We start from the raw sequence: 57,671 nt of genomic DNA on the forward strand, positions 1-57,671 counted from the left end.
AGTACATCGAGATGGAGTACAACAGCGACCGGCTCCACTCGTCCCTGGGGTACATCACCCCTCAGCAACATTTTTTAGCGGTTGCTGCTTAATCCGTGTCCGCTGCGACTTGACCAGAACACACAGGGGATCGTTGACAAGATGATTGACCAAGCGCTGGAAGGTGATTCACACGCTGCAAGTCTCATCCTCGCCCGCGTCATGCCAGCACTGCGGGCGCAGGCTGAAAAGGTGGAGTTTGACTTTGACGCTAAGGCTACCGCCACCGAGCAGGCAGAAGCTGTGTTGCAGGCAATAGCTGATGGTCTGGTGTCGCCCGATGTGGGCAAGCAGATCATTGAGGCAATCGGTTCGCTCAGTTCGATCCGTCAGATTGACGAACTGGAAGAAAGGCTTTCGGCCTTGGAGGGGAAAAACTCATGATGGACGTTACTTGGTCAACCGACGAGCTGCGCAATATTTGCGCCGACGAAACGCGCCCTATGGCAGTGCGGGCTGAGGCGGCAATGGCGCTGGGCGAGCGCATCAGGCACGCACTGCCACCGGAGCAGCGTACAGAGCTGGAGCAAGAAATGGCTCAGTTCCGCGCCTTTGAGCTGGTACAGGCTATCCACTAATGAGGAGGCTCACTGCTACCACACTGCGCCGACTGGCTGCACTGGAACAACAACGGTCGGCGCAAAAGCCGATGGCGGCATGGCCGCCCATCCTGCCGCTGGACGAATGGGAGCGTCTTGCCGTTGCGAGTCAGGAAAAGCTCGTAGCCGATACCCGCGAATATCTGCACGTCAGACCCGGTGACGTTGTAGTGGAAGGCGACCCGGACGATGTATCCCACAAGTACAAGGCCCACGCCCGGTTGCCGGGAATTGAAGTTCGGTCAGTCAGTCGATGATTATCACGATGGTGGCACCACTACCCGGAACCCGCTGGTCTGCTTTATAGATGCTCTCCCGGTGTGGGGGAGGCAGCAGGTCATAACACGCCCTGTCGAACCGGGTGCGTTTGTCCAGTTCCGTTGCAGGGATAGCAAAGCCAACGTCAATCTTGCAGCGAGCCACAGCGGGATAGCCTGATTTTCCTGGCTCACCGTATGCGGTGAGAATCGGGCCAGTATCAGAAATTCGCTCACTTCGGTCACCCTGCACCCATTCATCATTGATGCGCCGAGTTTCCGTCATCGCATCACGATGAAGTGGTTCAACTGTAGCGGACACACCGTTAAGCCTCGCAGTATCCCGGCCAAGCCTGGATGGACAACACCCCGGCCAGGCCTGGATAGGCAAATATCCCCGGGGGGGCAGAGAAAATCCCGACGATTTTCAGGGCAATTTTTGTCCCAGATCGTGGACACCCCGAACAAGAGCCGTCGATACTGCTAAGCTAGATTGTGGTTTTCTGCAGGGTCGGCATTGATCGCGTCTGCACGACACACACCCGCAGACGGGTTCAGGGGGAGAACAGGCCTGTCGGCCCGCACTCAAGCTGATGACAACCCACAAGGGAGCAAACATGAGCACTGCCTATCCGACTGTTGGTGTGGCCTCCGGGCTACCACGCTATTCCTATCTGCTGCGCCTGCTGCACTGGGTGATCGCCGTCCTGCTCATCATGGCCCTGATCGGCGGGATGACCCTGGGCACGCTGGGCTATGAACGTCTCGTGGAACTGGTCGGGGCAGAGATGGCCGGCTATGCCTACATGGGGCACAAGACCCTGGGCATCACGATTCTGGGCTTGATGGTCCTGCGCCTGCTGGTACGGGTCAGCCAGGGCACCCCCGACTATGCCATCGACCTGTCCCGCGCCCAGCATTTCCTTGCCGGCCTGGTACATTTCCTGCTGTACGTACTGGTCATTGCCATGCCCATCATCGGCTGGCTGGCCACCGCCGCCGCCGGGCATCCGGTGAATTTCGGCACCTATGAGCTGCCAGGCTTCATCGGCCAGGACCCCGAGCTGTCCAAAACCCTGTTCCAGGCCCATACCGTGGTGGCCCTGTGCATCATCGCGCTGATCGTGATTCATGTGGCGGCCGCCATTTATCACGCCCGCGTGCGCAGAGACTGGGTGACCACCCGTATCAGCCTGTTCAACTAACGCCGGACTCAAAACGCCACAAACAAAAAGGCCGGGCAGAATGTGCCCGGCCTTTTTGTTTGTGGGACCTATCCCCTGCCCTACAACGGGATCTGCGACAACTGAGGCTTTTCCACCCAGGGCATGGCCCCCTGGTTGAGGAACTCGATGACCAGCATGACCGCTTCGGCCACCTGATCGGCCAGCCCCTTGATGCCCAGTTCCACTTCCCGGCAACCATTCGATGAAGGCAGACTGGACACACGGATCCCCGGAAACCGCTCCAGCACCGCCTCCATCACCGGCACCAGCTCGCTTTCCGGGGTATTGCTCACCAGGATCAGACGCTCGATGACCGGAACCCGGGAAAACAGATGGTTGTAATGGGTGTCCAGCACCCACTCCACCATGGGCCAGGCCATGTTGGGGAATCCGGGAACACAGTGGTGGTGGCGCATGCTGAAACCCGGAATCTGATTCACCGGGTTGGGAATGAGTCTGCTCCCCACAGGCAGCTCCGCCATCCGGATCCGGTGGGGATAGGCCTGCTCGCCAAAACGAGCCTCCAGTATGGCCACGGCCTCGGGATGCGGGGCAAGCTCGACGCTGGCGGCCTGGGCAAAGCACTGCCGGGTGCGGTCATCGGGGGTTGCACCGATGCCGCCGAAGCTGAAGATCAGGGCCTGGGAATCCAGCGTCTGGCGCAGGCTCTCGGTCAGCAGGCCGGGATCATCTCCCACGAAACGGACAAAGGACAACTCCAGCCCGCGCCGGGCCAGTACCGAGATGAGAAAGTCCATGTGCTTGTCCCGACGCTTGCCGGACAGCAGTTCATCACCGATGATCAGGCCACCGATCTGCATTCCTGTCACATCCTCTGACGGTCACGCTTCAGTTCTTTGCGCCCATGGCCAGTGCCCGGGCACGAATCAGCTCACCCGCCTCCCGCTGCGCCTCGCGATCGTAGTTCTCGTCCGCCTCGGGCCAACCCTGCACATGACGGCAGATCAGGTCGGCCAGGGCGTCCGTATGATCCTGACGGGTGTTGAGGGAGGGAATATAGCTGAACCGCTCGCCACCTGCCTCAATGAAGGCCTCGCGGCTCTCGTCGGCGATCTCTTCCAGGGTCTCCAGGCAGTCGGCGGAAAAGCCGGGGCAGACCACATCCAGGGATTTCACGCCCTGCCCAGGCAGACCGACGATGGTCTCCAGGGTATAGGGCGTCAGCCACTGGGCCTTGCCGAAACGGGACTGAAAGGAAACCAGCCAGCGATCTTCCGGCAGCTCCAGACGCTCCGCCACCAGGCGGGCCGTGGTCTGGCAGTAGCAATGGTAGGGGTCACCCTGGTCCAGATAATCGAGGGGAATACCGTGGAAGGAGAACAGCAGGCGCTCACCCTGACCATGGGTCGCCCAGTGCTCGCGGATGCTGGCGGCCACGGCATCGATGTAGGCGTTGTCATCGTGATACCCCATGACGAACCGGGTCTCGGGTACCCAGCGCCATTCGCTCAGGGCACGGGTGACGGCATCAAAGGTGGAGCCGGTGGTGGAGGCGGCATACTGGGGATACAGAGGCAGCACCAGGATGCGCCGGGCACCGGCACGGCGCAGTTCCTCCAGACCGGCACGAATGGAAGGATTGCCGTAACGCATGGCCACCGCCACCTTGACCGGTCCGTAGAGCCGTTCGGCGATTCGCTGGCCCACCGCCTGCCCCTGGGCCTTGGTGATGGTGAGAAGCGGAGAACCGTCCTTGCCCCAGATACGGGCATACTTGGCCGCGCTCTGGCGCGGCCGGGTATTGAGAATCAGGCCGTTGAGCAGCAGCCACCACACGGGGCGCGGCACCTCCACCACACGGGAATCCCAGAGAAATTCCTTGAGATAGCGCCTCAACGCCTGCGGCGTGGGCGCATCGGGTGTCCCCAGATTGGTGATCAGCACTCCCAGACTGTGGAGACTCCCGTGTCGGTAATTCGGCTCGCCAATATAGGTCATGGCTTGTTCTGCTTTATGGTTTGACGACAACCCTCGGGCGGCGTGATCGGCCGCTGAAGCGACGGAATCACCCTCTCCCCGCAGTGCGGGGCCGCGAAGGCCGAGTGTACTCCTCCCTACTTCAAGAGCCATCTGGACCCTTCCCCCCAGGACATGAGGCGCGACTGTAAACCGGCCGGCAAGGATGCACCAGCGCCGGGGTACGGCCCCGCGGACGGACAGCCTGCCCCCTCAAGGCAGGCCGAAGGAAACCAGTTCCCGGACAGGGTCACGCCGCCGATGATGCCTGGCAAGTGGCGCACTACTGCCGCAGACGCAGCCGCAGGGGACTGGTTCTTGGAAAATGAGCCTGCAGAAACTCCATCTGGTCCGCCAGCACACGGCGCCCCTGAAGATAGATGTATTCCGCATGGGTCGGGATGAACGGCACCGCCAGCAACTGCATGCCGGCCTGCTCGGGCGTGCGGCCGGCCTTGTGGTTGTTGCAGCGTTTGCAGGCGGTCACCACGTTGCACCATAGATCTTGCCCCCCCTGGCTGATGGGGGTGACATGGTCCCGCGACAGGTCGCGGTGCTGGAAGTGATTGCCGCAGTAAAGACATAAGTGAGCATCACGCTTGAACAAGGCCGCATTGTTGAGTGGCGGTGAATAGGCCTGACTGACGGCCTTGTTGGTGCCGTGGGTGGCAATGATGGAGTTCACCTCCACCAGACTGCGCCGGCCGGTCCGGGCGTTGATGCCGCCGCGAATCCGGTACAACAGGGAGCCACAGGTGTAGGCCACCTGCCCAGCGTGGTAGAGCCGCACCGCATGCTGATAATCGATCCATTCCATCGGCATGCCCGATGCGTCAGTTCGCAGTACCTGCTGACTGAACTCGTACACCTCTGCACCCTCGGGAGGTTATACCGGCACCGCCCGACTCTGCCGTAATCGGACCCAGAAAGCAATTATCAAGCCGTTGATTCGTTGACCTGCGTCCCCTTGTTCGGCAGGGCTTGCCACGATTTTTCGTACCCGCACACCAACTCGATCGACTTTTGATGTTCAAAGCCCGGAAAAATTCCGCTACCATGCCCTGTTTTTGGGCATACCCCCCCTGGGGATAGCGCCCAACTGGTTCGCATCCACCCCAACAACCGTTGCAGTCCTCATCGTCAGGATCGGTCGTCATCCGGCCATTACCCCTGCACGGGCAGACGGAGTCAAGCCATGCCGATCAAGATAGCCGTACCCAAAGAGACCGCCCAGGGCGAGCGGCGCGTCGCACTGGACCCCACGGTCGCCGCGCGCTTCACCAAGCTGGGCCTTGAAGTGATGATCCAGAAGGGTGCCGGGCAAAATGCCCAGTTCCCCGATGACGCCTACGCGGACACCCGCGTGGTGGACGATGCCAAGGCCCTGATGTCCGAAGCCGACATCGTGGTCAAGGTGGCCCCGCCCACCCAGGAAGAAGTGAACATGATGAAGGATGGAGCCACCCTCATCGGCTTCTTCCATGCCCACAAGAACACGGATGTGGTCAAGGCGCTGCAGAAGAAGAAGATCACCAGCTTCGCCATGGAGCTGATCCCCCGCATCTCCCGTGCCCAGAGCATGGATGCCCTGTCCTCCCAGGCCGCCGTGGCCGGATACAAGGCCGCCATCATGGGTTCGGACCTGTCCTGCCGCTTCTTCCCCATGCTCACCACCGCGGCCGGCACCATCCGTCCGTCCAAGGTGCTGGTGATCGGTGCCGGCGTGGCCGGCCTGCAGGCCATCGCCACCGCCCGCCGCCTGGGCGCCATCGTCGAGGCCTATGACGTGCGCTCCGCCACCAAGGAGCAGGTGGAATCCCTGGGCGCCAAGTTCCTGGACCTGGGCGTGAAGGCGGAAGGCGAAGGCGGCTATGCCCGCGAACTGACCGACGAGGAAAAGGCAAAACAGCAGGAAGCCCTGGCCAGGTTCATCAGCCAGTGCGACGTGCTGATCACCACCGCCGCCATCCCCGGCCGCCCCTCCCCCATGCTGATTCCCCAGAAGATGGTGGACGGCATGAAGCCCGGCGCGGTCATCATCGACCTGGCCGCCGAAGGCGGCGGAAACTGCGAGCTGACCAAGCCCGGCAAGACCGTCACCAAGGGCAACGTGACCATTCACGGCCCCCTGAACGTACCCAGCCAGGTGCCGCTGCACGCCAGCGAAATGTACGCCAAGAACCTGCTCAACTTCCTGTCTCCCATGCTCGCCGACGGCCAGCTGAACCTGGACTGGAACGACGAGATCATCGCCAAGAGCTGTCTGACCCACGACGGTGAGATCAAGCACGACGCAACCCGCAGCCTTGTGGAAGGAGATCAAAAGTGATCGAGGGTTTTGTTGCACTCTATATCTTCATGCTCGCCGCCTTCACCGGCTACGAGGTCATTTCCAAGGTGCCGGTGATCCTGCACACGCCGCTGATGTCCGGCTCCAACTTCGTCCACGGCATCGTGCTGGTGGGTACCATGGTGGCCCTGGGCCACGCAGAAACCACGGCCCAGATGTGGGTGGGCTTCATCGCCGTGATCCTGGCCGCCGGTAACGCCGTGGGTGGTTACGTGGTGACCGAGCGCATGCTCGAGATGTTCAAGTCCAGCAAGGGGGCCAAGTAAATGGGTTTCATCATCAACGTAGCCTACTTTGCGGCGGCGGTGCTGTTCATCGTCGGCCTCAAGCAGATGGCCTCGCCGGTCACCGCCCGTCGCGGGATCATCTGGGCCGGCTGGGGCATGGTCATCGCCACGGTGGTCACCTTCCTGCACCCTGAAGTCCGCGGCTTCATCAACTACCTGCTGATCATCCTGGGCATCGGTATCGGTGGCGGTCTGGCCTGGTACACCGGCAAGCGCGTCGCCATGACGGACATGCCACAGATGATCGCCCTGTACAACGGCATGGGCGGCGGCGCGGCCGCCGGTATCGGCATCGTGGCCCTGATGGGTTCCTACGAGCTGAGCTGGACCATCCAGTTCATCGCCGTGGTGGGTGTGATCATCGGCGCCGTGGCCTTCTCCGGCTCCCTGATCGCCTTTGCCAAGCTGCAGGGCCTGATCACCAAGTCCCTGCGCTTTGACATGCAGCAGAAGATCAACCTGGGCGTGCTTGGTGCCACCGTGCTGCTGGGTATCATCATCAGCTTCAGCGGTGCCCAGGTGAACGGCGCCCTGCTGACCGTGTTCCTGCTGCTGGCCCTGGCCTTCGGCATCCTCATGACCCTGCCCATCGGCGGCGCGGACATGCCGGTGGTGATCTCCCTGTACAACGCCCTCACCGGTCTGGCCGTGGGCCTGAAGGGTCTGGTGCTGGACAATGCCGCGCTGATGATCGCCGGTATCGTGGTGGGTGCCGCCGGTACCCTGCTGACCCAGCTGATGGCCAAGGCCATGAACCGTCCCATCTCCAACGTGCTGTTCAGCCACTTCGGCGAGAGCAGCGGTGGTGACCAGTCCGAAGTGACCGGCACCATGAAGGAGATCGAGGCCTCCGACGCCGGCGTGATGATGGCATTTGCCGACAAGGTGATCATCGTCCCCGGTTACGGCATGGCCGTGGCCCAGGCCCAGCACAAGATCTGGGAACTGACCCAGCTGCTGCAGGAGCGGGGCGTGACGGTGAAGTTCGCCATTCACCCGGTGGCGGGCCGCATGCCCGGTCACATGAACGTGCTGCTGGCCGAGGCCGGCGTGCCCTACGACATCATCTACGACCTGGATGAGATCAACAGCGAGTTCAAGACCGCCGACGTGGCCATCGTCATCGGTGCCAACGACGTGGTGAACCCGGTGGCCCGCTCCAACCCGGAAAGCCCGATCTACGGCATGCCGATCCTGAACGCCGACCAGGCCAAGAATGTCATCGTCATCAAGCGTGGCAAGGGTGCCGGCTTCTCCGGCGTGGAAAACCACCTGTTCTTCGCCGACAACACCCGCATGCTGTACGGCGATGGCCAGAAGGCCGCCAGCGCGCTGATCTCCAGCATCAAGGAAATCGGTTAATCCCGATCCCGCGACGGAAAGTGACAAGGCCCGGCGTCATCGCCGGGCTTTTTTCGTTTTACCCCCCTCACCCCACCCATTCTCCCGCCAGGGGAGAGGGGCTTTATCACCGGGCGGATGTGGCATCATTTGCCACCATGCCTCAGTCCTCCGCGCCCACCATCCTCCGTGTCGCCGTCCCCACCCCCGTGCACGGGTATTTCGACTACCTGCCCGCCCCGGATGAGGCCGACATACCCGCCATCGGTGCCCGTGTGCGGGTGCCCTTCGGACGGCGTCAGGTGGTGGGCGTGGTCATCGGCCACGGTGATGCATCCAGTGTGCCGAGCCACCGGCTACGGCCCATCGGAGCCACCCTGGATACCGCGCCGCTGCTGAACACGCCCCTGCTGAACCTGCTGACCTGGGCCGCCGACTACTATCAGCATCCCCTGGGCGAGGTGGTGGCCGCCGCCCTGCCCGTGACCCTGCGCCAGGGCAAACCGGCCGAGGCCCGGGGCATCGAGTATTGCACCCTGACCGAGGCAGGCCGCCGCACCGACCCGGCCACCCTCACCCGCGCCCCCCGCCAGGCCGCCCTGCTGTGCCTGTTGCGGGACGCGAAGGAAGACCTGGCCCTGGAACGACTCAGGGAGCAACAGGACACCGATCCCCGCCAGTCCCTCAAGGCACTGGTGGACAAGGGACTGGTACGGATATACGCCCGCCCCTGCCTGACCCCGGCGGATACGCCCCCGGCTCCGCCCCCCGAACTCAACGCCGCCCAGCAACAGGCGGTGGACGCCATCGCGGCGACCCTGGGCGGATTCACCTGTCATCTGCTGGAAGGCGTCACCGGCAGCGGCAAGACCGAGGTCTATCTGCAGCTGATCCGGCAGGTGCTGGCAAGCGGACGTCAATGCCTGGTACTGGTGCCGGAGATCGCCCTCACCCCCCAGTTGCTGGGCCGCTTCCGGGCGCGCCTGGATACCCCCATTGCCGTGCTCCACTCCGGCCTCGGCGACGGCGAGCGTCACTGCGCCTGGCTCTGTGCCCGCGGCGGCGAGGCCGGTGTGGTCATCGGCACCCGTTCGGCGGTCTTCGCGCCCTGGGCTCGGCCGGGCCTGATCATCGTCGATGAGGAGCATGATCCTTCCCTGAAGCAGCAGGACGGCTTCCGCTATCACGCCCGGGATCTGGCGGTGATGCGCGCCCACCGGGAACAGGTGCCGGTGGTGCTGGGGTCGGCCACCCCGGCCCTGGAGAGCCTGGCCAACGTGGAGCGGGGGCAGTACCGGCACCTGTCCCTGCCGGGCCGGGCCGGCGGAGCTTCGGCGCCGCGCCTTAAGTTGCTGGACGTGCGCAGCCAGTTCATGGATGAAGGACTGTCCGTCCCCCTGCTGGACCGCATGCAGCAACACCTGGAGGACGACGGTCAGGTCCTGCTGTTCCTTAACCGGCGCGGCTATGCCCCGGCCCTGATCTGCCATGAATGCGGCTGGGTGGCCGACTGTCACCGCTGCGACGCCCGCATGACCTGGCATGCGGGTGTCCGCCGCCTGCGCTGCCACCACTGCGGCCATGAAAGCGGCGTGCCCGATCAGTGTCCGGACTGCGGCCGCCCCCTGGCCGGCCGGGGCCAGGGCACCGAGCGGGTGGAACAGGCCCTGCGACGGCACTTCCCCGCCTGGCCGGTGGTGCGCATCGACCGGGACAGCACCCGACGCAAGGGCGCCCTGGCATCCGCCCTGGAAGGGGTGCGCAGCGGCCGGCACCGGATCCTGGTGGGGACACAGATGCTGGCCAAGGGCCATGACTTTCCCAACGTGACCCTGGCGGCCATCCTGGAGGCGGATCAAGGGCTGTTCAGCGCCGATTTCCGGGCGGTGGAGCGGCTGGCCCAGACCATCGTGCAGGTGGCCGGGCGGGCCGGGCGCGGCACCCGCCCCGGAGAAGTGCTGATCCAGACCCATCACCCGGAGCATCCCCTGCTGCTGACCCTGCTGGGCGCCGGCTACGGGGCCTTTGCCCGGGCAGCGCTGGCAGAGCGCCGGGAGGCCCGCCTGCCCCCCTACGCGGCACTGGCGCTGCTCAGGGCGGAGGCCACGGCGGCCGAGGCGCCCCGGCTGTTTCTGGAAGGCGCCCGTCACGCCCTGGAGTCGGACACCCCCCGGGGGGTGCAGGCCTGGGGACCGGCCCCTGCCCCCATGGAACGCAAGGCGGGACGGTATCGGGCCCATCTGCTGCTGCAGGCAGGGCGGCGGCAGGACCTGCAAAAGGCCCTGGCGGTCTGGCTCCCCGGTCTTCCCCGGCTACCCGGGGCCAGAAAGGTCAGGTGGTCCGTGGACGTGGACCCGGTGGATCTGCAGTAAACCGCGGGCATTCCACGCCGCCACGGCCCGTTTTCCGGGCTCCCCATCCCGGCAAGGGTATTCACCCCCCTTGCCATTCCCGATAGAATCTGCCCTCGTTGAGATATTCCCCGCCGTTTGCTCTTCTTCGGATACCGAAACCTTGAAACCTCAATTACAGGCCCTGCTCGAACAATCCCTCCACACCCTCACCGGCAACGGCACCCTGCCCGCCGACCGGTCGGTGGAGGTTCAATTGACGCGCACCCGGGACAAGGCCCACGGTGATTTCGCCACCAACCTGGCCCTGCAACTGGCCAAGCCCCTGGGCCGCAAACCCCGGGACGTGGCGCAGCTGATCATCGACCATCTGCCCGAATCGGACATCCTGGACAAGGTGGAGATCGCCGGCCCCGGCTTCATCAACCTGTTCATCAGCCGTAATGCCCGTCTGGCGGTGATCACCCAGGTGCTGGAAGCCGGAGAAGCCTACGGCCGCAGCCGTCTGGGCGCCGGCAAGAAGGTGCAGGTGGAATTCGTCTCCGCCAATCCCACCGGCCCCCTGCACGTGGGTCATGGTCGCGGCGCCGCCTACGGCGCGGCGGTGGCGGACCTGCTGGAGTCGGTGGGCTTCGATGTGCACCGGGAATACTACGTCAACGACGCCGGCCGACAGATGGACATCCTGGGCACCAGCGTCTGGCTGCGCTACCTGGAACGCTGCGGGGTGAAGCTCCACTTCCCCACCAACGCCTACCGGGGCGAATACGTGCGGGACATCGCCGACACCCTGTTCCAGGAACACGGCCAGGACTACGCCGTCACCACCGAGGCCCTGATGGACGACCTGCCGCCGGACGAGCCGGACGGCGGCGACAAGGAGGAATACATCGACGCGGTCATCCAGCGGGCCAAGGCACTGCTGGGCGACAACCGCTACCGTTACGTATTCGAACTGGGCCTCAATGTCATCCTGGATGACATCCGTGACGACCTGGCGGAATTCGGCGTCACCTACGAGACCTGGTACTCGGAACGCTCCCTCACCGACAAGGGGTCCGTCAACAAGGCCCTGGAACAGTTGCGGGACAAGGGCGCCCTGTATGAAAAGGACGGCGCCCTGTGGTTCCGTTCCACCGAATACGGCGACGAGAAGGATCGCGTGGTCCAGCGGGACAACGGCCAGACCACCTACTTTGCCTCCGACATCGCCTACCACATGGACAAGTTCGACCGGGGCTATGACCGGGTGATCGATGTCTGGGGCGCCGATCACCACGGCTATGTGCCCCGGGTGAAGGCGGCACTCCATGCCATGGGCCGGGACGATGCCCGTCTGGACGTGCTGCTGGTGCAGTTCGCCATCCTCTACCGGGGCGGTGAGCGGGTGCAGATGTCCACCCGCTCCGGCAGCTTCGTCACCCTGCGGGAACTGCGCGAGGAAGTGGGCAACGACGCCGCCCGGTTCTTCTACGTCATGCGCCGCTGCGAACAGCACCTGGACTTCGACCTGGATCTGGCCAAGTCCCAGTCCGCCGACAACCCGGTCTACTACATCCAGTATGCCCATGCCCGGGTGTGCAGCGTGCTGCGACAGATGCAGGCCAAGGGTCTGAGCCATGATCCGGCCAACGGCCACGCCCACCTGGCCCGGCTGACGGAGGATCATGAATCCGCCCTGCTCGGCAGCCTGGCCCACTTCCCCGAACTGGTGGAGACGGCGGCCCTGGCGGAAGAACCCCATCAGGTGGCCAACTACCTGCGGGATCTGGCCAATGACTTCCACACCTACTACAACGCCCACCAGTTCCTGGTGGACGATGCCGACCTGCGGGATGCCCGCCTCAACCTGATCCTGGCCGTACGCCAGGTACTGGCCAACGGTCTCACGCTGTTGGGCGTCTCCGCGCCCGAGGAGATGTAATGGCCCGCAACTCACGGCGCCAGGCCAGCCGCCGCCGTCAGGCGGAAGAGAGGCCACCGCTGCCCGGCTGGATCTGGGGCGTGGCCGGTCTGGCGGTGGGTCTGTTCGCCGCCGCGGTGGTCTATCTGCAGACCCAGCGCGACGCACCGACCACCACCACGACGGTGGCGGCGCCCCAGATCCAGCAACAACCGGCCCAACAGCCCGCCCGTCCGGCACAGGCCCCCGCCCAGAAGCCGGCGGAGGACGTGCCCCGGCCCCGGTTTGATTTCTACACCCTGCTGCCGGAACTGGAAGTGGTGGTCCCGGAACCCCAGGTCCAGCCCCGTACCGCCCCCGGCGGTCCACCGCCGCCGCCGTCCCCGGTCCAGCAGCCCGGCCGTTATCTGTTGCAGGCCGGTTCATTCAGGGCCCATCAGGAAGCGGATCGCCTGCGTGCCAGCCTTGCCCTGATGGGGGTGGAGGCCCGCATCCAGCAAGTCAACGTAAACGGCGATACCTGGCATCGGGTGCAGGTGGGGCCGTTCACGGACCTGGACAACCTGAACCGGATGCGTGAACGGCTGCACGCCAACCAGGTCCAGACCATCATGGTGCGGGTGCCTGACGCCTGACGGCGTCAGTGCTCCATGTCCCACACGCGTCCATGCCTCACCCGGAACCCGATCAGCTCGCCGCACGCATCCCCCTTTGCCTGGCACGGGACCATGACGCCCTTCGCAAGGAGCTGGACCGCGCCCGCCGCCGGCTCCGGGCCGGCAAACCCGCCGACCGCCTCCTGGAACGCCTGAACGACCGGATCGAAGCCTCGGTTCTGGCCCGTGAACAACGCCGCCAGACCCTGCCCTCGCCGGAATTCCCCGACGATCTGCCCGTCAGCGCCCACCGGGAGGAGATCGCTCGCCTGATCCAGGCCCATCAGGTGGTGGTGATCTGCGGCGAGACCGGCTCGGGCAAGACCACCCAGCTGCCCAAGATCTGCCTGTCCCTGGGCCGGGGGGCCGACGGCCTCATCGGCCACACCCAGCCCCGGCGCATCGCCGCCCGCTCGGTGGCCAACCGCATCGCCGAGGAGCTGAAAAGCCCCCTGGGCGAACAGGTGGGTTTCAAGGTGCGCTTCTCCGATCATGCCGGCCCCCGCACCCTGGTCAAGCTCATGACCGACGGCATCCTGCTGGCGGAACTGCGCTCGGACCCGCTGCTGAGCGCCTACGACACCCTCATCATCGACGAGGCCCACGAGCGCAGCCTCAACATCGACTTCCTGCTGGGCTATCTCAAGCGCCTGCTGCCCCGGCGGCCGGACCTCAAGCTCATCATCACCTCCGCCACCCTGGACCCGGAACGCATCGCCCGCCACTTCGCCGATGCCCCCGTCTACGAAGTCCCCGGCCGCACCTACCCGGTGGAGATCCGCTACCGCCCGGTCACCGGCGAGGATGACGCCGACACCGAGCGGGATCTGAACGAGGCCCTGCTGGCGGCGGTGGATGAACTGGCCCAGGCCGGTCCCGGCGACATTCTGGTGTTCCTGCCCGGAGAGCGGGAGATCCGCGAAGCCGCCGAGGCCCTGCGCAAGCACCATCCCCGGCATACGGAGATCCTGCCCCTCTACGCCCGGCTGTCGGCGGCGGAACAGAACCAGGTCTTTGCCCCCCACACCGGCCGGCGGGTGGTACTGGCCACCAACGTGGCCGAAACCGCCCTCACCGTGCCGGGCATCCGCTATGTGATCGATTCGGGGCTGGTGCGCATCGCCCGCTATGCCTGGCGCTCCCGCATTCAGCGCCTGTCCCTGGAGCCGGTCTCCCAGGCCTCCGCCAACCAGCGGGCGGGGCGCTGCGGGCGCCTGGGGCCGGGGATCTGCATCCGCCTCTACGGCGAGGAGGACTTCCAGCTTCGCCCGGCGTACACCGACCCGGAAATCCTGCGCTCCAACCTGGCCTCGGTGATCCTGCAGATGGCCCACCTGAACCTGGGCGATCCGGAGGATTTTCCCTTCGTGGAGCCGCCGGACTCCCGTCTGATCCGGGACGGCTTCAAGCTGCTGCAGACCCTGCGGGCGGTGGACGATGCCCACGGCATCACCGCCACGGGCCGGCAACTGGCCCGGCTGCCGGTGGACCCGACCCTGGGGGCCATGCTGCTGGCGGCGGCCCGGGAACAGGCCCTGGCGGAAGTGACCCTGATCGTGGCCTTTCTGGCGCTCCAGGACCCGCGGGAACGCCCCGCCGAGAAACGTCAGGCCGCCGACGAGGCCCACGCCCGGTTCCGGGAACCGGGTTCGGACTTCCTGGGTTACCTGAAGCTGTGGGCCGCCTGGCGGGAACAGTCCCGCCATCTGTCCAAGGCCAAGCTGCGGGCCTGGTGCCGGGAGCATTTCCTGTCCTTCATCCGCATGCGGGAATGGCAGGACCTGCACGGCCAGTTGCGCCAGAGTCTGCGGGAGATGGACCTGAAGGAGAACCAGGAACCGGCCGATCCGGCGGCCATCCACCGGGCCCTGCTCACCGGGCTGGTGACCCAGGTCGGGGTGAAGACGGAAAAGCACGACTATCTGGGCGCCCGCAACCGGCGCTTTCACCTCCATCCGTCTTCCGGGCTGTTCAAGGGCGCCCCGGCCTGGGTCATGGCCGCCGAGATCGCCGAGACCTCCCGGGTCTATGCCCGGGAATGCGCCGCCATCCGTCCGGAGTGGCTGGAAACGGTGGCGGGTCATCTGCTCAAGCACCACTACCATGAACCCCATTTCGAACCCCGCCAGGGCACCGTGGCGGCCTGGGACCGGGTGACCCTGTTCGGGCTGATCGTCAATCCACGGCGCAAGGTGAACTATGGCCGGGTGGACCCGGCGGATGCCCGCCGGGTGTTCATCCGCGAGGGTCTGGTGGCGGGTCGGCTGCGCAGCCGTGCCCCTGCCCTGGCCCACAACCAGGCCCTGATCCGGGAGATCGAGGACCTGGAAGCCCGCGGACGGCGCCGTGACCTGCTGGCGGACGAGCAGGTACTCTACGATTTTTACGATGGCCGTCTGCCTGCCACAGTCCATGACGGCGCCGGCTTTGAACGCTGGCGCAAGCAGGCAGAGCGGGATGATCCCTCGTTGCTGCGTCTGGACCGGGACACCCTGCTGCAGCGCGAGGCCCCGGACCTGGGCGGGGAGCGCTTCCCGGACCTGCTGGAGAGCGGTGGCCTGAGGCTGCCCCTGAGTTACCGTTTCGAACCGGGCCACGAGGCGGACGGCGTCACCCTCACCCTGCCCCTGGCGGCCCTCAATGCCCTGGACCCTGATCGGGGAGACTGGCTGGTGCCGGGTCTGCTGGAGGAAAAGCTCGCCGCCCTGATCAAGACCCTGCCCAAATCCCTGCGCCGCCATTTCGTGCCGGCCCCGGAGTTCGCCCGGGCGGCCCTGGCCCGGCTGGGAGAACCCGAGGGCGGGCTGATCCCGGCCCTGACCCGGGCCTTGCGCCAGATCACCGGCACCGACGTCCCCCTGGACCAATGGCAGCCGGAGCGCCTGGAACCCCATCTGCAACTGCGCTACCAGGTGGTGGACGCCCAGGGCAAGACCCTGGTGACCGGCCGGGACCCGCAGGCCCTCAAGGACAGCCTGTCCGGACGGGCGGTGGAGAGCTTCGAGGCCCACCGGCCCGAGGACATGGAGCGGGAAGGCCTTACCGACTGGGATTTCGGCCCCCTGACGGAATACGTGGAATTCCGTCAGCACGGCGCCACCCTGCGGGGCTATCCGGCCCTGGAGGACCGGGGCGACAGCGTGGCCCTGATCCTGGCGGACAGTCCGGCCCGGGCCGGACAGATTCATCGTGCCGGCCTGCGACGCTTGTTCATGCTGGGGGCGAGGGAGCCGGTGAAGTACCTGTACCGGAACCTGCCGGACATTCAGCGCCTGTGCCTGCAGTACAACCCCGTGGATCGCTGCGAAGTCCTCAAGGATGACCTGGTGTTTGCGGCGGTGGAGCGGGTATTCATGGCCGATCCCTGGCCCGTGGACGCGGAAGGGTTTCGGCAGCGCCTGGAGGCGGGTCGGGGCGAACTGGTGGACGCAACCAATGCCCTGTGCGCCCTGGCGGGGGAGATCCTGACCGCCTACCAGCGCGTCCGCGCCCGCCTCAAGGGCGCCCTGCCCCTGTCCTGGGTGGAGGCGGCGGGAGACATCCGGGACCAGCTGGAACACCTGATCCATCCCCACTGCCTGCTGGAAACGCCGCCGGACCGGCTGGCCCAGTATCCCCGTTATCTGACGGCCATCGAGCGGCGCATGGAACGGCTGGACCATGCGCCGGACAAGGACCGGCGCGCCCGGGTGGACGTGGAACCCCTGTGGGAGGACTGCAAGGCCCGCCAGGCGGCCGGACGCACCGGCGGCGAGTGGTCGCGCTACCGCTGGCTGATCGAGGAGCTGCGGGTGTCCCTGTTCGCCCAGGAACTGGGGACGGTGGAGAAGGTGTCGGTGAAGCGGCTGGAGGACCTGCGCAAGAGCCTGGATCGGGCGTAAAGGACGGCGGAGAGCGCAGAACGAAAGGCGGGTGACCGGGTCAATGGGTATATCACCCGAACCCTGCCCCACCATGCCCCACACAGCCCACCATCTGCACAACCGCCTGCAATCCCTCGCCCTGGTGGGGGCCATGGTGCTGTTGCTGGGGACCATCGCCTGGCTCATCGGCGGCCCGGTTCACAGTACCGGGGTGGTGACCGCGGTGGTGGTGCTCTATTTTCTCAACCCCATGGCCTCGCCCGGCCTGGTGATGCGCATGTATCAGGGTTACCGGCTTGATCCCCGGTACGCCCCGGTGCTGCTGGAGATCATGGACCAGCTCGCCGACCGCGCCGGCCTGCCCCGGGCTCCCACCCTGCACTATGTCCCCACCCAGATGATGAATGCCTTCGCCGTGGGCGACCACCGGCAGGCCGCCGTGGCCGTCTCCGACGGCCTTCTGCGGCGCCTGAGCCTGCGCGAGCTGACCGCCGTACTGGCCCACGAAATCAGCCATGTGGCCCACAATGACCTGCGCACCATGACCTTTGCCGATCTGTCCTCCCGGCTCACGGTCCTTTTGTCCCTGTTCGGCCAGGTCCTGCTGATCATCAATCTGCCCTTGCTGATCATGGGCCATGCCACCATTCACTGGGGCGCCATCCTGCTGCTGATCTTCGCCCCCAGCCTGACCACCCTGTTCCAGCTGGCACTCTCCCGTAGCCGGGAATATGAGGCGGACCTGGGCGCGGCCCGCCTCACCGGCGATCCGGTCGGTCTGGCCATGGCCCTGGACAAGCTGGAACGGGTGCAGGGCGGCCTGCTGGAACAGGTGCTGCTGCCGGGCCGCCGTGCCCCGGAACCCTCCTGGCTGCGCACCCATCCCGCCACCCGCGACCGGATCGACCGCCTTCGGCAACTGGACCAGACACTGCCCCATGGCCCCCTGCCCCTGCCGGCCGTGGCCTATGACCCGCGCCCGATCCTGGAGCAGATCCCGGCCAGACCCCGCTGGCTCATTGGCAGATCGTGGTTTTGATGCACTGCAGCTTTCTGGAGTAATCTCTTGGCTTCCTGCATTGCGGACGCATCGCGAGAGATCCCATGGACACACTGCTCATCATCAAGACCGGCACCAAGATCGACAGCCTTCAGGACTTTCCCGGGGATTACGAAGACTGGATCGCCGCCAGCATGGACTGGCCCCAAACCCAGACGAAGGTGGTGGATATACAGGCCGGTGATCCGCTGCCGGCACCGGGGGACGTTGTCGGCGTGGTCATTACCGGCTCCGGATCCATGGTCACGGAGGAGGCCCCCTGGATCCAGCAGACCGCCGACTGGCTGGCACGCGCGGTATCGGCCGGTGTGCCGATCCTGGGGATCTGCTTCGGCCACCAGATCCTGGCCCACGCCCTGGGCGGCCGGGTGGACTGGAATCCCCGGGGGATCGAGGTGGGCACAGTGGAGGTCCGGCTCCACGGCGAGGCCGCCGAAGACCCCCTGTTCTCGGTGCTGCCGGGCCGGTTCTACGGCCAGGTCAGCCACAGCCAGTCGGTGGTGGCGTTGCCGCCCGGGGCGAGGGCCCTGGGCGAAAGCGACATGGAGGCCCACCAAGGGTTCGTGGTGAACGGATGCGCCTGGGGAGTGCAGTTTCATCCGGAGTTCGATGAGCGCATCACCCCCCATTACGTCATGTACTACCGGGACCGGCTGGCGGAACAGGGGCGGCAGATCGACGGCCTGCTGGCCAACATCCGGCCGACCCCGGAGAGCAGCCGGGTACTGCGGCGGTTCGGAGAGTGGCTCAAGACCCCGCGCTGACCGGCTGACTCCGCCCTTTCCAGCGCCGCCAGAGTCCCTTTTCCAGTTCCACCAGCAGCAGCACGAACACGCCGTAGCCCAGGATCAGGCCCCAGTACTGCAACGACAGCGGCGCGCTCTGGAACAGCAGGTTCATCCACGGGGTGTAGACGAACAAAAGCTGGGCCAGCCACATCGCCGCGATCCCCCGCCAGATCCAGGGATTGGAGAACGGATTCGTGCGAAACACACTGCGGGTGAGGGAACGGCAGTTGAGCAGGAAGAAGCTCTGTACCACCACAAACAGGCTCACCGCCAGGGTGCGGGCCTCCTCCAGGCTCGCGCCCTGGGCCAGTGACCACTGGAACAGGCCGAAGGCCCCCAGCAGCAACAGGGCACTGACCGAGAAGATGCGGCCGATGATCTCGCCGTTGAGGATCGGCGCATCGGGCCGACGGGGCGCCCGGGCCATGATTCCCGGCTCCCGGGGTTCGAAGGCCAGCATCAGGCCCAGGAACACCGCCGTGGTCATGTTCAGCCACAGGGCCTGCACCGGCAGCACCGGCAAGGTCAGACCCAGCAGGATGGCCACCATGATCACCAGACCCTGCCCCAGATTGGTGGGCAGGATCCAGGTGATGAACTTGATCAGGTTGTCGAAGACGTTGCGCCCCTCCTCCACCGCCGCCTCGATGGAGCTGAAATTGTCGTCCGCCAGCACCATATCCGAGGCATCCCGGGACACTTCAGTGCCGTTGATCCCCATGGCGATGCCGATGTCGGCACGCTTGAGGGCTGGCGCATCATTGACCCCATCACCGGTCATGGCCACCACATGGCCCCGGGCCTGCAGGGCCTCCACCAGCCGCAGCTTCTGCTCCGGGGCCACCCGGGCAAACACCGACACCCCGTCGGCGGCCTTGCTCAATTCATCCGGCGACATCTCCGCCAGCTGGCGCCCGGTCAACGCGCGCCGTTGGTCCTTGTCTTCATCCCGGATGATGCCGATGCGTTCGGCAATGGCGCGGGCGGTGAGGGCATGGTCTCCGGTGATCATCTTCACCCGGATGCCGGCCTTGCGGCACAACGCCACGGAGTGGATCACTTCCTGCCTGGGGGGATCGATCATGGCCTGAAGGCCCAGGAAGATCAGACGATCTTCGTCCTTGTCCGGGTCGGGAACATCCAGCCGGCCGGCATCGGTCTCACGCATGGCAAAAGCCAGTACCCGCAACCCCTGGGCCGCCAGTGCCTCCGCCTGTTCCCGCAGACGCTCCCGGTCCATCGGCACCCGGTCGCCCTCGGCATTCATGGCCCGGTCGCAATGGGCAATCACCTGCTCCGCCGACCCCTTCATGTAGACCCGGTGGCCCTCGTCGTGGCGGTGAAGGGTGGCCATGTACTGTCGATCCGACTCGAAGGGGATGGCATCGACCCGGTGCAACCGGCGGCGCATGTCATGACGGTCAAACCCGGCCTTGAGGGCGCTGGCGATCAGTGCCCCTTCGGTGGGATCACCGTGGACGCTCCAGCGACCCTCCTGTTCCACCAATTCACTGTCATTGCTCAGCAGGCCGGCCAGCAGACAATGGTAGAGGGCCTGATGGTGGACAGCGGGAGCCTCGACCGGGCTACCGTCCCGCAGGATCCGGCCTTCGGGGTTATAACCGCTCCCGGTGAGTTCGAATTCCGTGTCGGCGGCGACGATCCGCTGCACCGTCATCTGGTTCTCGGTGAGAGTGCCGGTCTTGTCGGAGCAGATCACGGTGGTGGAGCCCAGGGTCTCCACTGCCGGCAGCTTGCGGATGATGGCGTTGCGCAGGGCCATGCGGCGTACCCCGATGGCCAGGGTGATGGTGATCACCGCCGGCAATCCCTCCGGGATGGCGGCCACCGCCAGGGCCACGGCAGCGATGAAGGTATCCACCCAGTCCTGACCATGGAGCAGGCCCACGCCGAAAGTGATGCCGGCCAGCACCAGGATCACCCACAGCAGGACCCTGCTGAAGGCGTTGATCCTGCGGGTCAGCGGGGTTTCCAGGGTAACGGCGTCATTGATCATGCCGGCGATCTTGCCGGTCTCGGTACGGTCGCCGGTGCCGATGACCACGCCCCGGCCGGTTCCGTAGGTCACCAGGGTGCCAGCAAATCCCATATTGCCACGATCCGCCAGCACCGTGTCCCGGGCCAGCTTGCCGGACTGCTTGTCCACCGGCACGGACTCCCCGGTGAGGGTGGACTCGTCGATCTGCAGATCCCGGCAGGACAACAGGCGCAGATCGGCCGGTACCTTGTCGCCGGAAGCCAGCAGGACAATGTCGCCGGGCACCAGATCGGCGGCGGCAATAGTGACCCGGTTGCCGTCCCGGATCACGGCGGCGGATGAGGAGAGCATGCCCTTGAGGGCCTGAATCGCATCCTCGGCCCTGGATTCCTGGACAAAGCCGATGATGGCATTGATGAGGACGACACCGAAGATGACCGCGGAATCGATATATTCCCCAAGCGCCAGGGTCACGGCCGTGGCGATGAGCAGGATGTAGATCAGGGGGTTGTGAAACTGCAGCAGCAGGCGTTTCAGCCAGTAAGACCGGGGGGCCGCCGTCAGGGTGTTGGGGCCATGGGTGGCCAGACGCTCGCTGGCCTGCCGGCTCGTGAGACCCTGCTGTTCATGGGTTTCAAGGGTTTCCAGCACCTCGTCAGGGTGCAGGTGGTGCCAGAGATCCTTGAGGGGTGTTTCCATGGATTGCGTCTCGGTCGGGTGACTGTGTGTGGGTCCATCCAGAGGGGGGGCAAGGTAGCGCAAGCGCAACCTATCCAGGCGGGAGCAGCAAACCGTCGAGGATGCGACGGATCATGGCGGGCGCATCCTTCAACAGATCAAAGTATTCCGGCTCCAGCAACCAGGCGTAGAACAGGCCGGTGAAATAAAGTTCCAGGGTGAGCTGACCCATTTCCGGCGTCACGCCGGGGCGCAGCCGCCCCGCCGCCTGGGCTTCCTGGAAACACTCCAGCATGACCCGGGCCGCGCGACGCCGCCCTTCCAGTTCCGCATCCCGCCAGACCTGGTTGTCCGCCTCCCGCTCCCTACGGTGAAACACAATGGTATACACCCGCTGCACCTGGGCATCACCGGCCAGCGTTTCCAGGGCCGCAAGACAGAGCCGTTCGATGACCTCGACAGGGTCCGCGTCAGGTTCCCGGACGAATTCGTCACGCAGCCGTTCCAGCGGCAGACGTACCCGGTCCAGCATGGCCCCGTAGAGCGCCGCCTTGTCACGGAAATGCCAGTAGATGGCCCCCCGGGTCATGCCTGCCTCGCGCGCGATAGCCTCCAGGCTGGCCCTGGAAACCCCTTGTTCCAGAAATACTTTTTCCGCCGCATCCAGCAGCAGGGCACGTGTCTGTTCGGCTTCTTCTTTGGTGCGTCGCATGGTTTCCGCGCTTGACAGTGAAAATTTTGGACCTATTATACATGCACGTCTGTATGTTTTTGTAAACTCCCCCGCTCCGGAGACCCGCTCCATGTCCACCCCCTCCCATACCCGCCGGGCGCTGCCCGCCGCCGGCCTGATCGCGACCCTGTTTGCCGCCTTCTGGCTGTCCGCCTGCGGCAGTGGCGACGAGGCCGCCGGACCCGGAGCCGGCGGCATGCCGCCGCCGCCCGTGACCCTGAGCACCCTGGCAGCAGAGGATGTGAAGGTCCGCGGCGACTACGCCGGGCGGGTACGGGGCTCCCGGGAAGTGGAAGTGCGTGCCCGGGTGGACGGGATTCTGGAACAACGGCTCTACGTGGAAGGCCAGGCCGTCGGCCAGGGCGCTCCGCTGTTCCGCATCGACCCGGAACCCTACGAGATCGCCCTGAAGATGGCCGAGGCGGAACAGGCCAACGCCCAGGCCGGACTGAATCAGGCAGAGCGGGAGTGGAACCGGATCTCCGACCTGTATCAGCGTAACGTGGTCAGCACCAGGGACCGGGACCAGGCCCTGTCGGAACTGGAACTGACCCGCGCCCGCCTGGATCTGGCCCGAGCCTCGGTGGCCGATGCCCAGCGCAACCTGCGCTATACCACGGTGGTGGCACCCATCGAAGGCACCACGGACCTGGAAAGCCTGCCCGAGGGGAGCCTCATCAGTCAGGGCACCCTGCTCACCTCCCTGACCCAGCATAACCCCGTCCACGTCCGTTTTTCCCTGCCGGAGCAGGATGCCGCCATCCAGCGCACCGCTCGTCAGGCCATGATGGGGCGTGAAGAAATCCAGAGCCACGAGGTCCAGTTGCTGCTGCCCGACGGCAGCCAGTATGAACACATGGGCCAGGTGGACTTCACCGACAGCAGCATCGACCCCCGCACCGGCACCGTCTCCGCCCGCGCCGTGTTTCCCAACCCGGACCGTCTGGTGGTCCCCGGTCAGTTCGTGCGGGTGCGCATCATGGTGCAGGAACTCAAGGACGTGTTCCTGATTGATCCGACCGCGGTGAGCCAGGACCGGGACGGCCCCCGGGTCTTCCTGGTGGATAACGAGGACACCGCCCATGCCCGGCACGTGCGTCTGGGACCACTGGTGGATGGCCGGCAGGTAATCCTGGACGGGCTCTCGGCCGGTGAACGCCTGGTGATCAACGGCCACGTGGGCCTGCGTGACGGCATGAAGGTCTCTCCCGTGAACGCTCAGGGACGGGATCAGTGATGCTGCGTTTCTTCATCGATCGCCCGATCTTTTCATCCGTCATCTCCATCATCATCATCGTCGCGGGGCTGGCCTCGCTGCGGGCCCTGCCCATCGAACAGTATCCGGACGTGGTGCCGCCCCAGATCGTGGTCCAGGCCAGCTACCCCGGCGCCAGCGCCCAGGTGCTGTCGGAGTCGGTGGCGGCACCGCTGGAGCAGGAGATCAACGGGGTGGACAACATGATCTACATGGAGTCCTCCAGTACCGACGCCGGCACCATCCAGATCACCGTGACCTTCGAGATGGGCACGGACCCGGACCAGGCGGCCATCAACGTCAACAACCGGGTCCAGGCCGCCCTGCCCCGCCTGCCCCAGCAGGTGCGTGACCAAGGGGTTCGGGTACAAGCCCGTTCCACCAACATCCTCATGGTGACGGTGCTCAGCGCACCCGACGGACGCTACGACACCATCTTCATCAGCAACTATGCCCTGCTCAACGTGCTGGACGAGCTGGTGCGCCTGCCCGGCGTGGGCGATGCCTCCCTGTTCGGGGCCCAGGACTACTCCATGCGCATCTGGCTGCGCCCGGACAAGCTGGCCCAGTTCGATCTCACCCCTTCCGACGTGGCCAACGCCATCCGGCAGCAGAATGCCCAGTTCGCCGCCGGGCGTCTGGGGGCCGAACCCGCCCCGGTGGATCAGGCCTTCACCTTCACCGTGACCACCCGCGGCCAGCTGGCGGACCCGGCGGAATTCGAGCGCATCATTCTGCGTGCCCAGCCCGACGGCAGCACCCTGCGACTGGGGGATGTGGCCCGGGCGGAGCTGGGGGCACAAAACTACGCCTTCTCCGCCACCCATAACGGTCGCCCCACGGTGCCCATGGGCATCTACCTGCAGCCCGGCGCCAACGCCCTGGACACGGCCCGGGCGGTGCGTGCCGCGCTGGATGAGCTTTCTGATCGTTTCCCGGAAGGGCTGGCCTATCACATCCCCTACGACACCACCGAGTTCGTGGAGATCTCCATCCGCGAGGTGTTCATCACCCTGTTCATTGCCGTGGGTCTGGTGATCCTGGTCACCTTCCTGTTCCTGCAGCACCTGCGCGCCACCCTGATCCCGGTGGCGGCGATCCCCGTATCCCTGATCGGCACCTTCGCCGGCATGCAGGCACTGGGGTTTTCCGTCAACCTGCTGACCCTGTTCGGACTGGTGCTGGCCATCGGCATCGTGGTGGACAACGCCATCATCGTGATGGAAAACGTGGAACGCCTGATGGCGGAAAAGGGCCTCAAGGCCCGCGAGGCCTCGATCCAGACCATGCAGCAGGTGGCGGGCGCCGTGGTGGCCTCCACCCTGGTCCTGGTGGCGGTGTTCACGCCGGTGGCCTTCCTCGGCGGGCTGACCGGCGAGTTATACCGCCAGTTCGCGGTGACCATCGCGGTCTCGGTGGTGGTCTCGGGCATCGTCGCCCTCACCCTCACCCCGGCCATGTGTGCCCTGTTGCTGGACAAGCAACCCCACGCGCCCAGCGCGCCGTTCCGCCTGTTCAACCGGCTGTTTGACCGCATCACCGACGCCTTCGTGGCGACGGTGGCCTTCCTGCTGCGCCGCTGGATACTGGGTGTGGTGCTGTTCGCCGGCTTCACCGGCAGTGCCGTGTGGCTGCTGGACCGCATGCCCTCGGGACTGGTGCCCCAGGAAGACCAGGGGGTCTCCCTGGTGGTGGCGCAGTTGCCGCCGGTGTCGGCCCTGGGACGCACCGAACAGGTGCGGGACGCCCTGTCCGCCCGGCTCATTGTTCAGGAGGAGATCCAGGACTTCACTTCCTTCGCCGGCTTCGACATCATCGCCGGCTCCCTGCGCACCAATGCCGTCGCAGGCTTTGCCAACCTGACCGACTGGAATGATCGTCAGGGCGAAGGGCAGGATGCCGCCTCCATCGCCCGCCGGGTCATGGGCATGGGCATGGGGATTCAGGAGGCCAACGTGTTTGCCTTCATCCCGCCCCCGATCATGGGTCTGTCCCTGACCGGTGGCGTGGAGGGCTATCTGCAGGTGCGGGGAGACACCACCCCGGCGCAGGTCGAGGCCCTGGCGCAGAAGCTGGCAGCCCTGGGCAACGAGCGGCCGGAGCTGACCAACGTGCGCACGACCCTGGCCACGGGCATCCCCCGATACCATGCCGAGGTGGACCGGGAGAAGGCCATGGCCGCTGGCGTGCCCATCACCGAGGTCTTCGATGCCATGCAGAGCACCTTCGGCTCCCTGTACGTGAATGACTTCACCTATTCGGGACGCCTGTGGCAGGTGAACCTGCAGTCCGAAGGTGAATTCCGCAGTCAGGCCGACGACCTGCGCCGGGTCTTCGTAAGGTCCAGCAACGGCGACATGATTCCGCTCAGTTCCCTGGTGACCCTGGAACGCACCAGTGGCGCGGACCTCATCAACCGCTTCAACATCTTCCCGGCGGCCAAGATCCTGGCGGACCCGGCCCCCGGCTACACCTCCGGCCAGGCCAAGGCGGCCCTTGAGGCGGTGGCGGCGGGGCTGAACCAGGAGGCGGACACCCTGCTGGGCTGGATCGGCGAGGCCTACCAGCTGGACGCCGGTGCCGGTGCCGGCGGCGCCGCCTTCGCCATGGGGATGCTGATGGTATTCCTGATCCTGGCGGCCCAGTACGAGCGCCTGACCCTGCCGCTGGCCGTGGCTTCGGCGGTGCCCTTCGGGGTGCTGGGGGCGGTGATCGCCTCCTTCGGCCGGGGCTTCCCCAACGACATCTATTTCCAGGTGGGTCTGCTGGTGCTGATCGGTCTGGCGGCGAAGAACGCCATCCTGATCGTGGAGTTTGCAGCCCAGAACCGGCGCGAGGGGATGTCCACCACCGAGGCCGCCACGGCCGCGGCACGGCAGCGTTTCCGTGCCATCGTGATGACCGCCTTCACCTTCATCGTCGGCAGCCTGCCGCTGGTGTATGCCAGCGGTGCCGGGGCGGCCAGCCGTCAGGAGATCGGCACCGTGGTGGTGGGCGGCATGCTGGCGGCCAGTACCCTGGCCCTCCTGTTCGTGCCGCTGTTCTATAAACTGCTGGAGGACATGGCCGACTGGTGGAAGGCCCGTCGCGACCAGCCCCCGCTGGAAAGCCGGTAACACGCCCCGAACCCCCGTCTCTCAAGCCAGAGAGACGGGGACCGGACACCGGCGAGCCGATGAATCCTCTGCTCGGCCCAGTCACCTTTTTCCGATTACCTCAGTTTTCCCGATCACTTCAGTCGCACATGCATTCCACCAAGTACTCTCATGCCGTCCGTCATTCGGCACTGGCCCTCGGGCTATTCCTGGCTGCTTCCGGCGCCATGGCTCAGGAAACCCGCTGCCACGTGGGAGCGGGGATCATCGCCACCGGCAGCAATCTGGGCCGCCTGGATTTTCAGCAACCTGTCTGGGTGGGCAGTTGCGACTATGCCGCGGAGATGAACGGCAACCGCCGCTGGGAAACTGCCCTCGGCTACATGGCACATGCCTATCCGGCCACCTTCCTGAGTCAGTCCTTGGTCTTTCCCGCCACCGGACATCTGAACCTGTTGCTGGGTGGCGCGTTACTGGACAGGACCACCGGCTCCATGGGCAGTCAAATCAACATCCATGCCGGGGCATCCCTGCGTCTGGGCAAACAGTTACGACTGGTATTCCGGCACCTGAGCAACGCCGGCATCCGCTCGCCCAACCAAGGGGAAAACATGCTGCTGGTGGATCTGCGGTTCAGATAATCCGAAGATCAGGCCGGTGACTGCCCCGCCAGACGCTGCACGCCCTGCGCCAGCGCCTGGTGCCGCTCCGGGATCCAGGCATCCGGGCCAAGCAGGGTGTCCAGCCCCAGCTGGGCCAGCCGCGCCCGGGGCTGGTCCTGCACCCCGGACATGATCACCTGTACACCGCCGTCCAGGGCACCCCGGATGGCGGCCTCCAGGGCCACCGCCGTGGTCACGCCCAGGTGGGGCACCCGCGCCAGATCCACCACCAGCACACCAGCCCCTTCCAGTTTGGGTTCCTGGCGGGTGATCGCCTCCGCCGCACCGAACACCAGGGGGCCGCTCAGATGCAGGATCTTCAAGCGACCCTTGCCCTGGGCCAGCAGCGCCCGTTCCTCCGGTGACAGATCGGCGCAGCGACCGTTGGTGTCGTCGTCCTCGGGCCGCCGGGGCGGCAGGATGCAGACCGACTCCGCCTGCACGTCCGCCAAGCGCCGGATGGTCATCACGTTGGCCACGAACAGGCCGATGGCCACGGCAGTGATCAGATCCACGAACACGGTCATGGCGATCACCCCGTAGAGGATCAGGGCGCCCTTGGGAGACACCCGGTGGGCACGGCGCAGAAAGCGCCAGTCGATGATGTCCAGCCCCACCTTCACCGCGATCCCGGCCAGCACCGCCAGGGGGATGTTGGCGGTGAGTCCGGCGGCCCAGATCACCACCACGGCCAGGATCAGGGCACGCACGATACCGGACAGGGCCGAACGCCCGCCGGCCTGGATGTTCACCACCGTTCCCATGGTGGCCCCCGCCCCCGGCAGGCCACCGAACAGGCCCGAGGCCAGGTTGCCCATGCCCTGCCCCACCAGCTCCTTGTCCGAGTTCGATTCATGGCGGGTCATGCTGGAGGCGATGACAGAGGACAGCAGGGCATCCACGGACCCCAACAGGGCCAGCACCAAAGCGTCCACCACGATGATCAGCCACTGTTCCGCCGTGAACACCGGCAGTTGCAGGGAGGGCAGCCCGGAATTGATGGGGCCGATCACCCGTACCTGCTCACCGCCCAGCCAGTACATGACCGCCAGCGTTCCCAGCACCAGCACAATGAGTTGGGGTGGCAGGTAGCGTTTCAGGCGGGCCGGCATGAACAGCAGGATGGCCAGGGTGGCGCCACCCAGAAGCAGTTCCAGCGGATCAATGGCCGCCAGCAGGCCGGGCAACCCCTGCAGGGTGCCGATCACCCCCCCCGCCGGGGTGGCATGCCCGAGCAGGCCGGGCAACTGCAGGATGATGAGGATGATGCCGATGCCGGTCATGAACCCGGAGATCACGGTGTAGGGCATCATGGTGACGTAGCGTCCCAGCTTCATGGCCCCGAAGGCCATCTGGAACACGCCGGTGAGCATCACCACGGTGAAGGCCATGGCCATGCCCTGCTCCGGATTGGCGGCGATCAGGGAGGCGATCACCGCCGTGAACACCACCGTCATGGGGCCGGTGGGTTCGGAGATCAGGGTGGGCGTGCCGCCGAACAGGGCGGTGAACAGGCCGATCAGGATGGCGCCGTAGAGCCCCGCCTCCGCACCGGCGCCGGAGGCCACGCCGAAGGCCAGGGCCATGGGCAGGGCGATCACCGCCGCCGTCACGCCGCCGAACAGGTCTCCCTTCAGATTGTTGAACCGGATCTCGTTGAAGACTCGCATCTGGGCTTCCTCATTGAGTGGCCCCATTATCGAAGGGGATTCAGTTCAACAATAATCGAAGTTCGTGAATGGACTCATATCATTAAATCTATGAGTGCTGCGGATTCGGGCATCACCATGCCTGTGGTCATCACGACCTTCCCACCCATACATAGACCCCTGCCAATCCATCAAATAGAAACAATCGATTTATAGATATACCCACTGTTCATGTAGCTTTCCCATAGAGCAAACGTCGCCTTCCCGTCCGAGGCGGGGCACAGACCACAGGAGCTGATGACCATGAGCGTGAAAACCTACGACGCGGGTGTGAAAGAGTACCGCGAACTCTATTGGACCCCGGACTACGTCCCCCTGGATTCCGACCTGCTGGCCTGCTTCAAGGTCACCGGACAGCCGGGGGTGCCGAGGGAAGAGGTGGCCGCCGCCGTGGCCGCCGAGTCCTCCACCGGGACCTGGAGTACGGTGTGGTCCGAACTGCTCACCGACATGGAATTCTACAAGGGACGGGCCTACCGCATCGAGGACGTGCCCGGCGACAAGGAATCCTTCTACACCTTCATCGCCTACCCCATCGACCTGTTCGAGGAAGGCTCCATCGTCAACGTGCTCACCTCCCTGGTGGGCAACGTGTTCGGTTTCAAGGCCCTGCGCCATCTGCGCCTGGAAGACATCCGCTTCCCCCTGGCCTACGTGAAGACCTGCATGGGTCCGCCCAACGGCATCCAGGTGGAACGGGACAAGCTCAACAAGTACGGCCGCCCCCTGCTGGGCTGCACCATCAAGCCCAAGCTGGGCCTGTCGGCCAAGAACTACGGCCGCGCCGTCTATGAATGTCTGCGCGGCGGCCTGGACTTCACCAAGGACGACGAGAACGTCAACTCCCAGCCCTTCATGCGCTGGCAGAACCGCTTCGAGTTCGTGGCCGAGGCCGTGGCCGCTTCCCAGGCGGAAACCGGCGAGCGCAAGGGCCACTACCTCAACGTGACCGCGCCGGACCCGGAACAGATGTACGAGCGGGCCGAGTTCGCCAAGGAACTGGGCCAACCCATCATCATGCACGACTACATCACCGGCGGCTTCTGCGCCAATACCGGCCTGGCCAAGTGGTGCCGCAAGAACGGCATGTTGCTGCACATCCACCGGGCCATGCACGCGGTCATCGACCGCCATCCCAAACACGGCATCCACTTCCGCGTGCTGGCCAAGTGCCTGCGCCTCTCCGGTGGCGACCATCTGCACACCGGCACCGTGGTGGGCAAGCTGGAAGGTGACCGGGCCTCCACCCTGGGCTATGTGGATCTGCTGCGGGAGTCCTTCATCCCCGAAGACCGCTCCCGCGGGATCTTCTTCGACCAGGACTGGGGCTCCATGCCCGGAGTGTTCGCCGTCGCCTCCGGCGGTATCCACGTCTGGCACATGCCCGCCCTGGTCACCATCTTCGGCGACGACTCCGTGCTGCAATTCGGTGGCGGCACCCAGGGCCATCCCTGGGGCAATGCCGCCGGCGCCGCCGCCAACCGGGTGGCCCTGGAGGCCTGTATCAAGGCCCGCAACGAAGGCCGTGATCTGGAGCGGGAGTCCCGCGAGATCCTCACCGACGCCGCCCGTCACAGCCCCGAACTGGCCAGCGCCATGGAAACATGGAAAGAGATCAAGTTCGAGTTCGACACCGTGGACAAGCTGGACGCGGGCTGATCCCACGCACCGGGCCGGATCATTCCCCCTTCCGAACATGAGGACCTGCAGACATGCCTTTCCAGAACACCATGGGTGACTACCAGACCCGACAGACCCTGGAAACCTTCGGTTTCCTGCCCCCGCTGACCCAGGAAGAGGTCTTTGATCAGATCGCCTACATCATTGCCCAGGGCTGGACGCCGGGCATCGAACATGTGCATCCGGACTTTTCCATGAACCACTACTGGACCATGTGGAAGCTGCCCTTCTTCGGCGAGGTGAACCTGGACCATGTGGCCGCCGAGCTGGAGGCCTGCCATCGGACCTACCCGGATCACCATGTGCGGCTCACGGGCTACGACAACTACACCCAGTGCCAGGGCGCGTCCTTCGTGGTGTTCGAGGGGCGGCGCTGATCACGGACCCAGGCAGACCACGAGCGGGGAAAGACCATGGCTAACAGACCATCCAGCAGTTCCAGCGGGCGCCAGGCCGCCCTGGCGCGCCGGCAGGCCCTCTCCAACCGGGGCAAGGGCAGCACCGGTGTCGCCCCTCGACCGGCGGCCCCCAGGCCGGCACCGGAACCGACCGTAAGCCGGCCGGCGCCCACTGCCCGCCGATCTGTACCCATGGTGACCGCCCCCGCCCGTGGTCGGACCACGGCCCCCCGTGCCGTGGTGACCGAAGCTTCCGGTCGCGCCCAGGCCCAGGCCCGTCGTGCCGCCCTGTCCCGGGGCGGCAAGCGGGCCGACACCTCCCGTGACCGGGTGCGGCAGGCCCCCGCGGTGGCGGCTTCTGAGCCGACCCTGCCATCTGCCACTGCCGGTTGCCAGTGCGGTGGGAAATGTGGCCGTCATACGGAATCCGCCGCCTCACCGGCCAAGCCGGAGCGGACCGTGACCCGTAGCCATTCCCTGTCCCGTCGGGGCAATGATCGGCCCGGCAACGGGCAGGATCGACGTCGGAATACCCCCCGTCGCAACACCCCCAACACCCTGCCGACGGGCCGCCTGCAGTCCCAGGCCCGGCGTGCCGCCCTAGCCAGCCGGGGCAAATCGGCCGCCAACACCCCCACCTCGGCGGCCAGTCTGGCCCGGCAGGCCAATCCGCGCCTGTCCGGGCGGGAACTGGCCCGCAGCGTGCGTGCCCAGCGCAGTCAGGGCGGCGCCATGGGCACCCGCCGCACGCCTCCCACCGGACGCACCCGCCCCGGACCGGCCCAAGATCAGCCCTGGAAGGTGGGGCTGTCGGAAACCGCCGCCGGACAGGCGGTGACCGGCACCCGGGTGGGCCGTAGTCAGGGGGTTACCGGTGATGACTCGGGCACCTGCCGCGCCATCACCGGCACGGAATACCTGGGTGCGGAGATCTTTCACGAATTCTGTCAGACCACCCCCCCCAGCCGACCGGAAAAGGTGCATGTCACCCGCACGGGTCAGGGCAGTCGGGTAACCGGCAACGAACTGGGCCGGGGCGCCCGGGTGACGGGTAACGAACCGGGTACCTGCCGCCGGGTGACCGGAAACGAGTACGTGGGCCAGGAGCAGTACGAACAGTTCTGCGATACGCCGCCACCGGGACCGACCCAGCCGCCCAAGGTGACCCATGCCACCACCGCCCGGGGGCACACCGTTTCCGGCAACATGCCCGGTCGTTCCCGTAAGGTCACCGGCGACGAGCCGGGTACCTGTCAGGCGGTGACGGGCACCCCCTACACCAGCCCGGAACAGATCAGCGACTATTGCCCGCCCGAGGCCCAGGCCCGGATCGAGCAACGCACTTCCCTGGCCGCCCAACCCGGTCAGCCGGATTTCCCGCAACCCCTGGAAACGATGCCGGGACAGGGTTTCACCGTCACCTCGCCGGCCCGTCAGGTAGAGCGTGAACGGCGCACCGTGGGCGTGACCGGTACCCGCTATGAGCAGCAAGGTGGTCGCGTGACCGGCCCCTTCGACATGGCGACGGACAAGGTCACCGGTACCGACCAGGCCCGCCCGGAACGGCTGCCCGCCGTGCCGCCGGAGTTGGACACGGGGTTGCCGGAGATCGCACCAATCGACTTTGATCCTCAGCCGGAAACGCCCCGCCGCACCCGCATCACCGGGGAAGGCCAGTCCAGCGGCAAAAAGATCACCGGCGATGACTGGGAACGGGGCGACCGGGTGACCGGCACCGAGGGCAGTTCCGCCCGCCGCCGCAATCCCACCCGGCCCGGTCTGATGGGCGCCATGCCAGCCGTCACCCACAAGCGTAACCAGGATGTGCCGCCGCCGGTGAGTCGCGTGACCGGCAGCAGCGGCAATACGGAAAAAGGATCACTGGTTACCTACTCAGGCGGCGCCCGGGGCTGACCCGCACGGACCCTGTCCCTTCAAAACCACTGAAAACACCACTGAAACCGACCCACACGTACCAGAGACCGACACACCATGCTCACCCGCCGCCGCTCACACCGTGACAGTCTGATCTGGGCCACCGCCCCGACGGTTCGTCGTCATGGCCGCGGCGCGGCGGCCGCCCAGCCCTCGCCGATCGCCCGGACGGCGCAGCCGTCCGAGGCGACACCGGTACAGGAAGTGCATCCCCGGCATGTGCACCGGGTTTCATCCCCGGCCCGGAACGGTCGGTCCCAGGCCCCGCTGCATCCGCTCACCGACAAGGCAGCCAACCACCGGCTCCAGGCCTACGAGACCGCGGTGAAATCATCCTTCGACCGGATCCTGCCGCTGCTGCGGGAACTGGCCGGACTGCAGCGGGAAAAGGGCTTTGTCGGCAAGGCCCAGGCCCTGGCGGAACAGACCCTGGGATTCCGGCTGCCGGATCATCTGCTGGCGGATGCCTGGATCAAGGGACTGGATCTGCCCCGCCTCCACGCCGCCTGCCTGTTCGAGACCTACTGCCGCATGGCCGATGGTTTCTTTGCCCACGACCCGCTCAAGGGCCATGACACCCGGGCATTCAATACCTTCCTGCAAGGCTGTGGCTTTCACCTGATGGACGTCACGCCCTGTGCCGACGGTCGTCTGGCCCACGCCATCAGCTATGTACTGCGCCTGCCCTTCGGCGCGGTCCGACGGCGCTCATCCGCCGGCGCCCTGTTCGACGTGGAGGACACGGTGAGCAAATGGGTGGAGGTGGAACATGCCCGCTACCGGGCCGGCACGCCCAACACCGCCGATGCCCCGACCCGATATCTGAAGACGGTGATCTACCACTTCAGCTCCCGTCATCCCGCCCACGAGGGCTGCGCCGCCCACGGCTCCGACGATACGGCGGCGGCCCGGGCCGGTCTGGAACGTTTGCAGGCCTTCCGCCAGGCGGTGGAAAACGGATTCTGCTGCGGCGCCTCCGTCGCCCTGCTGCTCATCGGTCTGGACACGGATACCGATGCCCTGCGCATCCATGTCCCCGACGCCGGTGGGCACATGGACCTGCAATCGGGCCTGGATACCCGTGACATCTACCGTCAGACCCTGTCCATGACGCCGGAGGCCGCCCGCGGCCACATTCTGGAGCAGGTTCGCCGACACGCCCCCGCCGCACCCGACGAAGGCATGGTGAAGCTGATCGCCCATCTGGTGGAACACAACCTGTCCCAACTGGACTACGTGGACCGCCGTCACGGCGGTGCCTACCCGGACCAGGGCCACGCGGAGCGCTTCATGGGCGTGGGCATCGGTTTCGAGGAGATCCAGTTGCGCAACCTCACCTTCTTCGCCTACCTGCACACGGTGGAGGAAGGTGCCGCCGACCTGGATGTGGGATGCCGCATCCTGGGGGGACTCAATCACCCCCACGGCCTGCCCATCCCGGTGGTGATCCGATTCGACTACCACGGCCAGGTGCCCGGCGCCCGGGAGCGGGCCATCGCCCGCTGCCTGCAGGTGGACCGGGCCATGACCGAACGCTACGCCCCCCTCGTCCGGGACGGCCTGCTGCACCGTCTGCTGGTGGTGCGGGACTGTGACACCCGCAGCGGTCTGGAGCGGGTGGCCGCGTCCACGGATCCAAGCGGACAAGGAGGACACTGATGAAGATCTGTCAGGTGGAGCGCCCGCTGGTATCCACCAACCGGATACCCGGCTTTGAACACAAGCACCTGCTGGTGGTGCGCGACGGCAGCTCCCGTCAGGTGGCGGTGGATTCCGTGGGCTGCATCCCCGGTGACTGGGTGATCTGCGTGGGCAGCTCGGCGGCCCGGGAGGCCGCCGGCAGCAAGGAGTTTCCCAGCGACCTGACCATCGTCGGCATCATCGACCGCTGGCCGCCGGAAAACGAAGCCGGCGGCGGGGAGTCGAGCTGATGGAAGTCCGGCAAGTGGTGGGGTCGGTGGTCTGTACACAGCGCATCCCGGGGCTGGCCCATGTGGATCTGCGTCTGGTGCGGGACCCCCAGGGCCACCAGACCGTGGCCACCGATCCGGTGGGTGCCCGCCCGGGTGACTGGGTGTTCCTGGTCAGTGGTTCCGCGGCCCGCTATGCCATGGGCAACGTGGACATCCTCACCGACCTGACCGTGGGCGGTGTGATCGACCAGTGGGAACCGGCATGACGGGGATTTTGACAACGATGATCCGAAACAACACAGGAGAGACACCATGAGTGGCGACAAATACGGCATTGCCCTGGGGATGATCGAGACCCGCGGCCTGGTCCCCGCCATCGAGGCGGCCGATGCCATGACCAAGGCCGCCGAGGTGCGGCTGATCGGGCGGGAGTTCGTCGGCGGCGGCTATGTGACCGTGCTGGTGCGCGGCGAGACCGGCGCGGTGAACGCCGCCGTGCGGGCCGGCGCCGATGCCTGCGAGCGGGTGGGTGACGGCCTGGTGGCCGCCCATATCATCGCCCGCCCCCACCGGGAGGTGGAGCCCATCCTGCCCGTGGGCGGCCCCAGCACCGAATGACCCGGCATCCGGGATGAACACACATCAAAGTGAATGATCGGAGAGACGAAGATGGCCAATGACAACTACGGTATCGCGCTGGGGATGATCGAGACCCGAGGCCTGGTGCCCGCCATCGAGGCGGCGGACGCCATGACCAAGGCCGCCGAGGTGCGACTGATCGGACGGGAGTTCGTCGGCGGCGGCTATGTGACCGTGCTGGTGCGCGGCGAGACCGGCGCGGTGAACGCCGCCGTGCGGGCCGGCGCCGATGCCTGCGAGCGGGTGGGTGACGGCCTGGTGGCCGCCCACATCATCGCCCGTCCCCACCGGGAGGTGGAGCCGATCCTGGGCAAGACCGGCGGTAGCGCCGCCTGACGATGATGGGACGTCCGGTGTCATCCGGCCGCATTCATCCCCGCATCCCCGGCTATCTCGGTCGCGCCCTGAGCCTTGAGTTTTCGGCGGTCCAGCAGTACATGACCCAGGCCTCGCTGGTGGAGGCCTGGGGCCTGCCGGAAGCCGCGGCCCGACTGCGCCGGGAGATGGTGGAGGAAATGCACCACGCCGACCGTCTCACCCAGCGCATGCTGGCGCTGGGGTTTGCCCCCGCCGCCTCCCAGCTGCATCCGGCCCGCGCCGGTGGCCATCTGGCGGACCTGCTGCGGGAAGACCTACGCCTGGAACGGGAGATCATCGCGCTTTACCAGGATGCCGCGCTGTATTGCCGACGTCTGGGTGACGCCGGCCACGAAGCTTTCTTTGCCGCCCTGCTGGAAGAAGAGATCCACGGATTTCATGGCCTGGAACAGTGGCTGGCATCACTGGCCCCGGAACGGCATCATGATTTCGGGGATCGTGTCTATTTCTGAAGGAGAACCGCCCATGCATCCCGACTGGACCCGCCGTGAACGCCCGTTGCGACTGGAACGCCGTCTGGCTTTTCCGGACTACGAAGCCACACGCCGCTTTCTGGAACAGGCCGGGGCAGTGTCGGAACAGGAAGGGGTGTATCCCGACATCAGTTTCGGACGCACCTATGTCAACATCACCCTGCATGCCGACGACAATGCCACCGAACTGAGCGACGAACAACGCCGTTTCGTCGACGCCCTGGATGCCTTCCAGCCCACGGAAACCACCGAGGCGCACCCATGACCGAACCCAAGCACGAGCCGTCACCGCCCGCGTCCGGCGCAAAATCCCCGCTCCCCGCCTCATCCGCCGACACGACCCAGGCCAACCCGGAAGCCACCCGCACACCCGCGGCGCAGGGCACTCCGGCCACGGCCACGACCCGGCGCCGCCGGAGCCCGGGCACCCGCAAGCCACAACCCCGAACCGCCGACACCGGATACCTCCCGGGCCGCCGGGTCTGGCCCGACTGAGCCACCAACATGGACGAGCGACACGACACTGGCACGGAGGATGCGGGATCCCAGGATGAATCGCGCCAGCCGGACATGCCCAACCGGTTCATCCGCCACGCCAGCCTGCGGCAGTTGCAGATCCTGGAGGCCATCGTCCGGCTGGGCAGCTTCACCCGGGCCGCGGAAGAGCTGTTCCTGACCCAACCCACCGTCTCCATGCAGATCAAGAAGCTCTCCGAGACCGTGGGCGCACCCCTGTTCATGCCGTCGGGGCGCAATGTGGAGCCCACCGAGGCAGGCCGGGAGGTCTACCAGGCCGTCAGGGTCATTCTGGACACCCTGGCAGACCTGGAAATACGCCTGGCGGATCTCAAGGGCCTCAAGCGGGGCCGTTTCCGGCTGGGGGTCATCACCACGGCAAAGTATTTCGCCCCGGAGATCCTGGGGGCCTTCTGCGAGGCCTACCCCGGCATCGACGTCTCCCTCAAGGTCAGCAATCGTGACCGCATCATCGAACGGATGCTCAACCAGGAGGATGACCTGTACATCTTCGGAGAACCGGACTCCATCGGGCTGTCCGTGGAGGCCACCTATCTGGCGCCCAACCCCCTGATCATCGTCGCTCGCGCCGACCATCCCCTTGCCGGCGTGAAGAACATCCCGCTGGAGCGGATCATTCAGGAACGTTTCATCCTGCGCGAGCCGGGCTCGGGCATCCGGGATGCGGTAACCCGACTGTTCGGCAAGCACGGCCTCAAGCCCAACGTGCGCATGGAACTGGGCAGCAACGAGGCCATCAAGCACGCCATCATCGCCGGCCTGGGGATCTCCGCCCTCTCCCTGCATTCCCTGAATCTGGACGGCGGTGCCGGACGACTCACCATGCTGGACGTGGAAGGCTTCCCCATTCAGCGTGCCTGGTACCTGGTGCACCCCAAGGGACGGGACCTGTCACTGATCGCACGGGCCTTCCTGGCCTTTGCCGTGGATCGGGAGGCCGAGATTCAGGCCTCGCTGGACCAAACCCATGCGGCCCTGCGTCTCTCCAGTCCGTCCGCCTGAGCCCCGGCGCCGCCAGCGTTACGCCGGTCGCCCCGACCGGTGTGTCCTTGGCTCAAGAACCCTGGCACCAGCGGTGTTATCATGCGGAAAATCAAGACCGGCGGCCCAGAACATGCAGGTGCATACCTACCCCATCGAGGAACGCATCCAGTGGCTGATCAACCTGTCCCGCAAGCATTCGGAACTGTTCTGCAGCCCGGCGGCCTCTCTCGCCCGGGATCGCTATCTGGCACGGCATTCCACCCGCATCGCCGTGCTCAAGTGCATGGATGGGCGCATTCATATCCCCCATGCCACCCGCACCCCGCTGGGTATCATCCGTCCGTTCCGCAACCTGGGCGGACGCTTTGATCTGGGCTGGCCGTTTCTGGGCAAGCTGATTTCGGACATGGCGCAGGACGCCGCCTCCGCCGGACACCGGGCGCTGCTGATGATCACCTATCATCTGTCCCGGGGTGACTGCTCCCGAGGCTGTGCCGGCTTCGACTACGACACCGGAGCGGCCATCGCCCACACTCACCAGATCCGCGCCCAGGCGGAAGCCCTGTTCGGCCGCGACCGCCAGCAGGTGTACCCGCTGGTCTGCGGCTTCGAGACCGACACCGATGCCCTGATCATCCACGGCGACCGGGACGAGGTGCTGGATATCAGCCAACTGGATGCGGGAGATGCCCCAGATCTGGAAAGCCACCTGATGACCGTATGCCCCGACATGCCGGCGGAAGTGCGGAGGGATCTGCTGCCCCTGCTGGAAGGCAACCTGACCCATGTGCATGCCCTGCGGGGCGTGGCCAGGGAGTTGGACATCCAGCATCGGGAATGGGCCATCTGCGTTGGCCGGGGCTTCGACTTCCTGCATGTGCCCAACACGGCCCTGATCATCGGCCCCTACAGTCCGGATCTGTCCACCCCCGTGCACAAGGCCGCGGGGATCATCGAGCACAACATGGCCGCGGGCCGGATCCCCGATGACGGCTTCATGTTGCTGGCCTCGGCCCCCTATGAGGACATCGGCCCGGACCGGGCGCGCGCCACGCTGGAATCCCGTTTTCTGACGGACTTTGCCCGGGAGGTGATCCGCAGGGATTTCCCGGAGCTGGCCCGCCGCATGGTGCCCCACACGGCGGTGGTGAACTGGCGCACACGCGGTCTGGAGCTGCTGGATTAAAGCCCGTGAACCTTGAGCTTCGCCCTGAGGGTATTGCGGGATATCCCCAGTTCCTCGGAGATCCGGCTGCGGTTACCCTCGAAGGCTTCCATCAGGCTGCGCAGGGTCAGGGCCTCGAACTCCTCCAGCAAGTGGCGCACCCGCCCCCCGGCCACCGCCCGCTTCACCAGTGACTCCAGTCCCCCCGCCTTGATGCCCTGGCTGGACGGGCACTCGCCCTCCGCCCCGACGGCAAAGGGGAACCCGGCGATACTCCCGACCCGGGTGCGTACCGCCGCCTGGTAGACCAGATTCTTCAGTTCCCGCACGTTCCCCGGCCAGTGATAGCCCAGGGCGGCCGCCTCCGCTTCCTCGGAGACTTCGGTGATCTTGAGGCCCAGGCGCAGGTTGGCCTCCGCCACGAAGGCGCGCACCAGGGAGCGGATGTCATCGGGTCGCTCGCGCAGGGGTGGGATACTGATGGGGAACTGGGCCAGGCGATAGTACAGGTCGCGCCGGAACCGGCCAGCCTCCACCTCCGCCAGCAGGTTCCGGTTGGTGGCGGCGATGATGCGCACATCCGCGGAACGGACGGACGCATCCCCCAGCCGGTGGAATTGTTTGTCCTCCAGAAAGCGCAGCAGCTTGGCCTGAAAGGTGGGCGACATGTCGCCGATCTCGTCCAGCAGCAAAGTGCCCCCTTGCGCCGCCTCGATCTTGCCGATGCCGTCACTGACGGCGTTGGTATAGGCCCCCCGGGCATGACCGAACAGTTCCGCCTCCAGCAGGCCTTCGGGGATGGCGGTGCAGTTGATGGCCACGTAGGGGCCGCCGGCCCGGGCGGAGTGACGATGGATGCAGTAGGCGGAGACCTCCTTCCCCACCCCGGTCTCGCCGGTAAGCAGCACGTTCAGGTCATTGGAGGCCGCCACCCCGAGCTGCTTGAAAACCTCCACCATCTTGGGAGACGAGCCGAGGATCGAGGGACAGTCCTCCCGGATGACCTCGTCCACATGGGTGCTCAGACTGCTGAGGCGGGCCCGCTGCAAGGCGGCCATCAACCGTTCATTATCCAGGGGTTCGGGCAGTACATCCAGCGCCCCCATCCGGGTGGCCTGCACCACCTGTTCCGGCAGCAGGCAGTCCCCCACCAGGATCACGGACCGGTGATTGCCGCTGTCATGCAGGGCCTGCAGCACCGGCAGCCGCGGGGCCTGGGCACCGCTTTCCCGCACCAGCAGCACCTCCGCGGACGCACCCACGGGATTGACCGCCTCCTGCGCGGAACGATGTTCACAAGCCAGTCCCTGGGTCTTGAGAAGCCGCTCCACAGCCTTGCCTTGAACACTACCGTCCCAGCCGATCAGAATGACGTTGCCGCTCATGGTATCCACTCTTCTCTCCTCGCCCCGGGTCGCATGCCGGCCGTTTTTCTCAAGGCGCCGGGTACATGGCCCGGCACTCTTTCGGCCTTTGATTATTGTCAAATGTGATGGACATATAACCACAAATAAAATGACTGTCAAGTTTCAGGGTCTTTATACCTGCCCGGGGTGCCACCTCTGGAAACAGGACATCCCGAGGAAAATCCACAAAAAACCCCTCCCTGAAATCATCATGGGGAGGGGTCGTAAGGACGAATACCCGTCATCATGCTCGGGGGGACAGTCAGTCCCCCGGATACCGCATCACCGGGGCCGGATGTCGTGGACCTGACTGATGTCCGCGTCACCGCCGGGACCGTGACAGGTCAGGCAGTTTTCATTACCCGGATCCAGGTTGTTGATGGTGGCCGACATGGAACCGCCACGGGGCCGGATATGGTTCTCGAACCAGTCTGGATTGGTGTGGCAGGAGGTGCAGACCGAGGCGATCGGACTGAACTTCCGGTGCTGTTCCAGATCGTTCAATCCGTTGTCGGCACCGAAGGCCACCGCACCGGCATTGGTGAAGTTACCGGTCTCCCAGTCGAAGCTGCGATGGGTGGAACCGATCACGCCCGGGGCCAGCGGCAGCTTGTAGCTGTCGTTGACATGACAGGTGTTGCAGTTGGCAATACTGCCCGGGAAGCGATGGGCCCTATCCCACTGCCCATCGGGATCCCCCTGCGGGGCCGGACCGCCAAACACCAGGGCACGCAGCTGGATGCCGTCCGCCCCCATGTTGGCCCTGTGGATGTGATGGATCATGCGCTTGAAGTCCTTGGACTCCTCAAGCTTGCCATCGAACTGCCCCTCCACGCCCCGGCGCGCTGCATGGGAAACATCCGTGTTGTTGGGGTTGTGGCAATGGACGCACAGTTCGGGGTTGTTACGACGGTTGCCGCCATGCTTGGCAAAGCGGATATGGCAGGACCGGCAGGTCTCTTCCACGTCCACCACCTGGCGCCGGGGTATCGGGACGGTATTGCCGATGCCAAAGGTGGTCACCCGATGCAGGGCATTGACGATGGGCGTGCGACTGTCATCCCAGACGCTATCCACCGCACCCAGGGCATCCAGCGGCACCACCTGATGCTGCACCGCAATGGAGCCGGTGCCGTTCTCAGGCATGGTGTCAATGATGGAGGACACATCCAGGATCACCGTGTAATACCCGTTCGGCCCCGGCCCGCTGATGGCAATGTTGTTGCCCGCGCCGCTGCTCCAGCAATCGGCGCTGCAGGCATAGTCCGTGGTACGTCCCGGCCAGTTGTTGTTGATGTCGCTGGAGTGAGTGAAGTCGGCAAAGCCCTCCTCGCGCCAGCCCATGACGAAGCCAAGGGAGAAGGTGGCATTGTCACCGTGACGCAGATACACGCCCCTGGCGTCATCCCTAACACGCAGGCGGAAGGTCACGGACTCGGCGGCCGGATCCAGGGTGGCCGGCTCCAGTTCGATCCGGAGCTGATCCTGGCGAATACCGGCACGGGTGAAGCTTAGATGCGCCCGGGTCACGCGAACCCGGTTGTTGCCGCCCTGCTCGATCCCACGCAACCCGATATTGGCGGCATCGCCGACGGGACTTTCGTTATGGCAGCCGCCGCAGGCCTGGCCGCTGACGAACAGGGAATTACCCAAGGCGCCGGCCAGGGTGCCGTCACCCTGCCATCCGGTATCCGGATTGAACCCGGTCCGGTGGCCGCTACGCCAGTCCCCCCTGGGTCCGGCGGTTGAGGCGCCAAAGCGCTGGGCCAACCGGGCCGGCAGGGTCTCGTCAGGATGAACGCCACCGGGCAGCGCCACGTCGGCATCGGAGAAGTTGTACCAGAACACGTTGTCGTGGCAGGCGGCACAGGCCTCGACGGTACGGGTTGGACCCCACCAGTTGTCGCCATCCGGGGTCACCCGAGCCAGTTTCTGCCGGGCCAGCACATCCTCGCCACCGGCGATCAGCACCAGCTCGTCCCGGGTTTCCTGGCCCATGTGGCACTTCACGCAGTTGTCGATGCCGAAGGAGGCCTGACGGGGAATGGGGTTTCCGTTCGGCAGCACGCCGTGGGAGGCATAATTACCCACATGACCGATGTTCCCATTGTCATGCACGGCCTGAGGGAATCGCAGCTTGCTGAAGTCGTTGTTGCGGATGAAATAGGGCACACCGGCACGCACGCTGGGCAGGGACTGCCCCCGGTGGATCTTGTGCACCATCTGCTTGAAGTCGATGCTGCGGCCGCTGACCGGGTCCACGCTGCCCGGGTTGTGGCAGGTGACGCAGTACTGGGGCTCCACCCGGTTGCCGCCATGCTTGCGCAGGGTGCCGTCGTGGCAGGTGTTGCAGCTGTCGAGGGAGATCATGTCCCGGGTGGCATCCACCCCATGGGTGGGCCGCTCTCCGGTGGCCGGGATGAAGTCATACCAGGCGTTGGCCACCAGGCCGCCGCCCAGCTGCATGCCCACCCGGTGGGTCCAGTCGCTGTTGTATTCCACGGTGTAGGTCAGCGTGTTACCGCTGCCCTCGACGCGAACCCCCCGGGGCAGCGTGGTGCCATCCGCCCAGGAGCAACGCAGCGCCTCGCCCAGCGTGGCGGCAGCCTGGCGACGATCGGAGAATTCATGGCTGTCATGGGAGCCATCCTCCACACAGCGCCACAACTGGCCCACGTTGTTGCCGGTGATGGTCCGGCTGGCCTGATTCACATTGAGATTGTAGGTGTACCGATACTCGCCGTTACCCAGGTTCTCCAGGGTACCGTTATTCTCGATATTTCCCTGAATGGCATTGCCGAACATGGGCGCCCCGGTGGGGTTGTTCCCGGATACCGCCAGCATCCAGCCCGAGTCAGCCACGGGCCGCTCCCGGGTGATGTAATTCACCCAGTCATAGCCCTGGCCATACCGGCTTCTGGGCGCCAGCTTGGCAAAGGTGAAACTGGCCGCGGACAGGTCCGTGATGGGGGCGCCCCGTCCATCCAGCAGGGTGAATTCCACCATCGGATGACCGTCATTATTGACCTGCGCACCGGTGATCCGCAGATCCGGGCCGGCGGCCGTGTCATCGGGCAGTGCCGGCAGACCGCCACCACCGCCGGTGGTGGTATCGTCAAAGCCGCTATCACTGGCCAGACAGCCCGTCAGCACCAGGGCCAGCAGCATGATCAGGCCCACATGCCTGCCGTTCCTCAAGACGGCATTCATGCAGCCATGATCCCGGCCCTGTCCCGGCTCACGGATGGTGACCAAGGGTGAAGATCCCCCCCCGGTGAACTGATCCAATCTCGATCGTGTGATTCGTGCCATGCTCCCCACCTCCAGGTTGATTCGCCGTGGACGCTCGCAGCCATCCCGGCGGCAAACCGGGGATCGCTCATCCATATCGCCCAACCCATCGAATTAATTATTTTCAAATCAATACGCTAGAACCTATACCGCAATGTGCCGGCAATCAGGTGCGAGGTATAATCCGGGCTGTCCTGATCCAGCAGGATGAGGTTGCCGACACCGGTCACGCCCACGCCATCCAGACCCCAGTCCTTTTCCTGGTAACGCTCCACCATGTATCGCAGACGAAAATCCAGGTTCTGACGCAGTCGGTAATCCCCATAGAGGCTGAACTGGGTCAGGCGTGACTCCAGGCTGGGATAGACACCGTTGCCCAGCTCGGATCTCACCCGTGCGCGGCCCGAGCTTTCGATGTGAATCAACTCGGTCCCCAGGGTCAGCTTGCCCGGGCGGACCACGTATTCGCCGCCCAGGCCCATGGTCAGGGAGTCCTCATCCCGCTGCGAACGCCAGAATTCGCCGCCGGGACGGGTCGGAGTCGGTGCCCGGAAGCCATCCTGATCCGCCTTGATGTTCTCGTAGGCATAGAAGGCAAAGGCGGTCAGCCGATCGCTGGGCACATAGGAGACATCCATGGCCCAGATCTGGCGCTCGGCGGACTGCAGTCCCAGCTCCGAACGTGAATAGTCATCGTCGATCCATTGCACCCGAGGCGTGAACTGCAGCCGGCCATTGGCCTGGAAGGTGGCCAGCAGGGTGATGCTCTTGCGGTCACGATCCGCCAGGTAGTACTTGCGCAGGGTTTCCGGCGCGGTATCCCGCTCCCAGTTGGAGCCCCGCTGCTCGGCATACTGGAACTCGGCACTGAGGGTGGTGCGCGGAATTGCCCGGGTGCGAATGCCGGCCTTGTAGGCGGTTTCATCCGTGCGTTCCCGGTCATCGAAGGTCCGTTCCCGCTCGTCCCTGACCACGCCCAGATTCAGGTAGGTACGATCCTGCATCCGGTAGCTGGCATCCACGTGATAGCGGTTCTGGGTGGAACTGACCGGGCGTGAAGACCAGGTCCGGCCATTGTGTTCCACGTCATAGGCGGAAGTGCGGTTGTCACGGTCGTCATAGCGGTAACCCGCCCGCAGATTCAGTCGCTCATGGGGGCGGCCACTGGCCCGAAGATTCACCAGTGTGGTGTTGATCTGCCCGTCCAGGGATGACGGCAACCCCGCGAACTCCTCCACAAACCGCTCATCCTGGGTCATCCTGCCCAGGGCCACATCGGCCCCGACCCGGGCAGTGCTTTCAGTGAAGGTGTAACCGATGGAGCCCGTGATTTGATGAAACTGATTGTCCGGCTCCAATGCCACCGTACGGCTTGGGGCGTTGTCCCAGTTGGCCACCGTGGCATCGGGAACATCCAGACTCTGGCCGTCCCGCTGGGAGAAGACGGAAAGGTGGTAGCCCAGCCGCCCCTGCAACTGTTCACCGTCGTAGGTGACATCGGCCTCGAAGCGCGTGGTCTCGTAATCCACCGGTACCGGTACCACGGCGGAGCGTTGCAACGCCCAGAAGTGGTCGTTGTTCACACCCCGGGCCATCAGGCCATCCTTGCGGTCGTAATGCACCGCCGTACTGGCCCGCCAGCGGGTATCCAGGTTGACCCGCCCCCCCACGCTCAGGCGCTCCCGATTGGCGCCAAGATCCACATCCCGCAGAAATTCATCGGCAGTCGCAGCCCCGCCACCGGCCGGCAGGCTCAGATTCCCCGAGCCGGTGCCCCGGTAAGGCGTACCCACGTCCCGGTACTGGTAGCTGGGCATTTGCTGGTAATACAGGAAAGTGCTGTAACGCCCCCGCTCGCCGGCATCCAGTTTCAGGCTGCGGGAATCCAGCCCGAGGTTGCGGCCTTCCAGCCGCCAGTAGCGGGTGGTGTCCGAATCATGGGGGTCAAGCCCCCGCAGCAGAAACCCCAGATCCAGAAACACTCCGGCCTGATCAACGCCGGTAAAGCGTCCCAGCCGGAAGGAGTCATCGCTCAGATAGCCGACACCGGCCCGGATCTCCTTTCTCACGATCTGACTTGATCCCTCCTGGGCGCTCAGGGTCAGCGGCGTGGCCAGACCCACGGCGCAGACCGTGGTGGTCGTCAAGAGTGATTTCGACATTCTGCTCATGATTCTCTCCTCGCACCTCATCCACCGGCAGCCGCCGGTAGCGGTTGGCCTCATTCCTTGAACACGAAGCCACGGGGATGATTGGAACCGTGGATCTGGCTATGGCAGTTCAGGCAACTGCGGCCCTGCACCCGGAAATCCATGCGCGCGCCGGTGAGTGCCACATCGGAGTGGGTGCCCAGATGACACTGCTGACACAGCATGGGGGGACGGCTGACCAGCATCGGTCGATGGATGGAGCCATGGGGATCGTGACAGGTGATGCAGGCCTCGCGGGCCGGGTTGTGCTCCCACAGGAAGGGCCCCCGCTTTTCGGCGTGGCAGTTGTAGCAGGTCTCGTTCACCGTATGGCCGATCAGTTTCCGGGGGCCGGGGGTGCCATGGGGGTTATGGCAGTCGGTGCACTGCATGAGGCCTTCCGGCACCGGATGGTGGGAGGGCTTGTTGAAGTCCGCGCGACGATCCAGAAGCACTCCGACATTCGCTTCAGAGTGCTTCCCTTTGATGCATCGCCATCAGGATGCACGAGAATCAACCCGCGCTGACAGCAGGATCAAGGCTGGGCGGCCAGATACGCTTCCATGGTTTCCGCATCTACCGCACGGACGGTGCTGCCCAACGGGCCGACACCGATCCGTGCCACATGATTGCCACTCTTTTCCTGTCCAGGCTTCAACACCCACAGACGCCCATCCTTCGCCTCCACCTGGAATCCGGGCCTGGCGGCCAGGTATTCCAATGCGGTATCCCGGTCCACGGCGCGCACCGTCATCCCCCGGGGACCCGCGCCGATCAGGGCCACATGCTCACCGCTTTTTTCCTGGCCCGGCTTGAGCACCCACAAACGACCGTCCGACTCCTCCACCCTGAATCCAGGACGATCAAAGGGGCCTTTCGTTTCGGCCTGTTGCGCCGGGGCCTGAGCGGTCGGGGACTTTTCGGGGGCGGTCTGGCAACCGGCAACGCCCAGCACCAGTACAAGGCCCGTCAGCAGGAGGGGAAATTTTGGTTTCATGGCAATCATTCCTCAATGTCAACAATAGTCAGGATGAAATTCGATGAGCAAAACGCGTCCATGCTATGCACCCACGATGACAGTTTGCTGACAAGGCCATGACCCAGAGGAAGTTCACAAGCCTGTCACGCCCGCATGGTATTCACGGAGAAATGCGTGGAAATGGCCACGCGCGATACAGGTTCTCCACCCCATGACTCAGCGTCCCGCCCCGGCAATTCCGGAGACATCACTGGCAGACCTGAATGCGTTGACGGATGCCATGCTCAAGCTCAGGAGCGAAGTGGTTTCCGGCGCTGAACAGCGGCTGAAAAAATTTCATCCCGATTGTCCGGACATCATCCCCTTTTCCGCCCGCAATCTGGCCCAGTATCTGGCATTGAGGGCGATGGACCTGCGCCCCTTGCAGTCACGGCTGGCAAGACAGGGACTCTCCTCCCTGGGGCGCACCGAGGCCCATGTGATGGCCAGCATCAATCAGGTCTTGCGGGTACTGACCCAAATCACCCAGCGGGTACCGGAGGCGGAACCGGAACCGGCCTGCATCGGGTTTGACACAGGGCATCACACACTGAAGGAAAACGCCGACCATCTGTTTGGAATCCCACCCGCGGGGCGCAATGTGCGCATCATGGTCACCCTGCCCACGGAAGCCGCGGTGCATGAAGACCTGGTGGTCAAACTGATGGAAACCGGCATGGACTGTGCGCGGATCAACTGCGCCCATGACGATCCGGAGGCCTGGTCCGCCATGCTCCGTCACATCCGCTCGGCAGAGAAACGCCTGAATACCCGATGCACGATCCTGATGGATCTGGCGGGCCACAAGCTCCGTACCGGCCCCCTGGGCACGCGCCCTCCCCTTTCCCATGTCAAACCCCGGCGCAACCTCTTCGGACGGGTGGTTCAGCCTGCCCGGGTGGTCCTCTGCCCCGACGGGGGAGCCGTAACCACCACCGGAGAAAGCGACTATCAATATCTGCTACCCGCCCCCTGCCTGGAGGCCATGCAGGCAGGAGACCGGCTGGCATTCGAGGATACCCGGGGCAAGCAACGGCGGATGAACATCGTACAGGCGCTGGATCATGGCTGCTGGCTGGCGACCATGGACCGTAGCGCCTATTTCACCGGCAGCACGCTTTTCGTCCACGAACGGCGCCATGAGCAGGGCAAATGGCAGTCACTTCAGAGCCTGCATCTGGGCTGGCCCTCGCTGGAACCCGTGAACATCCGGCTTTTCAAGGACGATCGGCTGTACCTGACCCGACGTCAGATTCCCGGACAGGCAGCGACAGTCGATGAAAAGGGCCAATGTCTGGCGCCGGCCCACATTGCCTGCACAACCCCCGAAGCACTGGATGCCCTCGCCTCAGGTCAGACGGTCTGGATTGACGACGGGAAAATCGGCACCGTGGTGGAAGCCGTGGATGCCGATGGCGTGATGCTCCATGTCACCCATTGCCGCCCCCAGGGAAGTCGTCTGCGCGCGGACAAGGGCATCAACTTCCCCGGCGCCCCGCTGAATCTCCCGAGCCTGAGCCCGCGGGATCTCGAATATCTGGATTTCGTGGTGGCCCATGCGGATCTGGTGGGCTACTCCTTCGTCGAGTCCCGGGAAGACATGATCATGCTCATGAATGAACTCTCGCGACGCGGGGGAAAGGCCCTTGGCATCGTGGCCAAGATCGAGACCTGCCGGGCGGTCGAGAACCTGCCGGAAATCATCCTCTCCACCCTGGGACACCACCGCCTGGGCATCATGATCGCCCGGGGAGATCTTGCGGTGGAGATCGGCGGCGAGCGTCTGGCGGAAATCCAGGAGGAGATCCTCTGGCTCTGCGAGGCGGCCCATGTACCGGTGATATGGGCCACCCAGGTACTGGAGAGCCTCGCCAGGGAAGGCCTGATCTCCCGCCCGGAAATGACGGATGCCGCCATGGCGGGAAGGGCCGAATGCGTCATGCTGAACAAGGGGCCCTATATCCTTGATGCCCTCCATACCCTGAACGGCATCCTGGTGCGCATGCAGTCTCATCAGCACAAGAAGAGTTCCCAACTCAGGGCCCTGCGTCTGGCGGGCTAGGTCGCACAAATACCAAAAATGAATTGATAGCTTACATTTTATTCTTTTTTGACCATGCGCAATCCTTGCTAAGGTACCTCCAACGATGAATGGAGGAACACCGCATGTCACCACAGGCCATTGAACGGCACGACCTCGAAACCCTGGAAGGCATCAACCGCAGGCTGGCATCCCAGGATGCGCAGGCCCGGGTACGCTGGGGGTTGGAACACTTCGGAGAGCAGATCGTGCTCAGTTCCAGTTTCGGGGCCCAGGCCGCGGTGATGTTGCATCTGGTGACCCGTGAGCAGCCGGACATCCCCGTGATCCTTGTGGATACGGGTTATCTCTTTCCGGAAACCTACCGGTTCGTGGATGAGCTGTCCTCGCGCCTCAAGCTGAACCTGCATGTGTACCGGTCTGCCCTTTCCCCCCACTGGCAGGAGGCCCGCTACGGCAAGCTATGGGAACAGGGACTGGAGGGAATCGAGCGCTACAACCGGATGAACAAGGTGGAACCCATGCAGCGCGCACTCGCTGAACTGGGGGCGCAGGCCTGGTTTGCCGGACTGCGGCGGCAGCAGTCGGCATCCCGGGCAAACCTGGATGTCGTGGCCTCACAAAATGGACGCCTGAAGATTCACCCCATCATCGAATGGAGCGATCGGGATGTGCATCGCTATCTCACCCGCCATGAGCTGCCCTATCACCCGCTCTGGCACGAAGGCTACCTGTCCATTGGTGATGTCCACACCACGCGCTCGGTGCATGAGATCGATGACCCCTCGCAGATGCGTTTCTTTGGACTGAAGCGCGAGTGCGGGCTGCATGAGCATGTATGAGCATGTCGGCCGGGTTCACCGAGGGGCGGGGGGATCAACACCTTAATCGCCCCGGTTATGGGAACTGTAGACCCAGCTGTGCCCATCGGCATCGAAAGCCCTGACGTCATAGGGCTGGGTCCGGCCATCGGGCATTTCCATCCCGGGTGAACCCAGCGGCATCCCCGGCACGGCAATACCCACCGCCCCTGCCGGACGCTCGGCCAGGAAACGATGCACCACGTCGGCCGGGACGTGCCCCTCCACGATCACTCCATCCACAATGGCGGTATGGCACGAAGCCATGTCACGGGGCAGGCCCACCTGCGCCTTGACCATCCCCATGGCGCGGGTTTCCCGGCTGTCCACCCGGAAGCCGTTGTCCTCCAGATGCTGCTCCCACAGGGTGCAACAACCACAGTCCGGGTCCTTGTAGACGGTGATGTCCAGACCCTCCGCCAGTGCCCAGCCCATGGACAGGGAACCGGTCAACAGGGACAGCATCAGAACGCGCTTCAGGAAATACGGAACATGGCCAGTGCGTTCATTCCCGCGCCGACGCAGGCGGAAGTCCCGGGTTTGCGGTCCGCGACTGGATTCCCGCCTGCGCGGGAATGACGCGGACATGAAAAGCCCGGGAGATCCCGTTTGTCCGGATGTCGGACCGTGCGGGAATGGCGTATTCGGAACATCCTTCGCAAGAGACATGGTTGGCTCCGGACCGGCTACGGTCCATCGACTGAACGGATTACTGATTGATCCAGCGCCCCTGGGCATCCCTGCAGGCCACGCCGGTGATGGTTTCCCGTGAACCGTCGATGTTGCCGACAACGGTATATTCCCGGCAGTCCTGGCCCGAGGCCTGGTAAGTGCGGGTAGGCGTGGCCTGGAAACTGTGGCCGGTATTCGGGTTTCGCCAGGCCACCGGGCGATGATCCGGGGAGGTTTCCAGGGCGCGGGAGACGTTCATGCGGTCCACGTCATCCATGGTCCGCCCCACGGAACCACCGATAACCGCGCCCGCCAGCGTACCGGCGATGATGGCAGCAGTACGACCACTGCCGGCACCGATCTGACTGCCCAGAATACCACCCAGAGCTCCACCCACGACGGTACCGGTCTGCTCCTGAGTGGGTCCCGTCGCGCAGCCACTGGAGATAACGGCCATGCCCAGAAGGGCGGCCACGCTGATCTTGCTCAGAGTTGACATGATGATGCTCCCGGGATCTTGTCCAGATAGGTTCAGGTTCCAGCAGGAGGATAGAACAAACCACCTGAACGGGGCCTGACCAAGGCTCGATACACGTTGGAACATCCTTGTCCCGCCAGGTTCCTGAATGACGGTCCGGGAAACCTGTCAAGGTTCGCACGGCACGGCATCACCCTGCCAAGAAGGGTGCGGCGTCGGTTCAGGCCGTCTTGAGCAGATCGTATTGAAGATCCGGATAGGCCCTCGGACTCGCCACCCCATTCAATACCGCCTGCGGATCTTCACTCTCCGGCAGGTGAAAGGCGTTGAAACCCACCCGGCGCATGAAGTCCAGCTGGTCCCGGTAGACCTCGCCGGTTGCCCTGAGCTCTCCCTGGTAGCCATGGCGGGTACGCAGCAACCGGGCGGTGCTGTAGTGGCGCCCATCCGCCACCCGGGGAAAGTGCAGGCTGATCAGGTTCAACCGGTCGAGCCACGGCAGGATCGGCTCCAGACTGTCCTCCGGCTGCAGGACCACACCCAGTCCGCCGGGGCGTTGGGAGTAGAACAGGGCGTTGGCGACGAAGCGCTCATACCCGAACAGCAGATCTCCGTCCGGCGGCAGGGATTCATCATCCTGCACTGTGCGCCAGTGATCCGTGATGACTTGTCCGTCGAGAATGATCATGTTTTTCATAAACCGTTTCCTTGAAAGTCTTGAGGCCGATGCGCTGCACCGTCTCCGCAAAAGGCTCCTCCGGTAGCCGCCGGGCGGCGTAGAAGGCGAGTATTGTTTCAATGGCGTCCGGAACCTGCTCCGCCTGCAAGGCAGGCCCGAGCACGCGCCCCAGCCGACTCTCGGTCCCGGCACTGCCTCCCAGCAGCAGCTGGAACCAGGAACCGCCCTGCTTTTCCACACCCAACAGACCGATGTCCGCCACGTGATGGTGGGCACATCCGTTCATGCAGCCGGAGATCTTCAGATGGACCTCCCCCAGGTCATGGAGATAATCCAGATCCTGGAAACGCTGCTGGATCTGCTGCGCCAGCGGCAGGGTGGCCGCATTGGCCAGGTTGCAGTAATCCAGCCCCGGGCAGGCGGTCACATCGTTCACCGTGCCGATGCCCGGATTGGCCAATCCCAGGATGTCCAGGGTCTGCCAGACCTCATGCAGGGCCCGCACCGGAATATGGGGCAGCAACAGGTTCTGGTCATGGGTGGTCTGCAGCATGCCGAACCCATGCTGATCCGCCAGGTCGGCCAACACGCGCATCTCCACCGCCGTCAGGTCACCCGGCGCCCGCTCCAGCCCCTTGAGCAGGATGAAGACCACCCGGTACCCGGATACCCGGTGTTCGCGGGTATTGAGCCGAAGCCAGCGTGCGAAAGCCCCCGTGGGCACGGGGTCCAGCTGATCATCGGCCAGCGAGGGGTCATGCTCCGGTGTCGTGAAGCGGGCCTTGATCCTTTCCAGGGCCGCCAGCGCCGGGATCGAGCCGGTCTCGCGAATGGTCTTCCAGGCCGCCTCCACCCGTTCCGAGAAGTTGTCGATCCCCAGGCTCTTGACCAGGATCTTGATGCGGGACTTGTAGAGATGATCCCTGCGCCCGGCCTGGTTATAGACCCGCAACACCGCCGTGAGATAGTCGATGAGATCATCGGCGGGCAGGAACTCCCGCAGGCACTGGGCCAGATGGGGATCACGTCCCAGACCACCGCCGACCCAGACCCGAAATCCCGGCCCGCCCTGGTCATCCTGCCGAAGCTCCAGCCCCAGATCATGAATCCGGCAGGCGGCGCGATCGTGGGAACGCCCGCTGACGGCGATCTTGAACTTGCGCGGCAGAAAGGTGAACTCGGGGTTCAGGGTGGCCCATTGCCGGATCAGCTCGCACCAGGGCCGGGGGTCATCCACCTTCCCCGGCAGCAACCCCGCCAGGGGATCGGTGGTGACGTTGCGGATGCAGTTGCCGCTGGTCTGGATGGCATGCAATCCCACCTCGGCCAGATCAGCCAGCACATCGGGTACCGACTCCAGCTTGAGCCAGTTGAACTGGATGTTCTGGCGGGTGGTGAAGTGACCATAACCGCGATCATGGTGATCGGCCACATGGGCCAACCCCCGCAACTGGTCCGATGACAGCGCACCATAGGGGATGGCCACGCGCAACATGGGGGCGTGACGCTGCACATAGAGCCCGTTCATGAGGCGCAGGGGGCGATAGGCATCTTCCGAAAGCTGGCCGGCCAGAAAACGCCGGGTCTGGTCACGGAATTCCGCCACCCGCTCCCGCAGCAGGGCCTGGTCCCACTCATCCTGTTGGTACATTGTCTGCCGTCTCCTGCATTCTTGAGCTTTACAGGAGGTTACTTGAATTGATGAAAATCAAAAAGAATTTGTAATCATCTATTGATTCCCTCATGGAATATGAGACAGATCAACGGGATTGACCGGCAAGTTCAGGAATGCCCCGCAAGTCCTACAATGAATCCGGGACGGTGCCCCCGCGGGAAACACCGTCCCCCTGGGGATAATGCCCTGTGTGGGAACGGCCGTGCCTGCCACCGCCATGGCCATTCGCGGGCAGGCCCACTCCCGCATGGGTGAGACATTTCCGATGACCACCTGGAGACATCATGGAGTTACCCGAGCTGACACTCCGCCTGCCCGACTGGATGCAGGCGCAACTTCAGGGGCCGGTTCCGGTGCTGAAAACACCGGAGGAACAGGTCCGGTTCGCCATCGAGCTGTCCCGGCAGAATGTGATCCACGGCACCGGCGGGCCTTTCGGGGCCGCCGTCTTCGACGAGGACGGGACCCTGGTGGCACCGGGGGTGAATCTGGTGGTGAGCCAAGGCTGTTCCATCCTGCATGGGGAAATGGTGGCACTGGCCATGGCCCAGCAGGTGGTGGGGCGGCACGACCTGAGTGACGGCGGGCATCATCGATATCGGCTGGCGGTATCGGCGGAGCCCTGTGCCATGTGCCTGGGTGCCCTGCCCTGGTCCGGCATCCGGGAACTGGTCTATGCAGCCCTGGACGCGGATGTGCGGGCCATCGGGTTTGACGAAGGGGATAAGCCGACGGCCTGGCAACAGGCCCTGGAACGACGTGGAATAGAGGTTACCGGTGGCGTGATGCGGGAAGAAGCCGTGGTCGTGCTCAATCAGTATCTGGCCACAGGCGGCCGGCTCTACTGACCACCGCATACGATAGCGGTGCGGCTACGACAGGTCCGACGCCGGCAACCGGACCTGCCGATGGGAAAGCCCCCCAGTGCGGCTTATTCCGCCCCGGGTGTCTCCCCCCGGGCAGCCAGTTCCATCTCCTCCAGGCTGACATGGCGCACGTCCTTGCCCTTCACCAGGTAGATGACGTATTCGCACATGTTGCGGGCATGATCACCGATGCGCTCCAGTGCCCGCAGGGCCCAGATCACGTCCAGGGCGCGGGTGATGGTGCGGGGGTCTTCCATCATGTAGGTGATGTGCTGACGCATCACGGATTCATATTCCCGATCCACATGGGCATCTTCCCTGGCCACCGCCAGGGCCACCTCCACGTCCATGCGGGCAAAGGCATCCAGGGCCTCATGCACCAGACGCGCCACCCGCTCCCCAAGGGACTGAACATCCGCGTACTGATTCTTGGGTCTGTCCTTCTCCGCCAGGTGCACCGCCATGCGGGCCACCTTCTCCGCCTGGTCGCCGATACGCTCCAGGTCGGTGATGGTCTTGACAATGGAGATGATGAAGCGGAGGTCGCTGGCCGCCGGCTGATGGCGGGCCAGGATCTCGGCGCACTGTTCGTCGATGATGACCTCCAGGCTGTTGACCCGGGCATCGTTCTTGATGACCTGATCCGCCAGGCGCACATCGGCCGCCACCAGTGCGTTCACGGCGTCAATGACCTGGGACTCCACCAGGCCGCCCATGGCCAGGACGCGGTTGCGCAGGGTCTCCAACTCCTCGTTGTATTTCTCCAGGTAGTGGCCACCCAGTTTGTTCTTGTCCATCGCTGTTGCCTCTAAGAATGTCGGTGAAGCGTTTCAGGAAACCTGAACCAGTCCGCCACTCCCGAAACGACGGGAGTGGCGGAATTTCAAGCCCGTGACCGGATTCCCGCTTGCGCGGGAATGACAACGCCCACGTACACGGCCGTAGTGGTGTCCCGGATTCCCGCTTAAGCGGGAATGACTTGTTCAGTACTCCTGATGCAGGTCGATCAGCCGTAACGACCCGTGATGTAGTCCTCGGTGGCCTTCTTCCTGGGATTGGTGAACAGGGTCATGGTGTCACCGTATTCGATCATCTCGCCAAGATACATGTAGGCGGTGTAATCGGACACCCGCGCCGCCTGCTGCATGTTGTGGGTGACGATGAGGATGGTGTATTCCTTCTTCAGCTCATAGATCAACTCTTCGATCTTGGCGGTGGAGATCGGGTCCAGGGCCGAGGCCGGTTCATCCAGCAGGATCACCTCCGGCTCGATGGCGATGGCCCGGGCGATCACCAGACGCTGCTGCTGACCGCCCGACAGCCCGAATGCATTCTGATGCAGACGGTCCTTGACCTCGTCCCACAGGGCCGCGCCCCGCAGGGACCGCTCCACCACCTCGTCCAGCACCTTGCGGTCCCTCACACCCTGCAAACGCAGGCCGTAGGCCACGTTCTCATAAATGGACTTGGGAAAGGGGTTGGGCTTCTGAAACACCATGCCCACCCGGCGACGCAGCTCGGCCACGTCCACCTTGCGGTCGTAGATGTCGTCACCTTCCAGCAGGATCTTGCCATCAATACGGCAGGCATCCACCAGATCGTTCATGCGGTTGAAACAGCGCAGCAGGGTGGACTTGCCGCAGCCGCTGGGACCGATGAAGGCGGTGACCCGCTTCGCGGCCACCTTCATGGAGATGCTCTTCAGTGCCTGGGCCTCGCCATAGTAGAGGTTGAGGTTCTGCACCTCCAGGGCAATGGTCTCGTCGGCCAGGCGCAGACGCTTGCGCTCGGTGTTCTCGAAGAGACCGGCGGTGACGCCGTGGGTCATGGTGTTCTGCTCTGTCATGGTTGTCATACCGTCCATAATCTTGAATCTCTTCGACCGGGATCAATCCGACTCGCCGCGATATTTCTCGCGCAGATGGTTACGAATGCTGATGGCGGTCAGGTTGAGCATCACGATCAGGGCCACCAGGGTGAGGGCCGTCGCATAGACCAGGGGCTGGGCCGCCTCCACGTTGGGGCTCTGGAAACCCACATCATAGATGTGGAAGCCCAGGTGCATGATCTTGCGCTCCAGGTGGATGAAGGGGAAATTGCCGTCGATGGGCAGGGTCGGGGCCAGCTTCACCACCCCCACCAGCATCAGCGGCGCCACCTCCCCCGCGGCCCGGGCGATGGCCAGGATCAGGCCGGTCATCATCGCCGGCGTGGCCAGGGGTACCACCACCTTCCAGAGGGTCTCCGCCTTGGTGGCCCCCAGGGCCAGACTGCCGTGGCGAATGGTGCTCGGAATCCGCGACAACCCTTCCTCCGTGGCCACGATCACCACCGGCAAGGTCAGCAGGGCCAGGGTGAAAGAGGCCCACATCAGGCCCGGCGTGCCGAAGGTGGGTGACGGCAGGGCCTCCGGGTAGAAGTTGCGGTCAATGGCCCCCCCCATGAAGTAGACGAAGAACCCCAGGCCGAACACCCCGAAGACGATGGAGGGCACCCCCGCCAGGTTGTACACGGAGATGCGGATCACCCGCAGCAACGGCCCCTGACGGGCATATTCCCGCAGGTAGATGGCGGCCAGCACGCCGAAAGGCGTGACGATGATGGACATGACGAACACCATGGTCACGGTACCGAAGATGGCCGGGAAGATGCCGCCCTCGGTGTTGGCCTCCCGGGGATAACCGCTCATGAACTCCCAGAACTGGGTGATATAGAGCCCGGTCTTGCTGAAGACGGACATGCTGTTGGGTTGCACGGCGCGGATGATCTGGGCCATGGGGATTTCCCATTCCCGACCATCCATCACCTGGGCCACCAGGGTGTCCCTGCGCACATCCTTGTAAAGCGCGTCCAGGCGCTCCTGCAGTACGGCGTATTCCTGATCCAGTTCAAGACGCTGGGCGGCCAGCGCCGCCATGCCCTGGTCCCGCTCGGCCACGCCGATGCGGCCTTCACGGAATTGCAGGTCCAGGCGCCGCTCGTTCAGACGCACACGCTCCATGCGGAAATTGACGTTACCGATCTCCCGGCGCTCGATGCGGCGGATCTCATCGAAGATGCCATTGGCGCGGCGAATGCGTTGCTGCAGTTCCGGCCACAGGGAGTCCCCTTCCGCCACGGTGCGGCCCTGCTCCAGGATGCGCACGGGGAAGCCGTAGAAATCGCCCCATTCACGCCGTTCCAGACGCATGGCATTCCTGGGATACGACCACTCGCCCATGCCGGTTTCCGGATACCAGACAAAGTCCCGGCCCCAGACATCCCGGTTGCCCTGCTTGATCAGGTGACGGGTGACCAGTTGGATATCATCATCAATGGGGACTCCCGCATCCCGCAGCACCTGGGCCGGCAGCACCTGGGAACGGGACAGTTCACCGACAATGCGTATCTCGCGACCGTCCTGGGTGGTCAGATCCGTCATCAGGATCGGCGAGGGCCAGAAGTGGGAGAAGCCGCGTACCAGGATGAGGGCCAGAAGACCCACCACCATGATCATGCTGATGGCGATGGCGCCGGCATTGAGCCAGATCCAGGGGCTGCCGCTCTTGATCCAGTTATTCAGAGTC

The 57,671-nt window shown here is 64.9% G+C and carries 49 protein-coding genes; 31 read left to right on the forward strand and 18 right to left on the reverse strand.

Translation table 11 applies throughout. From position 1 onward, the window contains the following. Positions 1-141 precede the first annotated feature (141 nt). From CKO35_RS01320 to CKO35_RS01335, 4 genes are all read left to right on the forward strand, one after another. Entirely contained in the window at positions 142-423 is a 282-nt protein-coding gene (locus CKO35_RS01320) for a hypothetical protein (RefSeq protein ID WP_200171788.1), read from the forward strand. Next, entirely contained in the window at positions 420-617 is a 198-nt protein-coding gene (locus CKO35_RS01325) for a hypothetical protein (RefSeq protein WP_200171790.1), read from the forward strand. Before CKO35_RS01320 ends, CKO35_RS01325 begins: the two co-directional genes overlap by 4 nt. Continuing rightward, positions 617-895 carry a hypothetical protein gene (locus CKO35_RS01330; RefSeq protein ID WP_200171791.1) on the forward strand — a complete coding sequence of 93 codons (279 nt, stop codon included), beginning with the start codon at positions 617-619 and terminating at the stop codon, positions 893-895. The genes CKO35_RS01325 and CKO35_RS01330 overlap by 1 nt, the downstream gene beginning before the upstream one ends. A gap of 617 nt (positions 896-1,512) precedes the next feature. Continuing rightward, entirely contained in the window at positions 1,513-2,100 is a 588-nt protein-coding gene (locus tag CKO35_RS01335) for a cytochrome b (protein WP_200171793.1), read from the forward strand. 80 nt (positions 2,101-2,180) lie between these two features. Here CKO35_RS01335 and CKO35_RS01340 read toward each other — a convergent pair whose 3' ends face one another. The 3 genes from CKO35_RS01340 to CKO35_RS01350 form a co-directional block, all read right to left on the reverse strand. Continuing rightward, the gene (locus CKO35_RS01340; RefSeq protein ID WP_200171795.1) at positions 2,181-2,942 is read right to left on the reverse strand and encodes a competence/damage-inducible protein A; all 762 of its coding nucleotides are present in this window, start codon (positions 2,940-2,942) and stop codon (positions 2,181-2,183) included. A 28-nt stretch (positions 2,943-2,970) separates the two neighbouring features. After that, entirely contained in the window at positions 2,971-4,080 is a 1,110-nt protein-coding gene (hemH, locus tag CKO35_RS01345; protein WP_200171797.1) for a ferrochelatase, read from the reverse strand. A 301-nt stretch (positions 4,081-4,381) separates the two neighbouring features. After that, a complete protein-coding gene (locus CKO35_RS01350) occupies positions 4,382-4,921 on the reverse strand; it encodes an HNH endonuclease (protein ID WP_200172176.1) in 540 nt (179 codons plus the stop codon). 372 nt (positions 4,922-5,293) lie between these two features. Between CKO35_RS01350 and CKO35_RS01355 the strand changes: the two genes are divergently transcribed. The 9 genes from CKO35_RS01355 to CKO35_RS01395 all read left to right on the forward strand — a co-directional run bounded on the left by CKO35_RS01355 (position 5,294) and on the right by CKO35_RS01395 (position 18,673). After that, a complete protein-coding gene (locus tag CKO35_RS01355) occupies positions 5,294-6,427 on the forward strand; it encodes a Re/Si-specific NAD(P)(+) transhydrogenase subunit alpha (protein ID WP_200171799.1) in 1,134 nt (377 codons plus the stop codon). A 29-nt stretch (positions 6,428-6,456) separates the two neighbouring features. Beyond that, positions 6,457-6,714, forward strand: a complete 258-nt coding sequence (locus CKO35_RS01360) for an NAD(P) transhydrogenase subunit alpha part 2 (protein WP_200172178.1) — start codon at positions 6,457-6,459, stop codon at positions 6,712-6,714. Further along, positions 6,715-8,097: an NAD(P)(+) transhydrogenase (Re/Si-specific) subunit beta gene (locus CKO35_RS01365; RefSeq protein WP_200171803.1), complete on the forward strand. Its 1,383-nt coding sequence runs from the start codon at positions 6,715-6,717 to the stop codon at positions 8,095-8,097. It begins immediately after the preceding gene. A 137-nt stretch (positions 8,098-8,234) separates the two neighbouring features. Continuing rightward, the gene (locus CKO35_RS01370; RefSeq protein ID WP_200171805.1) at positions 8,235-10,448 is read left to right on the forward strand and encodes a primosomal protein N'; all 2,214 of its coding nucleotides are present in this window, start codon (positions 8,235-8,237) and stop codon (positions 10,446-10,448) included. A 142-nt stretch (positions 10,449-10,590) separates the two neighbouring features. Beyond that, positions 10,591-12,351 (forward strand): arginine--tRNA ligase, encoded by a 1,761-nt coding sequence (gene argS, locus CKO35_RS01375; protein WP_200171807.1) that lies wholly within the window; start codon positions 10,591-10,593, stop codon positions 12,349-12,351. Then, complete coding sequence (locus tag CKO35_RS01380) at positions 12,351-12,965, forward strand: SPOR domain-containing protein (protein WP_200171809.1); 615 nt, start codon at positions 12,351-12,353, stop codon at positions 12,963-12,965. The genes argS and CKO35_RS01380 overlap by 1 nt, the downstream gene beginning before the upstream one ends. 32 nt (positions 12,966-12,997) lie before the next feature. After that, positions 12,998-16,867, forward strand: coding sequence for an ATP-dependent RNA helicase HrpA (hrpA, locus tag CKO35_RS01385; RefSeq protein ID WP_200171811.1), 3,870 nt, complete (start codon positions 12,998-13,000; stop codon positions 16,865-16,867). Between the two features lie 73 nt (positions 16,868-16,940). Further along, positions 16,941-17,888 (forward strand): zinc metalloprotease HtpX, encoded by a 948-nt coding sequence (locus CKO35_RS01390; RefSeq protein WP_200172180.1) that lies wholly within the window; start codon positions 16,941-16,943, stop codon positions 17,886-17,888. A 65-nt stretch (positions 17,889-17,953) separates the two neighbouring features. Then, positions 17,954-18,673 (forward strand): glutamine amidotransferase, encoded by a 720-nt coding sequence (locus tag CKO35_RS01395; RefSeq protein WP_200171813.1) that lies wholly within the window; start codon positions 17,954-17,956, stop codon positions 18,671-18,673. On the opposite strand, the gene CKO35_RS01400 is transcribed toward CKO35_RS01395, so the two are convergent. Next, positions 18,657-21,395 carry a cation-transporting P-type ATPase gene (locus CKO35_RS01400; RefSeq protein ID WP_200171815.1) on the reverse strand — a complete coding sequence of 913 codons (2,739 nt, stop codon included), beginning with the start codon at positions 21,393-21,395 and terminating at the stop codon, positions 18,657-18,659. The two genes, CKO35_RS01395 and CKO35_RS01400, sit on opposite strands and share 17 nt — an antisense overlap. 70 nt (positions 21,396-21,465) lie before the next feature. Beyond that, on the reverse strand, positions 21,466-22,086 hold the full coding sequence (locus CKO35_RS01405; protein ID WP_200171817.1) for a TetR family transcriptional regulator: 621 nt from the start codon (positions 22,084-22,086) through the stop codon (positions 21,466-21,468). A 91-nt stretch (positions 22,087-22,177) separates the two neighbouring features. On the opposite strand from CKO35_RS01405, the gene CKO35_RS01410 reads away from it, so the two are divergent. The 3 genes from CKO35_RS01410 (at position 22,178) to CKO35_RS01420 (ending at position 27,098) form a co-directional block, all read left to right on the forward strand. After that, positions 22,178-23,344 carry an efflux RND transporter periplasmic adaptor subunit gene (locus CKO35_RS01410; protein WP_200171819.1) on the forward strand — a complete coding sequence of 389 codons (1,167 nt, stop codon included), beginning with the start codon at positions 22,178-22,180 and terminating at the stop codon, positions 23,342-23,344. After that, positions 23,344-26,478: an efflux RND transporter permease subunit gene (locus CKO35_RS01415; RefSeq protein ID WP_200171821.1), complete on the forward strand. Its 3,135-nt coding sequence runs from the start codon at positions 23,344-23,346 to the stop codon at positions 26,476-26,478. Before CKO35_RS01410 ends, CKO35_RS01415 begins: the two co-directional genes overlap by 1 nt. Before the next feature lie 128 nt (positions 26,479-26,606). Beyond that, entirely contained in the window at positions 26,607-27,098 is a 492-nt protein-coding gene (locus CKO35_RS01420) for an acyloxyacyl hydrolase (RefSeq protein ID WP_200171823.1), read from the forward strand. Positions 27,099-27,106: 8 nt separating this feature from the next. On the opposite strand, the gene CKO35_RS01425 is transcribed toward CKO35_RS01420, so the two are convergent. Further along, positions 27,107-28,789, reverse strand: coding sequence for a SulP family inorganic anion transporter (locus tag CKO35_RS01425; RefSeq protein WP_200171825.1), 1,683 nt, complete (start codon positions 28,787-28,789; stop codon positions 27,107-27,109). Between the two features lie 282 nt (positions 28,790-29,071). Here CKO35_RS01425 and CKO35_RS01430 point away from each other — a divergent pair, with 282 nt between their 5' ends. From CKO35_RS01430 to CKO35_RS01485, 12 genes are all read left to right on the forward strand, one after another. Further along, positions 29,072-30,487 carry a form I ribulose bisphosphate carboxylase large subunit gene (locus CKO35_RS01430; protein ID WP_200171828.1) on the forward strand — a complete coding sequence of 472 codons (1,416 nt, stop codon included), beginning with the start codon at positions 29,072-29,074 and terminating at the stop codon, positions 30,485-30,487. A 53-nt stretch (positions 30,488-30,540) separates the two neighbouring features. Further along, on the forward strand, positions 30,541-30,885 hold the full coding sequence (locus CKO35_RS01435; RefSeq protein ID WP_200171830.1) for a ribulose bisphosphate carboxylase small subunit: 345 nt from the start codon (positions 30,541-30,543) through the stop codon (positions 30,883-30,885). A 36-nt stretch (positions 30,886-30,921) separates the two neighbouring features. Beyond that, the gene (locus CKO35_RS01440; RefSeq protein ID WP_242466951.1) at positions 30,922-32,820 is read left to right on the forward strand and encodes a CsoS2 family carboxysome shell protein; all 1,899 of its coding nucleotides are present in this window, start codon (positions 30,922-30,924) and stop codon (positions 32,818-32,820) included. Between the two features lie 78 nt (positions 32,821-32,898). Then, complete coding sequence (locus CKO35_RS01445) at positions 32,899-34,500, forward strand: carboxysome shell carbonic anhydrase (protein WP_200171832.1); 1,602 nt, start codon at positions 32,899-32,901, stop codon at positions 34,498-34,500. After that, a complete protein-coding gene (locus tag CKO35_RS01450; protein WP_200171834.1) occupies positions 34,500-34,772 on the forward strand; it encodes an alpha-carboxysome shell vertex protein CsoS4 in 273 nt (90 codons plus the stop codon). The genes CKO35_RS01445 and CKO35_RS01450 overlap by 1 nt, the downstream gene beginning before the upstream one ends. Beyond that, the gene (locus tag CKO35_RS01455; RefSeq protein WP_200171836.1) at positions 34,772-35,020 is read left to right on the forward strand and encodes a carboxysome peptide B; all 249 of its coding nucleotides are present in this window, start codon (positions 34,772-34,774) and stop codon (positions 35,018-35,020) included. The genes CKO35_RS01450 and CKO35_RS01455 overlap by 1 nt, the downstream gene beginning before the upstream one ends. Before the next feature lie 46 nt (positions 35,021-35,066). Next, complete coding sequence (locus CKO35_RS01460) at positions 35,067-35,372, forward strand: alpha-carboxysome major shell protein CsoS1 (protein WP_090208150.1); 306 nt, start codon at positions 35,067-35,069, stop codon at positions 35,370-35,372. A gap of 51 nt (positions 35,373-35,423) precedes the next feature. Next, positions 35,424-35,729 carry an alpha-carboxysome major shell protein CsoS1 gene (locus CKO35_RS01465; RefSeq protein WP_200171838.1) on the forward strand — a complete coding sequence of 102 codons (306 nt, stop codon included), beginning with the start codon at positions 35,424-35,426 and terminating at the stop codon, positions 35,727-35,729. A 17-nt stretch (positions 35,730-35,746) separates the two neighbouring features. Continuing rightward, positions 35,747-36,223 (forward strand): ferritin-like domain-containing protein, encoded by a 477-nt coding sequence (locus tag CKO35_RS01470; protein WP_338031737.1) that lies wholly within the window; start codon positions 35,747-35,749, stop codon positions 36,221-36,223. Positions 36,224-36,236: 13 nt separating this feature from the next. Continuing rightward, the gene (locus CKO35_RS01475) at positions 36,237-36,509 is read left to right on the forward strand and encodes a 4a-hydroxytetrahydrobiopterin dehydratase (RefSeq protein WP_200171842.1); all 273 of its coding nucleotides are present in this window, start codon (positions 36,237-36,239) and stop codon (positions 36,507-36,509) included. A 305-nt stretch (positions 36,510-36,814) separates the two neighbouring features. Next, complete coding sequence (locus CKO35_RS01480; RefSeq protein ID WP_207143404.1) at positions 36,815-37,783, forward strand: LysR family transcriptional regulator; 969 nt, start codon at positions 36,815-36,817, stop codon at positions 37,781-37,783. A 112-nt stretch (positions 37,784-37,895) separates the two neighbouring features. After that, positions 37,896-38,951, forward strand: a complete 1,056-nt coding sequence (locus tag CKO35_RS01485) for a hypothetical protein (RefSeq protein ID WP_200171844.1) — start codon at positions 37,896-37,898, stop codon at positions 38,949-38,951. Here the strand turns inward: CKO35_RS01485 and CKO35_RS01490 are convergent. From CKO35_RS01490 to CKO35_RS01510, 5 genes are all read right to left on the reverse strand, one after another. Next, positions 38,948-40,315: a sigma-54 dependent transcriptional regulator gene (locus CKO35_RS01490; RefSeq protein ID WP_242466962.1), complete on the reverse strand. Its 1,368-nt coding sequence runs from the start codon at positions 40,313-40,315 to the stop codon at positions 38,948-38,950. The genes CKO35_RS01485 and CKO35_RS01490 overlap by 4 nt on opposite strands. A 303-nt stretch (positions 40,316-40,618) precedes the next feature. Beyond that, positions 40,619-43,648: an OmcA/MtrC family decaheme c-type cytochrome gene (locus CKO35_RS01495; protein WP_200171848.1), complete on the reverse strand. Its 3,030-nt coding sequence runs from the start codon at positions 43,646-43,648 to the stop codon at positions 40,619-40,621. 116 nt (positions 43,649-43,764) lie between these two features. Beyond that, positions 43,765-45,798, reverse strand: a complete 2,034-nt coding sequence (locus CKO35_RS01500) for an MtrB/PioB family decaheme-associated outer membrane protein (RefSeq protein WP_200171850.1) — start codon at positions 45,796-45,798, stop codon at positions 43,765-43,767. A gap of 50 nt (positions 45,799-45,848) precedes the next feature. After that, positions 45,849-46,271 carry a cytochrome c3 family protein gene (locus tag CKO35_RS01505; RefSeq protein WP_338031738.1) on the reverse strand — a complete coding sequence of 141 codons (423 nt, stop codon included), beginning with the start codon at positions 46,269-46,271 and terminating at the stop codon, positions 45,849-45,851. An 80-nt stretch (positions 46,272-46,351) separates the two neighbouring features. Continuing rightward, entirely contained in the window at positions 46,352-46,813 is a 462-nt protein-coding gene (locus tag CKO35_RS01510; protein ID WP_200171852.1) for a hypothetical protein, read from the reverse strand. Between the two features lie 193 nt (positions 46,814-47,006). On the opposite strand from CKO35_RS01510, the gene CKO35_RS01515 reads away from it, so the two are divergent. Continuing rightward, the gene (locus CKO35_RS01515; protein WP_200171854.1) at positions 47,007-48,896 is read left to right on the forward strand and encodes a pyruvate kinase; all 1,890 of its coding nucleotides are present in this window, start codon (positions 47,007-47,009) and stop codon (positions 48,894-48,896) included. Positions 48,897-49,000: 104 nt separating this feature from the next. Beyond that, a complete protein-coding gene (locus tag CKO35_RS01520; protein ID WP_200171856.1) occupies positions 49,001-49,717 on the forward strand; it encodes a phosphoadenylyl-sulfate reductase in 717 nt (238 codons plus the stop codon). A 42-nt stretch (positions 49,718-49,759) separates the two neighbouring features. Here the strand turns inward: CKO35_RS01520 and CKO35_RS01525 are convergent, their stop codons facing one another. The 4 genes from CKO35_RS01525 to CKO35_RS01540 all read right to left on the reverse strand — a co-directional run bounded on the left by CKO35_RS01525 (position 49,760) and on the right by CKO35_RS01540 (position 53,215). Continuing rightward, entirely contained in the window at positions 49,760-50,200 is a 441-nt protein-coding gene (locus tag CKO35_RS01525) for a DUF411 domain-containing protein (protein WP_242466952.1), read from the reverse strand. Positions 50,201-50,444: 244 nt separating this feature from the next. Beyond that, a complete protein-coding gene (locus CKO35_RS01530; protein ID WP_200171861.1) occupies positions 50,445-50,906 on the reverse strand; it encodes an RT0821/Lpp0805 family surface protein in 462 nt (153 codons plus the stop codon). 199 nt (positions 50,907-51,105) lie between these two features. Beyond that, positions 51,106-51,582: a DUF934 domain-containing protein gene (locus tag CKO35_RS01535; protein ID WP_200171863.1), complete on the reverse strand. Its 477-nt coding sequence runs from the start codon at positions 51,580-51,582 to the stop codon at positions 51,106-51,108. Beyond that, entirely contained in the window at positions 51,518-53,215 is a 1,698-nt protein-coding gene (locus CKO35_RS01540; protein ID WP_200171865.1) for a nitrite/sulfite reductase, read from the reverse strand. Before CKO35_RS01540 ends, CKO35_RS01535 begins: the two co-directional genes overlap by 65 nt. A gap of 308 nt (positions 53,216-53,523) precedes the next feature. On the opposite strand from CKO35_RS01540, the gene CKO35_RS01545 reads away from it, so the two are divergent. After that, complete coding sequence (locus CKO35_RS01545) at positions 53,524-54,087, forward strand: nucleoside deaminase (RefSeq protein ID WP_200171867.1); 564 nt, start codon at positions 53,524-53,526, stop codon at positions 54,085-54,087. 83 nt (positions 54,088-54,170) lie between these two features. On the opposite strand, the gene phoU is transcribed toward CKO35_RS01545, so the two are convergent. From phoU to pstA, 3 genes are all read right to left on the reverse strand, one after another. After that, complete coding sequence (gene phoU / locus CKO35_RS01550; protein WP_200171869.1) at positions 54,171-54,902, reverse strand: phosphate signaling complex protein PhoU; 732 nt, start codon at positions 54,900-54,902, stop codon at positions 54,171-54,173. 209 nt (positions 54,903-55,111) lie between these two features. Next, positions 55,112-55,969, reverse strand: a complete 858-nt coding sequence (pstB, locus tag CKO35_RS01555; protein WP_200171871.1) for a phosphate ABC transporter ATP-binding protein PstB — start codon at positions 55,967-55,969, stop codon at positions 55,112-55,114. A gap of 24 nt (positions 55,970-55,993) precedes the next feature. Further along, positions 55,994-57,667, reverse strand: coding sequence for a phosphate ABC transporter permease PstA (pstA, locus tag CKO35_RS01560; protein ID WP_200172188.1), 1,674 nt, complete (start codon positions 57,665-57,667; stop codon positions 55,994-55,996). Positions 57,668-57,671: the final 4 nt, after the last annotated feature.

The organism is Ectothiorhodospira shaposhnikovii (genome assembly GCF_016584105.1).
GTDB classification, from domain to species: Bacteria; Pseudomonadota; Gammaproteobacteria; order Ectothiorhodospirales; family Ectothiorhodospiraceae; genus Ectothiorhodospira; species Ectothiorhodospira shaposhnikovii.

What these genes read in the sequence shown, in the direction of transcription:
- CKO35_RS01320 (WP_200171788.1), top strand. Translation starts at nt 142, where the DNA reads ATGATTGACCAAGCGCTGGAAGGTGATTCACACGCTGCAAGTCTCATC.
- CKO35_RS01325 (WP_200171790.1), top strand. Translation starts at nt 420, where the DNA reads ATGATGGACGTTACTTGGTCAACCGACGAGCTGCGCAATATTTGCGCC.
- CKO35_RS01330 (WP_200171791.1), top strand. Translation starts at nt 617, where the DNA reads ATGAGGAGGCTCACTGCTACCACACTGCGCCGACTGGCTGCACTGGAA.
- CKO35_RS01335 (WP_200171793.1), top strand. Translation starts at nt 1,513, where the DNA reads ATGAGCACTGCCTATCCGACTGTTGGTGTGGCCTCCGGGCTACCACGC.
- CKO35_RS01340 (WP_200171795.1), bottom strand. Translation starts at nt 2,942, where the DNA reads ATGCAGATCGGTGGCCTGATCATCGGTGATGAACTGCTGTCCGGCAAG.
- hemH (WP_200171797.1), bottom strand. Translation starts at nt 4,080, where the DNA reads ATGACCTATATTGGCGAGCCGAATTACCGACACGGGAGTCTCCACAGT.
- CKO35_RS01350 (WP_200172176.1), bottom strand. Translation starts at nt 4,921, where the DNA reads ATGCCGATGGAATGGATCGATTATCAGCATGCGGTGCGGCTCTACCAC.
- CKO35_RS01355 (WP_200171799.1), top strand. Translation starts at nt 5,294, where the DNA reads ATGCCGATCAAGATAGCCGTACCCAAAGAGACCGCCCAGGGCGAGCGG.
- CKO35_RS01360 (WP_200172178.1), top strand. Translation starts at nt 6,457, where the DNA reads ATGCTCGCCGCCTTCACCGGCTACGAGGTCATTTCCAAGGTGCCGGTG.
- CKO35_RS01365 (WP_200171803.1), top strand. Translation starts at nt 6,715, where the DNA reads ATGGGTTTCATCATCAACGTAGCCTACTTTGCGGCGGCGGTGCTGTTC.
- CKO35_RS01370 (WP_200171805.1), top strand. Translation starts at nt 8,235, where the DNA reads ATGCCTCAGTCCTCCGCGCCCACCATCCTCCGTGTCGCCGTCCCCACC.
- CKO35_RS01380 (WP_200171809.1), top strand. Translation starts at nt 12,351, where the DNA reads ATGGCCCGCAACTCACGGCGCCAGGCCAGCCGCCGCCGTCAGGCGGAA.
- hrpA (WP_200171811.1), top strand. Translation starts at nt 12,998, where the DNA reads ATGCCTCACCCGGAACCCGATCAGCTCGCCGCACGCATCCCCCTTTGC.
- CKO35_RS01390 (WP_200172180.1), top strand. Translation starts at nt 16,941, where the DNA reads ATGCCCCACACAGCCCACCATCTGCACAACCGCCTGCAATCCCTCGCC.
- CKO35_RS01395 (WP_200171813.1), top strand. Translation starts at nt 17,954, where the DNA reads ATGGACACACTGCTCATCATCAAGACCGGCACCAAGATCGACAGCCTT.
- CKO35_RS01400 (WP_200171815.1), bottom strand. Translation starts at nt 21,395, where the DNA reads ATGGAAACACCCCTCAAGGATCTCTGGCACCACCTGCACCCTGACGAG.
- CKO35_RS01405 (WP_200171817.1), bottom strand. Translation starts at nt 22,086, where the DNA reads ATGCGACGCACCAAAGAAGAAGCCGAACAGACACGTGCCCTGCTGCTG.
- CKO35_RS01410 (WP_200171819.1), top strand. Translation starts at nt 22,178, where the DNA reads ATGTCCACCCCCTCCCATACCCGCCGGGCGCTGCCCGCCGCCGGCCTG.
- CKO35_RS01415 (WP_200171821.1), top strand. Translation starts at nt 23,344, where the DNA reads ATGCTGCGTTTCTTCATCGATCGCCCGATCTTTTCATCCGTCATCTCC.
- CKO35_RS01420 (WP_200171823.1), top strand. Translation starts at nt 26,607, where the DNA reads ATGCATTCCACCAAGTACTCTCATGCCGTCCGTCATTCGGCACTGGCC.
- CKO35_RS01425 (WP_200171825.1), bottom strand. Translation starts at nt 28,789, where the DNA reads ATGCGAGTCTTCAACGAGATCCGGTTCAACAATCTGAAGGGAGACCTG.
- CKO35_RS01430 (WP_200171828.1), top strand. Translation starts at nt 29,072, where the DNA reads ATGAGCGTGAAAACCTACGACGCGGGTGTGAAAGAGTACCGCGAACTC.
- CKO35_RS01435 (WP_200171830.1), top strand. Translation starts at nt 30,541, where the DNA reads ATGCCTTTCCAGAACACCATGGGTGACTACCAGACCCGACAGACCCTG.
- CKO35_RS01440 (WP_242466951.1), top strand. Translation starts at nt 30,922, where the DNA reads ATGGCTAACAGACCATCCAGCAGTTCCAGCGGGCGCCAGGCCGCCCTG.
- CKO35_RS01445 (WP_200171832.1), top strand. Translation starts at nt 32,899, where the DNA reads ATGCTCACCCGCCGCCGCTCACACCGTGACAGTCTGATCTGGGCCACC.
- CKO35_RS01450 (WP_200171834.1), top strand. Translation starts at nt 34,500, where the DNA reads ATGAAGATCTGTCAGGTGGAGCGCCCGCTGGTATCCACCAACCGGATA.
- CKO35_RS01455 (WP_200171836.1), top strand. Translation starts at nt 34,772, where the DNA reads ATGGAAGTCCGGCAAGTGGTGGGGTCGGTGGTCTGTACACAGCGCATC.
- CKO35_RS01460 (WP_090208150.1), top strand. Translation starts at nt 35,067, where the DNA reads ATGAGTGGCGACAAATACGGCATTGCCCTGGGGATGATCGAGACCCGC.
- CKO35_RS01465 (WP_200171838.1), top strand. Translation starts at nt 35,424, where the DNA reads ATGGCCAATGACAACTACGGTATCGCGCTGGGGATGATCGAGACCCGA.
- CKO35_RS01475 (WP_200171842.1), top strand. Translation starts at nt 36,237, where the DNA reads ATGCATCCCGACTGGACCCGCCGTGAACGCCCGTTGCGACTGGAACGC.
- CKO35_RS01480 (WP_207143404.1), top strand. Translation starts at nt 36,815, where the DNA reads ATGCCCAACCGGTTCATCCGCCACGCCAGCCTGCGGCAGTTGCAGATC.
- CKO35_RS01485 (WP_200171844.1), top strand. Translation starts at nt 37,896, where the DNA reads ATGCAGGTGCATACCTACCCCATCGAGGAACGCATCCAGTGGCTGATC.
- CKO35_RS01490 (WP_242466962.1), bottom strand. Translation starts at nt 40,315, where the DNA reads ATGAGCGGCAACGTCATTCTGATCGGCTGGGACGGTAGTGTTCAAGGC.
- CKO35_RS01495 (WP_200171848.1), bottom strand. Translation starts at nt 43,648, where the DNA reads ATGGCACGAATCACACGATCGAGATTGGATCAGTTCACCGGGGGGGGA.
- CKO35_RS01500 (WP_200171850.1), bottom strand. Translation starts at nt 45,798, where the DNA reads ATGAGCAGAATGTCGAAATCACTCTTGACGACCACCACGGTCTGCGCC.
- CKO35_RS01510 (WP_200171852.1), bottom strand. Translation starts at nt 46,813, where the DNA reads ATGAAACCAAAATTTCCCCTCCTGCTGACGGGCCTTGTACTGGTGCTG.
- CKO35_RS01515 (WP_200171854.1), top strand. Translation starts at nt 47,007, where the DNA reads ATGACTCAGCGTCCCGCCCCGGCAATTCCGGAGACATCACTGGCAGAC.
- CKO35_RS01520 (WP_200171856.1), top strand. Translation starts at nt 49,001, where the DNA reads ATGTCACCACAGGCCATTGAACGGCACGACCTCGAAACCCTGGAAGGC.
- CKO35_RS01525 (WP_242466952.1), bottom strand. Translation starts at nt 50,200, where the DNA reads ATGCTGTCCCTGTTGACCGGTTCCCTGTCCATGGGCTGGGCACTGGCG.
- CKO35_RS01530 (WP_200171861.1), bottom strand. Translation starts at nt 50,906, where the DNA reads ATGTCAACTCTGAGCAAGATCAGCGTGGCCGCCCTTCTGGGCATGGCC.
- CKO35_RS01535 (WP_200171863.1), bottom strand. Translation starts at nt 51,582, where the DNA reads ATGAAAAACATGATCATTCTCGACGGACAAGTCATCACGGATCACTGG.
- CKO35_RS01540 (WP_200171865.1), bottom strand. Translation starts at nt 53,215, where the DNA reads ATGTACCAACAGGATGAGTGGGACCAGGCCCTGCTGCGGGAGCGGGTG.
- CKO35_RS01545 (WP_200171867.1), top strand. Translation starts at nt 53,524, where the DNA reads ATGGAGTTACCCGAGCTGACACTCCGCCTGCCCGACTGGATGCAGGCG.
- phoU (WP_200171869.1), bottom strand. Translation starts at nt 54,902, where the DNA reads ATGGACAAGAACAAACTGGGTGGCCACTACCTGGAGAAATACAACGAG.
- pstB (WP_200171871.1), bottom strand. Translation starts at nt 55,969, where the DNA reads ATGGACGGTATGACAACCATGACAGAGCAGAACACCATGACCCACGGC.